The sequence below is a fragment of the Pantoea sp. BS_8 genome, from assembly GCF_041954965.1.
GTDB classification, from domain to species: Bacteria; Pseudomonadota; Gammaproteobacteria; order Enterobacterales; family Enterobacteriaceae; genus Pantoea; species Pantoea stewartii.
Window position 1 is genome coordinate 1 of record NZ_JAVAXU010000016.1, and the last position, 56,455, is coordinate 56,455.

Genomic DNA, 56,455 nt, shown 5'->3' on the forward strand with positions numbered 1-56,455 from the left:
TTGGCACAAAATATCGCTATGGTTGAATTTGTCATGCAATACATCAGAGCCAGTGAAAGCAATGAAAAATTAATGAGCATTCATAACCTCCCCACTAAGGAGTGTTCTTATTCATTCATCTATAACACTCATACAAATTTTTACGGCATATTAACTGAAAGTTATATGAGCAGAGTTGATTTAAAAGAATTCGACCAGCTTGAGACCGCACTGGCCTATCTTCAGAGCATATCGAATACGGATATTGTGAATGAGCCTGACGCGCTTCCACATCACGATTAATCCTGAAAAAGAAAATCAATACGAAGAGGCCCCTGATGGTCTTTATAAGAAAAAAAACACTCGTAAATAATGAAATAAAAGCTCTGCCCTCACCGGGTGTGAATGCTCATGAAATAATGTGCCGGCGAGCAGAACGATTTCTGCGCAGCAACGGATTCCCCGTTACGCTCGGCGACGGATTTCGTGCATGGAGTAATTCCGGGGAGTTACCCGACGCTATTGGATTTCGCAATGGTGCATCATGCCTGATCGAGTGTAAGTGCTCCAGAGCTGACTTTCTGGCTGACCGGAAAAAGCCGTTTCGCATCGCCCCCGAAACGGGTCTGGGCGACTGGCGTTTTTATCTGTCTGAACCCGGCATAATCACTGTTGCAGATTTGCCCCCGGGCTGGGGACTGCTTTATCTCCGTGGTCGTCAGGTCCTTAAAGTCCTCGGCTGGCCGGGTAATGCCCAGTGGCTTTCCGAAAAACCCTTTAAAGCCAATAAACAGGCTGAGTGCGACTTTTTGTACAGTGCATTAAGACGCAGCCTTGACCGGATTGAGCTCCCAGACACCATGCACCATGTGACGCCATAGGCTTAAACTAAACAGCGCACCTTTCCTGATATACTTCTGTCAGGGAGGACTTCATATGTCGCACAACATAGCAGCAAAAAGCAAAGAGGAACGTGATAAGGTCAACGTGGATCTGGCCGCATCAGGAGTTGCTTATAAAGAACGCATGAATCTGCCGGTGATTCCTTCGGAAGTCGAGAGACAGCAACCGGAAGAGCTACAGGAATACTTCAGACAAAGGCTTCAGCACTACCGAAACGAGGCCTTGAAGTTTCCGCGTGGTACGGACCCTGTCTATCAGAAAGAGGATGGAAAATAGTGTATAAACCAAAAACATGTCCCTTTTGCAATTTCTATGGCATCAGGAAAAATCCAAACGGAAAATGGTCCTGCGATAAATGCGGACTCGAATGGGCACCTGAACAGGATAAACGCGAAACCCCGTAGGTACGGGGTTATTATTTTTTGCCAGTTGCTAAATCAATCTCGTAAAAATTCACCTTCATGATAGTCAATATTAACTGTTATCGTAGAAATGACTGGGCCGGACCAAAAAGGTAGGTTGTTCCTATTGCAATAATCCATTCGTCTCATGTGGAAATAATATTGACGTTCAATCCACTCAAGAGTTTCAAAGTATTTATTTATAACCAAAAATTCGAATTCAAGTTGGTCCAAATACGTAAGCCATTGCTGATGATTTATCATCAAGCCAAGACTGTTGATGTAGTCAGGTGCATGTCCGGATGATGTATACACCCTTTTTTGATTCTTGTAGCCTTTCATTGTTACTCCATCGTAACTTGTCAGCAAATCATCAATCATCCTTGACCATGGGCAGCTCCTGTCTATAGCGCCATTTCGAATTTGAACATCCCTTCCCATCGTCCCATGTTTGAGCATTTCTTTGATGATTGCCTCTAGGTAATTTGTTGTTGTACCGAGACTTTTATTTGATGAGTCTACTGGCCAACCTATTACGTACGGATCAACATAGCCAGGCGTGTTATAGCTCCACGTTTCATATTTAGGCATCATCAGGTACTTAGCGCAATCAGCCAGTCCTGGCGCATTGCCCCCCAACGTGTAAGACCCTATATCCTTACCAGACGCTTTTGTACCAGGATATAATGTCAGTTTTTCATTCCGGTTAACTGATTCAAGTAGCTTCCTTTCTTTCTCTGTTGAAGGCCCATTGGGTAACAAATTATCTTTATCTGAGCACTTACCCTGTAACAAAACGGCGCGTACTCTTTTATAACTATTTTGGCTGTTGAATTCATTGAAAATAAACAAAAGGTCTGCCAGCTCACAATTCAGGACTTCATTTTTGTAAAATTTAAAGTTTGGCTGTGTAGCATTGCTGCTGATTGAGGATGAATTGTTATACACACGCTTGTAATGGCTTACTGTAAATTCTGCCTGAGGCGTCCCATCAATCCAAACTGAGTTTGCGCTGACTTTGACATGAGGGTTGTTATTTAAGTATGTTTTTTTAACTTCAGATACAATGTAATCAAGATTTTCCACAGAATGAAGATTTCGTAGCCCCCACCGTTCAAGTGAGGCTTTTTTATTTTTTTTCTTGTTTAAATAAACCTTGCTCCAGTTCTCCCAGCTCAAAGGATTGGTCATCATATTCATTCCATAGAAATTTTCGAATAATCATCATATACGGATTGTCTAAAGCCTGGCGACAGGAATATCACTCCAGCGTGTGGTATAGGCTGGTGAAAGCATCTCTCGCTTCATCTGCCATGCCGGCGCTATTCCTCGGCCGGCAAACCAGATATTCCCCATCCCGGTCTGATTAATATGATCTATCACCTGCATCAGAGGCTTACTGTTAGCTCTGGGTTGAACTTCGTCAAAGAGGTTGAGCTGGGCAACACCTGAGGGAGTGAAGTCGTTCAGCATAACGCCTGCTTTGGCATAGCGATGGCCGCTTATCCACACCCGATCAAGTGCTCTCATTGCAGCCTCTATAATGTCTCTGGAATCCTGACTGGGCGACATAAGCGTCTCTGAAGCCACGTTACCATAGTAAGTCTCCCCGGGCGAAAAAGGTGAGGTTTTGATGAATGCACAAACCTGTCTGCAGTATTGTTTTTCCCCTCTTAATTTAACGGCCGCGCGTTCGGCATGCTGACAGATTGCCTGCCTCATGTGTTCATACTCGGTGACCCTTTCGCCGAACGAACGGGAGCACACGATCTGCTGCTTAGCCGGCGGTGCCTCTTCCAGACTGATACAGCTCTCGCCGTTCAGCTCGCGCACCGTTCGCTCCAGTACCACGCTGAAGTGTTTACGGATCATTGCAGGATTGGCACGGGAGAGCTCCAGTGCGGTTGTAATTCCCATGCTGTTCAGTTTTTTGGCAATGCGTCTGCCGACCCCCCAGACCTCCTCAACGGGCTGGCGGGCCAGCATTTTCTCTGCACGGACGTGCGACGTGATGGCCAGCACACCACCAAACTGGGGCCACTCCTTGCTGCTCCACTGGGCTGATTTTGCAAGCGTTTTGGTTTTGCCTATACCGACTCCAACCGTAAGGCCGGTATGTTCACGCACACTGCGCCGGACTTCGCGGCCAAACGTCTCGAAGTCCGTGCAAAAATCGATTCCACGTACGTCCAGAAACATCTCATCAATCGAATACTGTTCCACGCGAGGTGACAGAGCCTCTAAAACGCTCATTACCCTGTTCGACATCGAGGCGTATAACGCATAGTTAGAGCTAAACGCATGAATTTTAACAGGTAAATTTTCGTTTTTAATCTTAAACCAGGGTTCACCCATTCGTACAAATTTTTTACTTTCAGCACTACGGGCGATGACGCAACCATCGTTGTTACTCAGGACGACGACAGCCTGGTTACGCAAATCAGGTCTGAAGACTTTTTCACAGCTCGCATAAAAGCTGTTGACGTCCACAATGGCGAACATTACTCACCCCGGGTTTTATGAATAAACGAGGTGACCACGCCGAAAATCTGTAGCGTTTCCGGATCGGGATATATGGGAGGAAAGGAAGGATTCATGGGTTGAAGCGTCAGCCTGGGGCGGAGCAGCAGGCGTTTAACGGTAAACTCACCCTCAATCTCAGCAATGACTATGTCGCCGTGCCGGGGAGATTCGGCCTTATCGACCACCATTAAATCACCGCTGTTGAGACCAATGTCTGTCATAGACTGTCCGGAGGCGCGGACAAAAAACGTGGCTGCAGGACGCATGACACAATATTCGTTGAGGTCTAACTCGCGCTCAACATAATCCTGAGCAGGGCTGGGAAAACCTGCCTGACAGGTTTCGAGGAAAAGTGGTGCAGCTATCGAGATCGGGGATAGCGGGTATTTGTATAAAGTGAGCATGTCATGGTACCTCCCTTTTTTACTGTTTATATATACAGTATTATCGAGTAACTGCTCGACAGTCAACGAAGCTCAGGTAGGATTTTTGTATGCCCCTGATATGCGAAAAAAAATAGCGAGACGGTGACAAAAGTGACAGAACAACTTTTAAACAGACAGGGAATGTTTGAAAAAACAGCGGTCGATCATTAATCGCAATATTTTCTCAGAATGGTTGACAGGACGTGCGGCCTTATAAGACGCGGCCTAGGAAAAGCCGCAGAAAATACAACCCCTGCAGACATCATTTTTTCCTGTTGCCCGCCGCCAGCAAAATACTAGAATAAGCCAATATGATGTGGTTACCTGCGATGAAGGTAACAACATGTAGGCTGAGGCTGAAAATGAGAGGATTCAAAATGGAAATAAAAAAGGCCAAAAGCACTGCAATGCCTTTAGCCTTTCGCACACCAGAAGGTGTTTTTTGTCAGAAGTGAATCCATGGCTGAACTGCACTACTGAATGTTGACGACGTCATTGTAGAGGCAGATTCGGCTCCATGTAAAGTGATCATATGGGAACAAAATAATGATCAAGAATCTGTTTTTTGACCGTAACGGGAATGCAAAACCGTTCGTTGTTCCATTGGTTTGGATCAGCAGAATTGCCTTAAGCTCGCTATTTAAGTGGCTTCTGGAGCGTTTTATTAAGTAGTAAAAAAGGGGGCAAATGCCCCCTTTTGTCTGTAAATTAAAGCTCTCATTTGATTATCAGACTGCCGCTTGTTTCCGTCATGCAGCCTCTTCACTCTGCTTGTCGGGCTTTTTGACATGCTTCTGCAGTCGTCCTGACCATCCCTCTAAGTAATGTACCGGCGTAAGCAGAACGCGTCGCCGTTCGTCACATAATGCGTTCCCTATAACAACCTCGCCGGGTATACCGCAAAGCGACAGCTGGATATAGGCCATGCCCGCCGCCAGCGGGTCGATGTCGGTTACCGACACCCACAGATACCGGTGAGGTGAATAACCTGCCTGCCGGAGCATGCTGGCAAATGCGAGCGTCATTGCACCTGCGCCGCAGGCCGGTTCAGCAAAAGTGATAAACGGCTTGTCTCTGAACACCTCTTCAGGCTTGCTGAGTTGCGCGCCGAACTGCAGCTGCGCCATCAACAGCGCCACGCTCCACGGAGTAAAATACTGCTCTTTGTCTTTGTCACCGAGCTCCAGCAGCATGTAAATGCGTCCGAGAAAGTCACAAATCTTTTCTTCCAGGCCGTTCACTACACAGGCCAGCAGTCTGGCCATCGATAAAACGTCCTCTTTTTTGTATCTGGCCACGATGGCCATGTATTTCTTTTCACGTTTATCACAGAACTGCAGTCCATTCTGAATCGCAATAACGCTGCAGCTGATGAAGTCGGTAAACACCTGAAGACGCCGGGTGCCCCGGGCGATGGAGTTGAACAGGGAGATGAACTCTTTCTCATGGTCGGTACGGATGCTCATGCGTGTTTCCTCATTAAAAAGGGGGAACACGCCCCGTAAGGGAAACGATGTTCCCCCTTCGGGTGAAAAAGCGGCCACAGCAGATGCTGTGGCCATTGTCTGACAGACCTGAGATACCGGTCTGTCGGTTGGTAACGTCATGCGCGAACGCCGGCGTAATGTGCAACGGCCGGAGTGGCAGGAGCACCTCCTTCAGCACTGAACTGATACAGACGGGCTCCTTCACTCACAGGATACTGCACCTCATCCTCCGGATAAGGGCCGCTGTCGACGTGGTCACCGCGGTCAAAACAGTTATAACCCGACGTGCCGGCATCCGGAGACAGCCAGTAGTGACGGATTTCACATTCAAACTTCTGCGACATCTGCCCCATGACTTCCGCCGACGGCGGATACCAGGGAGAAGAGAACGTCAGCTTCAGTGACCCGATATCGTCACGACTACACTCCAGCCGGTGCCCCGCCGGAAACTCCGTCCCGAAGAGCTGGGTATAGAGTTCTGATGTGGTGTTGAGGCCACTGAACAGACCGCTGTCCCCGTTGAGCTCGGTGGCCAGACGTGACGGCATCACCATCAGCATGTCACACGGACAGGTTGTGTCCGGTTTTATACTGAGCCACTCCCAGCGCTCCTGCGGGTCAAACTGACCGCCCGCAGAGGCGACGCCAAACCAGTCGGCGTAATGAACGGCCATAAGCCGGGAGATGGTCTGGCGGGCTGCATGAGGGATACTTTCCCACTTAATGTCGCCGATGCCGGACTGAACCCAGATTTTGTCCATTCGCGAGAGCGTTTTGCCGTCAAGCCAGGCATCCTTCTCAAGCAGTTCCAGGAAATGCTGAAACGCCTGGTTGGGTGATGTGCCGACGCCGGTGCCTGATGAAACCAGCTCCGGATAAGCACGATATTCCGTTGCCTTGACGGGTTTGAGCATACCGGCACAGCCGGCGAGAAACAGCTTTATGGCCTGCCGTATGGCGTGGCGGTAAAGCGGCGCTTCAGTGCCGTTAATCCACGACTGCATGACATCGATGCAGCCAGACTTACCGGTAATTTCCAGACGGTTTTTGCACCATGAAAACATCGTTGTACTCCTCTTCTACGTTTAAAAAAGAGGGCATCTCCCTGAGGAGAGTGCCCTCAGGGGGATGATGGCGACTGACGTCGCCGGGGTTAATTACGCTGCTTCGCTCCGGGTTTCACCCAGCGGCTTCAGCAGGTATTCCGATGCTTCCCGGGCAAACCGGCAGGCACGGAAAAACGCCTTTTTGTCATTACGTAAAACGCTGAGCCAGCCGTTCAGGTAGCTCTCGTGCTGTACCTCACCAAAAATGCCGAGATGTGCACAGAGAAATGCACTGCCGGTTTCCGCTATCAGCTCCTCAAAAGCGTAAACGGGGTCACCGAACTCTCTTGATGAGGAGGTTATCCCCTCACGATCGAGGCGGCTGCGATGGCCGGTCGCGTGCACCAGTTCGTGCAGCAGCGTGGACCAGTAGTCTTCAGGTGAACGAAACTGTGAAGTTGTAGGCAACACAATCCGATCTGCCCCCGGGCTGTAATACGCCCGGTTCTGCCGGTGAGAAGAGCACTTCACGCCGGTTGCGTTGAGTATCTCCAGAACCTGTTGCTGCTGTCCGGTTGAGAAACCCTCAGGGGGAGTATCCGGTTGCATCATCGTGGGGGCATACACCTTATCGGGTAGCCCTTCACACTGCGCAACGTTGAACAGCTGCAGGGGTTTCATCATGGCCAGCTTTTCCATCACCGGCACGCCGTCCCTGAACACCGGACTGTCATTGCCGTCGCGGAGCTGCTTTTCAAACGGTTTGAAGATGATGGCCATTGAGCTGCGCTCGCCTTTTCTGACCTGTCCGCCGGCAGCCTTTGCCTGCTGATACGTGAGCCAGCGATCGGCGCCGTAACCCGCTTCCTCTGCAGCCATCCACAGCAGTGGCACGTTGACGCCGCTGTAGTGTCTGCCCGTGACGGCGTTGACCGGCAGCCCGCTGCCGTAGACCTTCTGCGCAGAACGCCATGGCCGACGCCAGGGCGGCACGCCGTTTTCCAGCGCGATGATGATTTTGTCGGTGACCTGCTGATAAAGGTCAGTCTGTTGTTCCGTTGTGGCCTTACGGCCGGCAGTTTTTTTCTTCATGGGATGCGCCTCTAAAAAAACGGCGCATCTGTCCCGGTGGCGGACAGTGCGCCACCGGTGAGTGGGAAAAATGTTATGAGTAAAAACGTAACGATCCGTCTGATGAAATCTGGCTGATACGCTTGCGAACATCCTGCACAGCGCTGGCCAGCATCTGCCGGTCAGAGGGTTTAGCCCGCCTTGAATCGAGCCGGATAACCCTGTCGAGCACATTCAGCGCCTGTGAACGCCAGCTCAGGCGTTCCGCATTACCGACGCAGGAATGGAAGTGGCGTAAGGACTGGTCGTAAAGCCATGAGATCCTCTCACGGTAAATGCCGACAGGAAGATAAATCTTCTCAGGCTCACCTGTTTCGGCAAAGACCCTGACGGCACCCGGAGTCTGGCAAATGAAGGAGATAATCAGGTCCTGATGCTCATTCAAAACTGCGTCACAGGCGTTCTGACTCAGGTCAAACTGATGAGAAAAGGTTTCATCGGCTATCAGGCTCTCGGAAAGCTTACGCCATCCGTCATCTGACAAGGGATTACATCCTTCAGCCCAGGCCAGCGGGATGGTTACAAGCCTTCTGGAGTCAGGGCGGTGGAGACAGATACCGTTGTTTTTTTCGAGTATCACCGGGCCTCTTAAGCCCCGGTTGAGAGACAGAACTGGACGAAGCTGAGTGGAGGTGAAACGTATCATAGTGGCTCCTTAAAAAAGGAGGTGACCTCCCCGGGAGGGAAGGTCCCTCCGGGAAGTGTCATTCAGTTAACATCAGTCAAAGCGGTAGCGAAGTTCCGCCATCTGCTGCGCCATCAGCCGACCGGCCCTGAGGGCCTTACGGGCCGTTGCGTACGTACCGGCACCCGGTAACTGGTCAACACGCCAGTCACGCTGAGTGAAGCCGGTGCGACGGGAGATGACGGGCGTAAACCCGTTCTCTGTCGGCACGACGTCTGCCTTAAAGCTGCAGCGGCCGCTGCGGTTGGTAAACCACTCTGCCTGCTGTTGCTGCAGGTTGCCGGCAAGCCGGTTAAGTGCGCCTGAAAGGCGGGTGATAAGTGAAAGCATTATACTGCTCATGGTTTTCTCCTGATTAAGCGCGGAGAAAACCACCGCCGCTGTGGCGGGGAGGTTGTCCCCGCGCGGGTTAAAGCCTTTATCAGAAACTGACTCAGGCCGGTGGTTAACAGTTAACCGAAATGACGGTAATAGACGTTATCTGCATCGTCCGGATTAAAACCCCGGCTCGCAGCAACGGTTATATATGTGCGCCCGCAACGAGGGTGCGCACGATGTCTGAAATGGTGCTCAAAGCGTTTACCGGGCAACAGGCCTGACGTGGTTTCCCAGGTCGACATGTACTGCCAGATTTCGCCGTCATAATCAGCGACGGTAGGCTCTGAAAGTGAGCGGTTGAGCTTATGGCGCGCCAGTTTTTTCCACATGCGGTGCCATTCACTGCTGTCACGTTTAACGTATAAACAGTATTCAGATTCCAGTGTGTTCATCGAAAAATCCCCTTCAGATAAAAGGAGGATTTGTCTCCGCAGGGAGATAAATCCCCGCAAGGGTTAGTGAGTCATATCAGTCAGCTCTTTGATGTATTCAAGACTTCATCAGTTCGCTGATTTCTTTAACCTGATAAAGGTCATAAAAATCGCCATGCTTAATACCCAAAGAGCGGCACGCAGCGCGGACTTCGCTTTCTGTAACACGATCAGGGATGATGTCACATTCAACGCACCATTCAGCGATTAGACACAATTCAGTGTTGTTAAATAGTTCCATAATCAAGCACCTCAGCTGCAACCGTAGCGCTCTTGCTCACGTAAGTCATACATGAAGCCCTCTTCGTCTCTAACGGCGCTGTTGAAAAAAAACGTCCAGGCTGCTTCATCAATGTTTCTGGCCATGTGGCAGAGGATTTCAAAAAAAGACTGCCATGATGCCGGCACGAGTTCGCGTACAGACAGCTCGGCCAAGTCCCGGGCAACGTCAGCCATTTCCCAGACATAGTATGGAAAACCGTCTTCATCGGTACTGGTGTTAAGACCAAGGCGACGATGCGCTGCAATAATCAGCAGGTCACCTTCTGCTTTGGCCAGTGCAACTTTGTAAGCGTCACGTTCGGCGGCACTGATTTGAAAATCTTCGTTAAGAGTTAATGCGTTCATAAAGGATTCCTTAAATCATTGGGGAACCCTGCCCCTGACGGGGACAGAAGTCCCGTTAGGGTGAGAAACAGTTCGGTTAATAAGGCGGTCAGACGATGTCAGAAGCATCAGCGCTCTGATAAAACATTGCACGCAGTTGCTCTGTAGCGTTGTCCAGCTCTTTGTCCTCTCGGGACCGGGTAGCGCCCTCATAAAAAGCCGCATTCCAGTGAAGACTGTGAACACTTGTCCCCAAAAGAGTAAGCTCGTTCACTGCCTGTTCGGTAAAGGCATGTCTGATGTATCCATGCTCAGTCGCAAAACCAACTGCGAGCGCGACATGTCTCAGAAAAGTAAGGTAGTCCGGAAGGCCGTCAGCAGGAACCTGTGGATCTGCATCGACCACGAGTCTGTAATCCAGACGCACGTTAAGCTGAGTTTTTACGTAATCCACCAAGATTTTTGCTGAAGCTGGCGAGTCACAATTCAGTAACGTAAGAGGGTTGATCATTCTGGTGTAATGCATGGGTACGATTCCTTAATAAAAAGGGAACCGTCCCGGAGGGAAAGTATCCCTCAGGAGTGAGAATCAGGCACAGAATGCCAGATGAGTAAAACTGGTGTATGGGAGTGTGGTGCGAAGTAGAAAAGGACCTTAACCGCAGGGGTCTCTGTTTTCAAAGGTTAAACAGATTTGTTACCGCCCGAAAGCGCCATCTCTCAGGTAATGATGACATTGGCGTGTGATTACCCGAAGGCGTTCCTCTCAAATCACCGGAACATTGGCAGTTGTCGTGATGGCAACAGTTAGCACAAATATCGTACTGTAGGATTTATTCCTCCGCAAGCCTTGATAAGAATTATAGTCAGTAGCAGTTTGTACCAACTAATGAACCCATCGTAACAGCAATAAAATTTAGACCGGTATCAAGATATGAAGATACGATCCTGAAATGCACTAAAGAAGAAAATACATGCAAAACTGTTAAGAAAAACTGGATTTTCCTATAGGCAAAGGTTAGGATTAATCTCAACGAACTCTTCAGGGAAATTTATGTAATGAATGTAGCTGAAGTTGATCTTCGTGAAATAAAATAAAATTTTTCATTATCTTCAGAGACTTCTTTTGAACAGGGCATCACTGTTCTGAAAAAAACTCTTTAGAACTATCGGTTTAATTAAAAAATTATTTATAAAACCTCTAGGAAACATAAATGGCTTATGCAATCAGTTCTGCATTTAAGGACTTCATGAAAGATCAAGTCAATCTTGACTCTGAAGCAAGTAAAGATGGAAAAAGAAGTAGGAATTGGCTTGTAGATAATCAAATATTAAATTTCCCAGATAAGTACGATGATTTTCCAATCCTTCAACAAAGTCCGAAAATGTGGTTCGGCTCTTTTTCGAGGAAAACGAAAATTAGAGAACTTGATGACATTGATATGATGATTCTCATGCATGCGCAGGGTAGTAGCTATTCTGAGTATGGTGATACAATAATGCTCACGGCTGGGGCTGACTCTAAATTTAATAATTTTCTCGATGATACAAAACTTTGGATAAACTCTAGGCGAGTAGTAAACAGATTTGTATCGGCTTTGCAAAACGTACCTCAATATTCAAGCGCTGTAAGTAAACGTCAGGGCGAAGCAGCCACATTAAAATTGAGTTCATATACTTGGAATTTTGATATAGTACCAGCCTTTTCTACAGTGCCAGATGATCAAGGAAATAAATTTTTTCTCATCCCTGATGGTAATGGACACTGGAAAAAAACTGACCCACGTATAGATAAAGACAGAACGACGAGCATTAATCAAAAACATGGTGGTAAAGTATTAAACATTATTCGTTTAATTAAGTACTGGAAAAAGAAACGTGGCGTTCCCGCTATTGGTTCGTACCTTCTTGAGACTATAATGCTTAATCGTTATGACTCACTATTTGAAGATGGTATGAGCGAATATATTCCTCATGAATTTCCGCATGCACTTAGGTCACTCGCAGACGCAATATTGGGGCCAGTCTACGACCAGAAAAACTTTCAAGGCGATATTAATGGCCTGGAATGGGGTGACCAGTGGAAAATCAGGGAGTTGGCTTTAGAAGATGCAGTAAAAGCTGAACAGGCATCAAGTCAGGAATTCCTTGATCCAGAAAAAGCTGGCGAAATTTGGAAAGAAATTTTTGGTAAAAATTTTCCTGGAGCTGATGATTAATGAATAATTTCTTCGAAAAACAGAATGAACCATTGATGTTAAGATTACTTGCCGCACAACGATTCATATATTCAAAAGTAAAAATACTTCTTTGGTGGAGTTTTTGCTTAGGTGTGGTTGTACCATCATGCTTAACCTTTTTCTTCTTCATTCTAAGTTTCATACCTGGATTCACGTTTCCTTGGTTAAAAAGTTTTCTTACAGTTTATGGATTGGGATTCTTAATAATTAACAACTTCCTCCTGAACTATATAACAACGTGTAAAAAACAGGCTGCAAAGATTCAAGAAGAGTACGATACGCTGCTCTATGATATGCCCTGGAATGAAATTGTTGCCGAAAAAAAGGTAAGTGTATCTGATTCAGATAGCCCCGCACGATCATATCTGGAAAAAAATGGCGATTCATCACTTAAAAATTGGTATTTGAATTTCCCTATAAATGTAAACTCATTGATAATGAGGATGTTATGTCAAAGCAAAAATTTAGGATGGGACGCGAGACTAAAGAGAAAAACGTCATTTATTGTAACAATTATAATGGCTATTAATATCGCCCTTTTCAGTGTTTCAATGCTTTTCGCCAATCTGGAATTTCTTAAGTTTATAGCTTTTGTGGCTATAATTATGCCAATATATCAATTTTATCATCGTTTCGTTAATGAAAACAAAAAGGCTGCAGAGAAAGCTGATAGTTTGCGCGTAAAAGTTGAAAGCGCACTCCAAGAGCTCGTTGAGAAGAAAGTTATTGAAAATGAAAAGTTAGAAAAACTAACAAGGTCAATTCAAGATCAAATCTTCACTTACAGAGCTTCTGGTAACCCTGTGCCAGACTATATCCATAAATATTTTAGAGATTCAGATGAAGAAACCTATGATAGTATATTCAATACATACGCCTTAAAACTTCAGTAAATATATTCTCTATCAGCTCGTTCGCGTTTGTTAAATTAGCTCATAGAATATTTGAGTAGAGTAATCAGTGGATTGTCAGTGATTTAAAACGGACTTTTATCATTTTTTATTATAGATGCGAGCTACATAATGCCCCCGACCATCACCATGACCTAAATCCATTGAAGCCAGTGCTTCAGCCTCTTCAAGGCTGAAGCCATTTTCTTTATGTAACCTTATTACATCTTGAGTGTACGCATATCTTAGGCTGTGGGGAGCGAACTCTCCAAACAGACCGGCCTCTCTGACTACATTTCTGTATCGTTCAATCGCCAAGTGAATAGATGGTTTATCTATCAGTCTGTTATTGTTTTCTGAGGAGAACTTTATGGCTTTGTTTATAAAATCCAAGGTTTCCTGCCGATTTATAATAGTTGTTTCTCTGGGCCTTCCTCCCTTAGTGCCAAAAACGACACGGACTTTCTCTTCGCCATTTATTAATGCTTTCTTCCATGTCTGTAGTGATTTTACGGACTGAACAGTTTCCTCAGTTCTCAAACCTAAAAGGCGTGAAATTTTCATTGCACATGCTACGCCTTCATCCTTTTCACTGACAGATAAAAAAACTTTATTGAAATAATCATCCGTTATTGCTTTCTTTGTTCCATCACGACTTGTCCCAGAAATATTCAAAGCATCATTACTCAACTTCGGGTGATCTGGATCAGACATGAACGTTTTACCCGATACACGCAGTATTGCGCGTATCGCCGCCATTTCATTTTGGAGAGTACGTTTAGATATATTTTCCGCCAGACGGCTTCTAATATAAGTCTCTATGTGATTTGTCTTTATGTATTTAATGTCCCGAATTTGAATATTGAGACTGAACATTCTGTCTGCAAACCGGTCAGCAATTTTTGTACGGTCAGATACAGTTTTGAAACTTCCGCCCGCCTGGCGGGCAAGGGTTTTTAAATTTTTATTCAGCTTTGCCACAGACCACTCTCCATTCAATGAGGTGACAGAGCTTTTCCGTGCGTGTGAACGGAAAAGCTCTGTCACCGGCTGCACAACGATTACAGACGATAAAATTTCACCCCGACGGCACGGTTTATTTTGCGCTTCCTGCGTCTCGGCAGACATCTGTGCATCGGGGCGGCGAAATGTTGAGTTATTGCAAGGCTCCCCAGGTCTCTGACCTGTTCGCGGCTTTCGCCGGGCTGAAATGAATCAGTCTGCCTCCACACACCAGTTTTCTGGTGTCGCCATCGATATCGTGCCGATTTCTCCTTTTAAGTGGCGTTCATGTCTTTAGTAAGCGAATGAACGATAGGTTGAGAATCAATCAAAATTGAGATGAAAAACGTATTGAGGCCGTCAGAAAAACTTTAATACGTGTTGGTCAGTTGGTAGACCTTTCGTTGAAGGTACAGTGCGTAAGCGCTGTCCGTAATGCGCTGCGCGCGTCACTTGGTACTCGTTTCACTCGTACACAAGTGACGCCGCGCTCCTCTGCTTTCAATGCAAACGTGGAAGATGCCCAAATGTTCCAAATGGTCATACCCGCGTTGCAAAGTTCGCAGCAGCCCTTCAGCGTCAGTGCGTAAAGAAAAGTGAAAGCGATACGGCCGAAACCGTAATCAGAAAATGCCAGAAATGGCTTAGTAAAAGAAAGGACCTTTATCGCAACACGATCTTCGTTCTCAAAGGTTAAACGAAGTTACCGCCCGAAGGCTCCGTCTCTCAGGTCATGACGGTTTTGGCAGTGCAATCACCCGAAGGCGTCCCTCTCAGATTGCCGGGACATTGGCGTGTTGCAAAAGCAACGGTACAACGATCGGAATGTTAGATCGTTATGAGATCCATTTACAAGCTAAATGTCATAGATGAATGTGGGAAAAATACGGGAACAGCCCTGAAGGCAAACTGTTAAAAGACCCCTTACACTACTGACTTCACGTCTTTGGATTTTAAGATAGAAAGCGTGAGAGAAAATGTGGCACGTTCCCCCATGTTTTTGAGTAATCTAAATCGAATAATTGCTTTGCACATTCAGCACTTAGATGACTACAGGCATCTTCATAAAAGGATTCAACTGTTTTGTCATCAATGGTAATTTTTGAAACAGGAAATTCAATAATGCCAGTAGAAGAGCGATTAATTGCAACCCATTCCTCGCCTTCCATCTGATTGCCTGGGAGAGTGAGGTAAGAATACAATACATCTTCTATTGGTATATTGAAACTCAGAGAAATAGAGCCGTAACCGCCTTTCTTGTTAGTGTCGGTGAAAGAGTTTGCAACATCCATGTATAAAGGTATTGTTTCGCAACCAAGAATATTTGCTGATGCTTTGTAAAGCATCAATAAGCTATCATAGCTCATTCTGTCAATTCCGAATTGCGATATTCTGACTCTTTTACTTATACGGCGTGGTATTCCTTTGGGGGGGATCTCGCGCCTTAAATTAACATGAGTAACTCCTGCAGAGTTTAAAAGACTCTGTGTGTTTCCGTAAACTTCATTTAGCTCGGTAATGATTTCGCTTAATTGTGAATTACTGAGAGATTCTATCAAACCTTTAACATCGCTATCATTCCTATACCATGAATATATCCTGTCATTTTTAATGGGTAGTTTAGAATCTTTAAATAAAATTGAAATAAACTCAAGTAAAATTGCATATCCGTTTCTTTTTTGCTCACAAAAGCCTGTGATGAATTTATATTGCTGAACTTTACTCCCATAACCAATGCAAGCTGCAAGAATTTCGTTTTTTATGCGAATTTTTGAGTTAATCAGGTTTCTATCCAATTCAAAGGTTTTAAATGAGTTCATTTTCATTCCATTCTGGTTTATATAACGAGTCCGCTTATATATATCTTATTCATCTTACTTGCAGTGAGATAAATTTTGTAATCGATTGCGAAACTGTCCTGGCTCTGAGAAAGATGATTTTCACAGGCTCAGTTCTGAAAACCATAGCGCTGAGAGTTGTACAAAAACTTGCCAATCCAGCTGTCTTTAAAGTAATCTTGAAGCAGGGCAGTTCCCATAGTATCGGAGGCAAATTTCATGGCCAGCGACTGGAATGAAGAGCTTAATAAGTACGAGAATGGTCGCTCTGTTAGCGGAGACCTGAGCGATTCATTGAAGAGTGCGGCTAAAGTGCTTTCCTTTTTAGTTGCCAAGAAAAAGACATCATCTTTAGACCGTTTAAAACACGAGCAACAATTAAGAGATGAAAAGCTATTTGGTCGTGGTAAGCATGCCAATTGGTTTTCTGAAGACTAAAGCCGATACATCTGTATCGGCTTTGACTTTGATTTGGCCTAGATTTTAGAAATACCTTTAGAAACAACATCTTTCGCTATCGCGCCACCCTGTTCCCCTGCGTTTTGAGCACCTGACGATGCCTTTTCCATCATGCTACTCATCACACCTCCGAGATTTATTCCCACCCAGCTCATCATACCGACCCAAAAACTCGGAAATACCAAATACATCATCCCCAGAACCATGTTCATGATCCATCCGTCACGCGGTGAGCTGAGGAAGTCTGCAATAGGCTGCCCCGATGCCAGCCCGCCTGCGGCCAGGTTTGAGTAGAGGATGGTAATCAGTCTGTCATCCAGCCAACCCGCCAGTGCCCACCAGAACGTGATGAACTGCAGAGCAAACAGCGCAAACGAAATCGTCACAACCGTCTTTGGCTCATAGGCACTGAACATCATCAGCACAGGTATAACGATGATGATCATCATCTGAAGCAGCGCCTGAATCATCGGCAGTGCCTGCTTAAGGGCATCAAAACCCGGCAAGGCCTCAACCTGCTTCATGCCCAGCCCGACCGTGGACGCAAACCGAGACAGGCTCCCTCCGATACCGCTTGTTGTGTCCGCACTGCCGGACATGTAAGTGACACCGCTGCCTGAAATTTCTGCGTTGCTGGGGCTGACCAGCCAGCGTAGCGCCGGCTCTTCCCACTGAGTGCCCGGGAACTGGCGCTGAAGCTCTTTTCGGGTAGATTCGCTGAAGCTGGCCAGCACGCGTTTGCGCAGTCCGTTGCTGCCGTCTGACCACCACGTTTTGCACGTTGGATATCCCCCCTGGCCTGTATCTGGATAGCCACTGTCCCGGCTGCTGCTGTAGGGCCACTGGCTTCGTGGCGTCATGGCCGTGTAATAGTCATAATAACCTGCAGTGTTAAGGAAATAGTCACTACCAATCCAGCCGACCGAGTTGATGGTGGCGTCACTCAGCTGGCTATTGCTGTTCTTCAGCTTAAAATAGGCCCGGGAGTAGCACTGGTTTGCGAAGTCCTGGACCTCCTGCAGCACTACCGGGTCGCGCAGTTTAGTGTTCTGAACGTCAAAGCGCAGCTGCCGCAGCTGCGTGCCGCAGGGAATGGACGCAATCATCGCCTGTGTGGTGCCTTTCGACATCGCATGCAGCAGATACCACCACACCGGCACCTCAGCCGTACGGCCGTCGAAGTCGTTGACGAGCCCTTTATAGCCGGAGTTCTGCGGCGTCGGTACGCTGAAGCCACACTGTTTTGCCCGCGCGTCGTCAAACTTGATCGTGCTGATATCCACCGGCAGCAGCGGAATGCAGCAGACCAGCATGACCAGAAATGAGACATAGATGGCGTGCTCGATGCGCGGCAGCGCCAGAACGCCTTTGTTTCCCTCATCGGCACCTTCCTCCCGCACCTTCAGCCACACGCCAAGTACCTTAAAAACCAGCGGCAGCGCGAAGAGGCCGGTATTGCTGAGGATGCCCCACATTGAGTTATTGAGGACCCAGCCAAACAGGATGAGGAAGTATTCCAGGTAACTGTTTGCCGTCATCTCAGCCTCCCTGAACCGCATTTGACCAGGCCACGTACTCCGTGGCCAGAAGATAAATGATGGCAAGGCGCTCCAGGCGCGGCAGGCCTCCGGCAGCGTCCGGCCAGCGCTTAAGCAGGCGCGGCCGCAGCTTCATAATCCAGATGCACCCGATGAATACGTACATACACAGTCGCCAGGCAAACATGGCCCAGCGGCTGTCATAGAGCCACTTCTGAATAAGGTGACCATCCGGGTCGTACGCCATGAACACCGAAGCCAGGCCAAAAATCGCGGCCATGGCCACGACGGTGCTGAGGAATATCAGCAAAATGCGGCCGGTGAAGCCGCTCAGTAATCTGCGTTTCATGTCAGTTTCCTCCCGGCTGAGGCTGACTCATCTGACTGAAGCCCTGGTCCTGATTACCGGCTTTCTGCTGCAGCTGGTTATCCTGATTACGTTCGCCCTGACGCTCAAGCGTGGTCAGCAGGCTGTTACTGCTGATGGATTTGCGCAGCTCCATCTCGTTACGCAGCGCGTTCAGCTCGCGGTCGAGCGCATCCACTCGACGATCACCCTCGGCGATAGCCTCAGGCTGTTCGGCCGCATTCGGTTCAGACTCACCGGTCGTCAGCATGCGGCGCATGGTGAGTGCCGCCTCAACCGTGTCAGCCATGGCCAGCTCACCCGCCAGTCGCTGCACTAGTGCGGCCCTGTCCGGGTCATCGCGCAGCGCCTGAATCACGCCGCGCGTGACGACAAGGCTGCCAGTTTTGAGCGCGGCCAGATTATCGGCCGTGGGCTGCAGCTGACCGTTAACCAGTTTGCTGAGCTGCTCCAGGTTGGTTTTGGTGGCATCTTCCAGAACCGGCGAGAAGCCGGTGCCGGCAACGGTGCTGCCCGGCTGGTTATCCGCGCCGCCGCTGGTGCACTCGCTGGTTTCACGGCAGGTACGGATAGAGCGATCGCCAAGAACTTTAACAACGGCCGCTGCGGCTTCATCGGAGGATTTGTAGCGCTGGCAGGCCGTACCGTTACAGCTGGATGAGCCTACGCTGCTGTTGCTGGTCACCGGCAGGCTGTTCATCATGTTGTAGCCGGCTTTTGCCAGGTCGCGCGTGGGCTGAATCGCCGGCTGTCCCTTGCCGCCGCGTTTCTGGCCACCGACCCAGGTCACACCTTCTTCGCCGGTGGCCTTCTGCAGCTTCTGGTCGCTCGATACCGCATCACCGCCGCTCGATGCCACGATGTCTTTATACTCTTCAGACACCGCCGCCTGCTGCCACTTGCTGCCCAGGGTATAGTCGGCCAGCTTTTTCGACATGTTCTGGCAGTTGAGCTGGGCCTTGTCGAAGTTCAGGCCCGCCTGCAGCACGCCGTTGGTCAGCATTTCATACAGACCCGGATTGGCACGCTGAATGGCCATCGCCGGCATGCTCATCACCGCGCCGGTCGCCCCCTGAATGACGTTGCCCATGAGGTCCTTGAATCCGCTGGTGATGCCGTTCAGCTGGTTACCGACCGTGGTTTTCAGGTCGAAGTTGCCGCACATCAAATCACTGCTCCAGCCGCCGTCCAGACCGAGGCGCGACATGTTGCTGCGGGTTGAGGGCGGCGAAATGACCGAGCCGCCGCCGATGGAATAGAACAGCCCGTCGTTGATGGCACCGCTGACGCCGGCGCCCTGCGAGGAAAGCGTGGTGTCGATGGCCAGTGCCGGCATCGCCAGCGAAAGGATTAACGCGCCCGTGGCCACGCGCAGTTTTTTAACGCTGAAATTCTTCATGCTGTGTGTCCTTATTAAAAATCGGTGCTGTACAGGAAGGTCTGGCCACGTCGCTTACAGCAGCTGTATGGCTGCCAGAGTGCCCAGGCATAATCGCCGCTTTCCGCCGTCTGGCCACCCGTGTCCGGAAAGACCGCGCAGCTCTGCGACAGCTGCGGCGAAAGCCGCTGCCACTTGTGGTTTTTTGTGCCGGTGTTTTCGGTAACGGGGTCCGGTGGCCAGTAACCCGGAGACCGCTGGCCAACAAGTGGGTTATAGACGTGCAGCTGTCCCTCGCGGGTGATGATGTCGGCCACGCGCTGGACCGCAACGGCCGCCGATTTGTAGCTGTCGGTCTGCGTCACGAAGCCGCTGCGGGGATAAACGTTGCCCCACATCTCGCCGGCAAAGGTATTCCCGATATCACGTTTTCCGGGGATGAGCGCTTCCGGATAGAGCGACTCCGGCACGCCCGTTCGCCAGGCCAGCGCGTCCATGGCGCTCACAAAATACGGCACGAACGGCGTGGCGGCTGAGCGGCAGGAGTAGCCCGGCACCATGCCGCCGATAATCGACGTCGCCGGGTGGCCATATGCATCGCCGTAGTAGAAATGCAGGTTCTGCTTGCGCATGCCCGGAGCCTTCATCTCCTGACGGCCACCACCTGCAGGCACGCCGGCAAGACCGCCGGATACCAGGCTTTCAGCGCCGCCCGCCGTGGCGCTCACGGCAGACATTTCGGTCCACGGGTTGTCGCCCGGGTTAAGGTAGGCAGAGACCACGGCTTCCGGAATGTAGTGGGTGACTTTGACCGAGGTTTTCACCGTGCAGCCGAAAGGTGTGCAGAGCAGCCAGTAGCAGATGCCGCTGATGCGCCAGCTGATACAGTCCGGGCTCATGGCGCTGGAGACCAGGCTCGCGGTGTTCACGCTGGCAAGCGTGCCGGTGCAGGTAAACAGCGTGGCCAGCATCAGCCGGCGCGGACGGGACAGGTGCATGTTCACGGCTGTTTCTCCCGCCAGGCATTGAGTTTCGCCCGGGCTGCGGCGACATCGGTGGTGCCGTACACCACCCATTTATCGTCGAACACCACTGCCGGGTACTTTTCCAGCCCGAGTGACCAGGCGTGTGCGACGCCGGCATAGCTCGCCGCTAACGCCTGCTGATTCTGACGGAACGCCGGCGAGGTGATGACCGCCCGGGCCTGCTGCTCAGCCTGCGCGGGGGCAGCGGAGAGCGGGCCGAATTGCTGCGCCAATAGGCGGTCGGGCGCGTCCAGCTCTGTGACGGTGACGTCGGGACTCAGTTCGCCGTTAACGGGGTGCGCATGGTCGGTATAAATCACGGTGCCGGCGTGGGCACCTGCGGTCAGAAACAGGATGGTAAGGCTGCTGAGGGGGATTTTCATGAATAACACTCCCTGAATGGATAATGCAGTCAGGGTGCGTTGCTCGCGTGGCAGGGTCAGCCGTTAACTCTTAACTCAGAAATCATAATTCTTTGCCAACTCACCACACACGATAAACGTTGCCAGCCGCAAATGTCCGCTTTGTGCCATAAGAGGACACATCAATAGTGCTAGTTTTGAGGCTGATACCGTTTGTTTATATAGGAGTAAACAAGTGAAGATCGACTGGCACAGTTCTTCTTTAACCCGCACCACTGTCGTTGATAAAAATTACAAAAATACACAAAATGTTCGTCGTTTCATGATTGATGAATGTAGCCCGGATTTTCGATTTGATCGTGCGTTTATGGTCTGTATAAGAAATGATGCCCCAAAAAATTTAGGGGATGTGGTGGATGAGTGGAATCGCAGACATTCACTGTAAATTAACCTGCTGCTTGCCCACTGCTGGCATTGCCGAGCATACATGTCCGTTCCGTGCCGGAAGTCGAAGTATATCTCACTTGCTGAAAACTATATGAGTTATGCGTGGATACAACCACCTTACAGTTTATCGGAACATCAGCCTGAATTATCATTCACTGGCAATATTTTTTGTTAAGCTCATTAAATGACTTCATCTGCAAGTGATACTCATAAACTAAGGATTTATCATCAATCGTGTATGCAATCGGACGGCGTGAGTACTTAACGTCTAATATCAAGTGTTGTGGCTCTGCAGAGATAAACCGAGCACCTATTTTTTGATTGATTTTTGTTCGGCCAGAAATGATTCCGCACACATAATTCGCCCCCTCAAAGTGATGAGTGCTCATTTCGGAGAATGATATTGGCTTTGAAAAATCAATATCGCTATCGCAAAAACCCAACATCATTTTCTTATTACTTTCATTTGAAGGATCTTTTGCTAAAAAATCTTTGAATAAATCACAACTTGCCGATGAACTCGCTACTTTTTTAAGAAAATTAATCACATATGGTTTAATTTGTTTGTGCTGAATATTTTCTTGACCATACGAAGCTGGAACTATAGTTAATAGAAGCAACGCAGATAAAACCAAACTTCTCATGTGCCTTCCTCCGTGAATGGATGTCCATGTTACATCGGCAAAAAAATACCTAACTTTAATGACCTGTGATTTTCAACCACATTAGACGCTTAAATCACCTTGTGGTGCAATCAATAGCAATCCGTCCGTTCCTCGCTCAACGCGGACATCATTAACCTCGTTTAACTTCTCCTGTCATAAGGGGGAAAAGTCTTTACAAGATAATTTGAACGCTTGGTGATTTCCAAACAATACTTTCGGGTATAAACTCGGCGGATATGATTAGCTGAAAATGGAGTAATCGATGTTTACCCTTGGCGCACACCTTTCATCCAAACGTACCGGATATACTCATCATGGTATTTACATTGGGAGTGGTAAAGTTATCCACTATTCAGGTCTGGCAAGTGGGTTAAGCAAAGGTAAAATCTGTGAGACTTCGTTTGAAGACTTCAATCAGAACCAGAGCGAAGTTGCCATAATCGAACATCTGGATGCTAAATGTGTTTACTCCAATGTAGATATTGTGAAAAGGGCTAAATCCAGACTGGGTGAGGATGGATATAATTTATTCAACAACAACTGTGAGCATTTTGCGACATGGTGTGTGACTGGCGTTAGTGAAAGCGCTCAGGTCAAAACAGTGAAGACTATGGCAGTATCTGTAGGGCAGGCGGGGTTCAATGCTTACAGCTATTATAAAATAACTCAAACAGCCCCCACGGTATTAAGAACTGCGGCGTCCATCGCAAGCCGTCAAGTTGCTACGCGAGCTATAGCATCAGGGGCAATGACATCCGGTACTTCAGCATTGACCGGTATATCGTCTGTTGCTAGTGGTGCAGGGTTAACTACAGCAGCTTTCTCTGGTGGAGCGAGTACTATTGTTGGCTTAACTGGAGCTTCAGCAGCTACAGTAGCTGCGGCCCCCGTTGTGCTTGCCGCGGGAGGCGTAGCTTTAGTTGGGTATGGTGTATATAAAGTATGGTCATGGCTTAGCGACTAATTCTCAAATAAGCATTTAAACGCCGTGGTCGTAGTGTCGATTAGTTCTCCGAGGTGATCGGAATCGACGTTGCGGATGCAACGCTGGAGGGCTATGTAAAATACGGTGATCTGCTCCCTGTCGGTTAACACACGGGAAGGTGAGTAGAGCTTTATCAATGGCGATGATAGTTGTGAACGTCTGCTCCTCGCTCAAAGCGGTGACCTGCCCCCTGCAGATGAATACACGACCTAATCAGCAAACTCTTCTACTATCGGATAACTGCGAACGCCCGCTTCTCGCTCACAGCTGCCTAAGTTCTTTCCAGCATGCGACTTCGTGCCAGAAGCGGACATTGCTACCCTGGCGGTGTATTAATCGTAGGGGGCAGGTCAGTCATGTTGAATTTGACAGTCGCCGTCATATTGACGCCCACTTTTCGCTCATAGCGAGCGTTGTGGCGCAAAAGTCCACTATATGCCATAAGCCAACGTTGCTAACATCGGAATGTACTAACTACTACTGTTTTTAGGGAATATAGCGCATCGAGTGATAGGACCATTTTCATATCCCTGAATAGTGAAGTTCGGAAAATCAGTTACTGACACCATGCTATCAGATTGATAACTTTCAGAGGCATTGCGAAGCTGAGATTCATTTTTATGGGCCAACTCAACAGAGTATGGACTGGTTACGTTGACACTGTTCGGAACGATTTTATGTGTTTGGCCTGTTTCGTCTGTTGTAACGGTAAGATGATAGCGTTGTGTGATAACAGGTGTAGTTGTGCCATAGGGTACAAACGTTGCAATGACCTGATACGTTCTAATTTTTCCTTGGTTTGAAATCACGGTCATACTGTTTTTAAAATCCAGTGTGACGGGCTTCTGGTCCACAATAATATTCAGTGGGACATGACAAATAACCTCGGTACCGATTTTTTGTTCTGCATTTAAAAGCATTACCTGTTCATGTGAGGCCGCGAAGCAAATTGTTTGGGACAGCAGAAGTGGAGCTAAAGCGAGGGTTCTGAACATAGTCATATTTTCCATTTTTATCATGCCATTCCAATATACTTGCCTCGTTACATCTTTGAAAAGCCCCCCTATATTATCAGGGGATGCTTATTTACGATATACATCACGCTAGCTTTCATGCCCGCATGCATACCCTTTGAGGAAGGCTATGATTCGCAGCTTTTTAATGTCAATATCTCGCTCATAGCGAACTTTCAGTTCAGTCAGCAAGTCCGCTCTGTGCCAGGTGCGGACGTTGCTAACAATCGTCTGACTTGAACAATAGGAACCCGCTCTGGCTTAAACGGAAAGACGCATGGCCTGTGCAACTGGCTTGACAAATGCACCGGCAGGATTGTCATGATACCTGAGGTAATAGCTCTGACTGACAGCGATGTTTTTCTGAGCCAATATATGCAGCCAAAGTACGATCATATTACTGCCCATAGGAATGGGTATTTGTATTCATCCAACTTTTCTCCAGTATCAATATTGCCCTTTAAATGCTTACGAGGGGCTATGACTGAGTTCGGCTGAGGCTGCAGAAGCACCGATGAACAATAATCTTTTGGACGCCGGTAACCTGCCACTGATATTTTTATCATGACAAATGATTTTTGGTCAGTCATATGTCCTGTTCATCATCAATCGTGACCATACATTCATCAATGTCTGTAAGAGTCTTTTTTGACTTTCGAACGCTCCCAAAAGCCACCTTTTTAGTTATCTAATCGGGGATTTAGACCCAATGCTGATGGATATAATGTTTAAGAAAAATTAAAATCCGGATTTTGTAATGTTAAAAAGAAAAATTCATCTCCGGCTTCTTCTGACTTCGCTTACCGCAGGAGGGGTTATTATTACTTGCATGCTGATGATGGGGGCGCTCTTTCTTTTCCAGAAAAAAAACATCGAAGAAAGCTTACTAAGCGATAACATCGCTTACGCTCAAAAGCTCGCTGACACAATCGACCGCTACCTCAAAACTGCGCAGCAGGAACTGGCCTGGAGTGCGTCTCAGATAAATACGCTTGATGATGTTGTTCAACTGGCCAGTGAAAGCGAGCGGTTAAGGCTGCAGTCCGGCTTTTTCAATACAGTCGTCGTGGTAAACCGGAACGCGGTAGTTACTGCCACATCGCCTCAAAGCCTGAAACTTGTCGGTGTCAGACTTAAACCTGTTGTCAGCCTGCAGTCTGTTGATATGGAAAAACCATATATCTCTCCCCCTTTCACCGCAGAAACTGGTAATTACGTCATCTTTATCTCTCAGCCGCTTTTCACCTCTAAAGGTAATTATCTCGGCTATATCGGAGGAACAATTTATCTCAAAAAGCAGAGCATGCTTAGCGATATCCTTAGTCGGCATTTTTTTGGAAAGGACTCTGTTGTCAGTATTGTCAGCAATGAAGGGCTGATTATTTACAGTCAAGACCCAGGCAAGACCGGTACTAAGATGGTTCTTCCTGTCTCGATCCAGAAACGCCTGGCCGATACGCAAAGTGGACAGTTCAGCATTGAAAACAACGGACATAAATTACTGATCGGATATGCGAACCTTCGTTCCACCGGCTGGAATGTCTTTATGGCCGGTACGTCTGAAACGGTAAAAGCTATACTTTTGAACTCTGTGAGAAATACCTTCTGGTTCATTATCGGAATCCTGGCACTGACCTCAGGTGTCATGGTACTGCTTGCGGGACGCATTGCTTTACCACTCGAGAAGCTTGCAGCAATGGTACGAGAAGGAGGTAGTAATGCTACTGCGGAGTCGGTCATCGGTATACATGCATGGTATTATGAAGCTGAATGCCTGGCAGATGCCGTTCGTGATCACCGTAGGGCTGTATCAGGACATATGGCCGCTATCAGTGATGATGCAATGACAGATCCCCTTACGGGGCTTTATAACCGGCGCGGCTTTACCGTGACGGCTGAAGAAATGGTTGACAGTGCAGAACACTGCATCATCGCGATTGATATCGATCACTTTAAGTACATTAATGATAAATTTGGTCATGACGCGGGAGATTTTGCTTTGGTCGGCCTTGCGGAGTTACTCGAAAAGGCGAGTCGACCGACAGATCTGGTCAGTAGGTTTGGAGGAGAGGAGTTCATTATACTACTGCCAAATACGTCTATTCTGGACGGTGCCGCTACAGCAGAGCGCATTCGTCTGGAGGTAAGCAAAGCTAACTTTCCTGGCGTAGGCAGAATGGCCGTTTCAGCGGGTGTAGCCGTTTTTAGTGGTCAGGAAGTCGCGCGTGAAGAGGCTCTTCGCCATGCTGACGAAGCCCTGTACTTTGCCAAAAGGGCGGGGCGTAACCAGGTATCAGTGAGTATCTCAGGGAAGATTGTAGTTCCCTTCAGTAAAGTAGAATAGGTTTACATCTCATGCAGATGGTCACTTAGTTAGGCCGGATAAAGTTTAAGAAAATGTCATTTGAGACGGTGAGCCACAATCCGTATCCCGCTCTCAGCGGATCTTGTCCTTCGTACAGAGCCTGTCTGTGCAAGCAGTGGAAAGTAACTACTGGATAAATAATGGCCCGGCATGCCCAAATCTATGAATTAAGATGAAGATCTTTTTCTAACGCCCTTTAAGCCATTACCAACATCTACAGTAAAACTCGATTCCGCAAATACGGAATCATTTCCCTCACTTTCAGAGTGTATTACGTCGAATAACCCGGCTAATCAGCCCACAGCTATGTGGTGATGTTGCCTTTCCTCGTGTTTTTTACCGGGATACCTGCCTGTTTTACTTATAGCAATTTTTTTGCTGTTACTAAAGCCTCTTCTTTAGAAGCTGCCATCAATAAAGGATAGCCCCAAAATTTTTCATAAATAATGGCGAAAGGTTTGGCTGCAGCCCTTTTTACGCTGTTAGGCTCTATCAGTATTGAGGCCTTAACAAACGCTTTTAACTCATTTTTATGCGCTTTCATCCAGCGTGTTGTCATCTTCATCTCATCGGCGGAATGCTCATGTTTACTTTCAGTAAAACCTTCACCGCTGAGCAGTACGAAGGGGGTCTTGCGGTTCAGTAACGCCTCAAATTCACTAAACGCATGTGCTGCCGAGCCCTTTCCAGGAGCATTCATCTTTATCCATACAACGGGAAAATCAGCATCATCAATTTGCATAGCCATAATCCTGTGAATCATTTTATTAAGATTTTCAGCTCTCTTTTCCAGGGCCGAAAGATGGTTGCTTCAGAGGCATGACGCGCAGCAAGCAATGCAGTCTCCCCCGTTATGTGATGAACATATCTGAATCCCTCTTGGACTGCATTGCAAAATTTGGACATAATATTATTCAAAATTGCCAAATGCTGTTTTCACAAACTTAAGGCTGAATACATGTCCCGGCTACCTTCTCTGAATGCTGTGGCTTTACCCGATATTGACAGTGTCCCCCGTCCCGTCTTTGCACTCAGCGCATCTATGGTTTCAAGAGGCTGGGAACATGAAACACACCAACACCGTAAGTCCCAATTGATCTATTCTGTCCGTGGTGTACTCAATTGTGAGATCGACGAGGGGATGTGGATTGTCCCACCTCAGTGCGCAGTCTGGATACCGGGCAACATGCCACATTCTGCAAGGGGGGCTGGAAATACAGAATGCTACTGCCTCTTTGTTGAACCCGATGCGCTGCCATCGCTTCCTAAAACCTGCTGCACGCTCTCTGTAAACCCTCTCCTGCGTGAATTGTTGCTTAAAGTAGCGGGTTTACCGGGGCTTTATCCGACTGAGGGACCGGAAAGCCGCTTGATAGCAACTCTCCTTGATGAATTATCGATGGCGCCAGTTGAAGATCTGCATCTGCCAATGCCACGTGATCGAAGGCTGCGGAAGCTTGCTGAAAAGCTACTGGCCGATCCCGCGGATAAATCTTCTTTGCGAGAGTGGGCTCATCGTATAGGTATGAGTGAAAGAAGCATGAGCAGACTGATGCTGCAAGAAATCGGAATGAGTTTTGGTCATTGGCGTCGCCAATTGCATGTCATTCTTTCACTCCAGCGGCTTACCCGTGGAGAGAGTGTTCAGACGGTCGCGCTGGAACTTGGCTATGAGAACGCCAGCGGATTTATAACCATGTTTCGAAAAGCAGTAGGTAAGCCGCCAGCGCGCTACCTTACTGAAAAAACCGAGAACGCTACAGGCGGAGTTTCAGGCGTGATGACTGGCAAAATTTATCTGGATTGAACGCACTACCAGACCCTTTATTTACTGCCCGTTCTGTCTGCTGAGGGTTAAGCAGTCACGTCTCTTCATATACGCACAGCTCCGCCTTTTGTTAACCGCTCATTTCTCGCCCGGTGCTATCGGTAACAGGCCGATGCTGACGAAAGACTCCGGGCAATAACTATCCATGATGCTCATGAATATGCTGTTAGCATCTCTGGTTTCGTTTTGGTCACACCTCCCGTCGCGGTATTAGCGAATTTAGTACAAAGCTGGGGTTATTGAGGGAAACAATCTTGAATTGTTATCGCTTATCCCGCGTAACCGGGCGGCATGCCTGACGAAAATGTTAACATTTTCAACTCCGTTACCCTGCTACTACTGCGTTAGAAATCTGCCTGTCCTACAGCAAAGTCTACCTCCCTCCGCTTGATCTGCCTGTCTGGCAGGAACTCGCCCTTAGTCTGTCTGGAATGATTGTCAGAGTACTACGGTATTTGACGGCAAATCTGCTTTTTAACCTGCTTCAGAGAAAACAGGCAACTTTTGGCTGAAATGAAAAATTTAATGTCTGTGTTTCGCTATCGGTAAAATGATTTTCATTGTTAAATGAGAATGATTTTTATTTTTAATTGTAATATTTCTTTGTGACCCAGACTTTAAGAATCAGCGTTCTGCTGCAGTGAAAGCGCTGGATTCACCGCAGCGCAGGGTAAGTGGCATTACCTGATAACGAGGTCAGGGAAGACGTGAATGCAACCATTTGGGGGCAATTTAACGTCACGACAAGCTTGCTGATGTTTAAAAAACGTTTCGAGCGACACGACTCTTATTCTTTTCAGTGATATGAATTTTATCAAAACCATACGAGTGCATACAGACATGAAAGTTCGAAACGCTCTTATTCCACGCTCTTGTGCAGTAATGATTAGCGCATTAATAAGCTCACTGTCATTTCCGGCACTGTCAGCGGACAGTGCCGAGGCTTCCACTAAACAGAATACGATCACTGTAACGAACGATGGGGAGACTTACCCGGCAGAAAATGCCTGGGGACCAGTGGGCTCTGTCGTGGCAAAGCGAAGCGCGACAGCGACTAAAACTGACACGCCACTGCGTAAAACACCTCAGTCCATTACCGTTGTAACGCGTGAAGAGATGGATTTGCTGGACCCACCGACACTGAAAGATGCTTTTCGTTACGCGGCAGATGTGATGGTTGACGGCCGGGGATCGGTAAGCGGCTTTAATTCAGTCAACATTCGGGGTTTCAGCCAGATTTCGGATAATGTTTATCTGGACGGACTCAAACTTCAGGCCGACAGTTTTACTTCCTTCCAGGTCGATCCTTACATGCTGGAACGTGCTGAATTGCTGCGTGGCCCTGCTTCTGTCCTGTATGGACTGAGTGAGCCTGGCGGTGTTATTGCGCTGGTCAGTAAGCGTCCCACGGCGGAGAGCATTCACGAAGTGCAGTTTAAAGCAGGCAGCCATAATCTTTTCCAGACAGGTTTTGATTTTGGCGGCGCCGTTGATGATGACGCCAGATTAACTTACCGCCTGACGGGTGTTGCCAGCGATCAGGACCAGCAACAGACAGGTGAAAAAGCAAAGCGTTATTCATTAGCGCCATCATTCACATGGCGTCCTGATGACAAAACTCAGTTTACTTTATTAAGCAGTTTTCTCGATGAACCTAATATAGGCTGGTTTGGCTATCTGCCTAAAGAAGGAACGGTAACCAGCGGTGCGGGAGGAGAATTACCCACCAGTTTTAACGACGGGGAACCGGGTTATAACAAAATTTCCCGCAAACAGAAGTTAGTTGGTTATACCTTTGAACATCAAATCAATGACTACTGGACGGTGCGACAGAACCTGCGCTACGGAACGGTAGATATGGATTACCGGACCATTTATGGAAGCAGTATTTCTACGTTTAATCCTTCTTATTTAACCCGGGGTGCACTTGCTGCCAAAGAGCGTTTATCGACCTTCGCAGTAGATACGCAGGCGCAGAATAAATTTTCTACAGGTAACACAGATCACACCCTGCTTATGGGCGTGGATTACCGGCGCACGCGAAATGATGTCTGGCAGGCGCTTGGTCTGGCATCCAGTCTGAACCTGATTAATCCTGTGTATGGCAATACGGCTACACAATATTTCGGCTACAGGAGTCAGGTCGATCGTCTGGAACAGACTGGCCTCTATTTACAGGATCAGTCCGAATGGAATCACTGGGTATTGACACTTGGTGGCCGATATGACTGGTCTGAAGCAGACAGTGATAATCGCCTCAGTAACAATTCCACCTCCAGACAGGACGATAATGAATTTACATGGCGGGGAGGTCTGAACTACCTTTTTGATAACGGTATTTCTCCTTACATTAGCTACAGTGAATCTTTCCTGCCGACAGCAGGAGCGGATTATTCAGGTAAAATGTTTCGGGCATCTCGCGCCAAACAGTATGAAGCCGGAATCAAATATATACCTGACGGTAAATTGATTTCCGCAACCTTATCGCTGTTCCAGATAACAAAAGATAAAAATCTGACGTCAGATCCTGAGCATATTTTATATTCAGTGCAAAATGGCGAGTTACGCTCCAGAGGCATAGAGCTGGAGACGAAAGCAGCACTGACAGAAAATGTGGATATTATCGGCAGCTATTCCTACACGGATGCTGAATATACCAAAGACACCTCATATGAAGGTAATCGCCCAACTGAGATCCCTAAAAATATGGCGGCATTATGGGGAAACTACACTTTTCATGAAACGGCGTTAAGTGGATTGACGTTAGGGCTGGGAAGTCGCTATGTCGGGTCGACGGAAGGTGATAACGCTAACTCCTTTAAAGTGAAGCCCTACACGATCTGGAATGCCGTCATCCAGTACGATCTGAGCAGGTTCAATCTGCCGGGTTCATCAATTGGCTTAAATGTTAACAATCTTTTTGATAAGAACTACGTCGCAGGCTGTTACGCCACGACGGCGTGTTTTTACGGCGCGGAGCGACAAATCACAGCAACGGCTACGCTCAGGTTCTGATAACCCATTTTCTGGAATGAATATGTCCAGGAATCTGGCAGTCTCTAATCCAGACATAAAGAGGATGGGATGAATGTCTGTTATAAACGAACGAGGTCACAGCCCGGACCATATTTACGCTTACTGAATAAATGATAAAGCTTCAGATGTTCAAAACTCCGAGGCGCGGCAAAAAAACATTCCTGAATCATGGTGACCGTTCGTTAATTCAGGTGAGACGCCTAAATTGATTGAAAGTAATGAGTGACCTGCTTCCCGTTGATCAACACGCCGCAATATTAGTAACGTGAAAGTTTGGCTACGAGATCAACTGCGAACTTCCGCTTTTCGCTCATAACGGACTGATACTCGTGTCAGTCCGCTTTATTCAACTCCATGCATTAATCATTCGATAGATGATTTATAGTCATGAATATCATGAACGTTTATCAGTGAATGGGTTACCTTCCATTTTAAGGTATTCCTCTCCGAAAATGTGTGCCGCGTAATCATTCAAGTGCCCGACATCACGGTAAATGGGTGAGCCTTTAACTTCGGTCACGCATAAATTGTGTGCGCACTGTGCATCCTTGATATCGATAATGATCAATGAGGGGTAATCCTTTTTCAGCGCTGTAAACTCCCCGTCGAACCATGAGCGCGGCGGACTGGTGACTTTGGGAATGTTACAGGAACCATCCAGTATGCTTTCCCTCCGTATCAGATGGTCTTTAATGCAGCCTTCATAACCCTCAGGTCTCGTGTAAATTTCCTTCATAATAACGGGCCGTGCGCCGGATTTAACGATAATGTCAAAGGCCTCTCTCAGTGCTTTATCCAGTCTCGCTTTTGAAAGTTCAAGACTTCGGGGATCGCCCGGATGGTTAAGGATTTTATCGCTGACGTACATTAGCCATAACTCACCAATGATGACGTATTTGTATTTTCCTGACTCAATATCCTGGTAATACTTTTGCGTATTGATGTGACACTGATCGTAAATCGTATTGCGGCTTTTAAACCACCAGTCGTACTGGTACAGGCCGGGTAATGTCAGACAGGTGGCCGTGCTGCGAGCGGTTATCCTGAGTCCGGCATTCTTAGCCAGAACATCGAGGAACATCCAGTAGTGGTTTGCATTGGAGTCACCGATAAAGAATGCTCTGCTTTTTGCGTCAGCCGGTCCGAATGTACAGTAGTCATCCGGATATTTCCCTTCAACATCATCAGTAAGGCAGTCAGAACGGTGGCCGGAAAGTTTTTTGTATTCCAGCTGAAGCGCCGTTGCATGCGCATACGCACTGCCAAACCGCCAGGGGAAAAACTCATCTTTTCTGGCAGCAGCATAGAGACCCAGACTTATCAGGAGGGGGAAAATCATCAGCCAGCCAAACGTTGCCCGCAGCGGTTTCTGATTACGTCTGAACGGCATTTCAATGAAACGATATGAAAGGCAGGCGAGCAAAAGTGACGTACCCAGCACGCCGGTAACCAGCATTTTATTACCGAAGAGCTTCATATAATGCAGAACGGCAAGGCCGGGCCAGTGCCACAGATAAAACGAATACGAACGTTTACCCGCCCACACCATAACCCGCGACGAAAGTAATCGTGAAGCTGCCGTCAACGTGGTTTCTCCGGACAGGATAACTGCGCCCGTGGCCAGAACAACAACTACAGTGAAGACATTAGGGTAAGCAGGAAGCACGTTACCTTTTAAGGCGATCGCTATTAATACAGCCAGAGACCCGATACCGGTTACTCCTGCCACTTTCCCCCAGAGCTTTAGCCTGCCAAATGCCAGGCAGCTGCCCGCCTGCAGCTCAAAACACCGTGACAGCAAATCATAGTAGTGGTCGGTATGTGAGGTCGCAGAAACATTAAGCGTGTATGACGTCAGAAACAGGGTTGCCGCACAGTTAATGTAAAAGGCACCAGAATTGCCGGCATACTTCAGCGCTATCAGCAAGAGAACTGGGAAGCAGAGATACCACTGCCATTCGACGGACAGCGACCACGTATGAAGAAGAATAAGGTAGTTTGCGTCTTCGGATGCATAGGTCGTGGTGACATCTGAGAAGTAACGGTTTGACGAAAAATACAGCAGGTTTTTAATGCTGTGTAAAAACGTATTGTAGTCATCGGGCAGGTAGAAAACACTGCCGAGTATCGCTGCAAAAAATACCACTACCAGCAGGGAGGGCTGTAGCCTCCATATCCGTCGGTTATAAAACGCACTTAAGCTAAATTTACCTTCTGAATAACTGTCGAGTATTATTTTGGTTATTAAAAATCCAGAAATAACGAAAAAGATATCTACACCGATAAAACCTGAAGCTATTACACTGAGCCCTGCATGGAAAAGTATAACAAGAGTGACGGCCACAGCACGCAGGCCGTCAATGTCGCTACGGTACTTCATTTTTACCTCGGAAATCGAAGAAGGCATTTTGGTAATCTTTTGATTATACAGCGTTGCTTAAGCTGGAAGTTAAACAGAACATTAACATAACATTCCCGTGTTAATGTTTTTATACAAAGTTGTAATTGTTCGGAAATACGAAAGTAAATATCAATTTTCATTCATATCATCAACGTAAACAGCTAAAGATAACGCTGGCAGTGTCGATAACAGAGTGGCAAGTTGGTATAACTCATTAATTAAAAAAATCGATGACTGAGACATACGCGTTCAGGGGCCTTACTGGCCCCTTTTTTTATTTATTAATTCAGTCTGTCAGTCTCATTTGAATGCCGCCATTCAAGATAATCAAGTTCCCAGTAAAATCCTGCAGCGGCCGCATTGCGCTCAATCGTTTCGCGTGTCTCACCCTCATTAACGTACGGTAGCCATGATTCCGGGAGGCTGCCTTTTGGTCGGGTCTCGGACTTTTGAACAGCTGAATCGGCGTCGTCTGCAATGGGCAGAGGTCGGTATCCGCCGGGCTGTTCCCATGTTTTTCGCTGCCAGGCATCCAGCTCCTCTTCATATGTATTTGTGATGTAGACAAGATATTCTAAAATTTCCTGCGTGAGGTTTTCAGGGGTTGCACCGGGAAGGGACTCAAGTAAACGAAGACGACTGGACTCCAGGTGCTCACGCTCTTCCTGCTCAGAGGCAGCAAAATACTCGGTCTGGTCTTTTATAAGCTGCAGGTATTCAGGCGATGCTTTGTAAGCTTCCCACTCTTCCTCCTGAATTCTTCTCTCCTCAGCCCTGCGCTCGCGGGCGACTGTGGCCTCCTCGATCCCCTCAGCCACAACGTCAGCCCAGTTGACGGATTCGGGTTTAAGTGTGCCGGCTACCCCGAGCTGCTGATTAAGGAATGCCAGACGGTCCCCGTCCTCCGGTTCGACTGCTGCACCAACGTCATCAGCCAGGCTGTCAGCACTGATAATCCCGGGCAGGCCGTTCCTTTCACGACCAGTACTGGCACGCTCAGCCAGGTAACGCTCACTCCACGCCTGGCCTTTAGCGCGTTTACCGGCCCCTTCAAGGCTGGTTGTGTATTTCATCAGCCAGACGTGCATAAAATGCTGACGTTCAGCCGCACACTCTGTGCTGATATCGTGAAACCGCTGATAAAAACCCTCATCGTGGCCGCAGTCCATGCTGTCACCTTCATGTGCCACCTCGTGCTCCGTCAGGCTGAAGAGGCGACTGGCCGTTCTGAGCGCGTCGGTTTTAAGCTGGCGCACTATGTCGATGTTGTAGGCGATATACGTTTCACCATCCGTCCAGGCTTCGGCCGACGTCGACTCGCCCAGCAGTATCTGGAATCGCACGCCGCCGTGGGCCCGTGAGGTGCTATGGCGTTCGCCGCCCGAGCACACCCGTGCATACTGGGCCAGGCAGTAGCGCAGAGCGGTCCAGGCCCTGCGGGTTTCCTTATCCAGCGTCTTTTCACTCACCATCTGCGTGCGGTCGACAAAGTTCGCGCTGAGCGTGCCAAAATCGATGAGCTGCAGCTCTGAGCTGAACGGCATTCCCCAGCGGCCGGAAGACGGCAGCTGTGCGCGGTACGCGGTGAGGTTGTCGCGCACGCGACGCATGCAGTCCATAAAATCATCCGTGCCGTCGCAGTTAAAGCGAGTCAGCGTAACCGGGTGAATGACCGGCGCGATGCCGGCACGCGCAATGAGCTCCCCGCGCGGGACGTCCCGTGCATACTCAGCCACAGTAAAACAGTTTTTATCGACGGCGGACGGATAGTAGCGGCATTTACGCAGGAAGTGCTCCAGGGTAACGTGCTGTTTGCCCGGGAGCAGCGTAATGACCTCTTCGCCGTTAACCAGCGTCTGCAGGTCTCCCTCACCGGCAAGCAGCGCCCGGGCGGTTTTCTCACGGCGTGACTCGGTTTTGCGGTGGCTGCCGGTGTTGTCAGAAAAGGCCTGAGCCAGCCCGCTGAATTTTGCTGCTATCTGCTTCCAGACCATGCAGGTCTTACGCAGAATCTCAGTTCGTGAAACGTTGAGCGCAATGGCTTTTTTACTCACGATAAGGCCACCCACGCCCCAGTTATGCCCCGGGTCATGCCGCACAAGCACGCCCTGGTTATAAATGGAGACGGCGCCGTCTTCACGCAGCCGATACCAGGCTGCGTCATCCTCAGCATCCCATTTTTCCAGCTCCGGTTTGCGCGTAATCACGTTGCCGTTGAGGCTGACCGAGACGGGCGTGTAACGCACCAGGTCACGAATTTCCTGCATGCATGACATACGCTCCTGAGTGGACATCGGCTCATACCAGTCACCACTGATGGCACACCCCTCCTGAATCTCTCCGGGCTCTGTCAGTTCATATTCATAACCCATTACCCGCGTGTCGACCTCCATCTGCCAGCGCTGCGAGCGCCAGACGGTCCGGGCATGCGCCATAATCTGGCCACGGCCGAGGCGAAAACGACCGTAGGTGGAATCGCCTTCACGGTGTGGCGTACCGAACCGGCCAAAATAGCGTTTCACATCGTCATGTGAAGCAAAACCATGACCGTCGTCACGGCAGGTGAAGCCCTCCGGGGTAATCTCCAGAATGACCGCACCCGCGCCGGCATCGACGCTGTTCATGATGAGTTCGATAAGGGCTTTGGCCACTGATCCGGCCTGGCTGTAAATGATGTGGTGAATGATTTCGGGGTCGAGCTCGAAGGGATGTCGCATCAGAATGCTCCTGCAGTGGTTTCAAGCCATTTTCCTGATGCAAATTAAGGGTTGAATGAAGAATTCATAATGGGCGCCTGAAAGAATAGCGGGGACGAACTGGTAGGATATGATGAGCTAAAGGCACAATGAAAATGGAAGGCAGCTTTGCTGAATCAGTTGAACAACGAGGCCTCTGACATCGTGTCACCCGACGCTGGATGACAGTAGTGGATTGTTATTACATTTGGACAAGATATAAATCAACCAATTATATTTAAATTACAAATAAAAAAACCACTACCTGTCTGCTCTGCAGGTAGTGAATAAAATAAAAAGACTAATTAACTTATTGCCTAAGGTATTTTTGAAAGTTCCACTTCAAAAGTTGAGGTGTTAATTCTAAGAATATGATCAATACCTCCATATAGTTTGCGCAATTCTTTTACGGCATTCGCATCAACGGCCGAAAAAGAGCTAGGGCGGATAAGGTTCTTAAATATTTCCTGAGCGTAAAATGATTTTTTATTTTGATCAAGCGCTCTCATTCTTTTAACGATGATTTCCAAAAGATATTCTTTTTGATTTTCAAACAATTTATCAGAAGTGAGGATCATATACATCATCCCCCCCAGTGTTGTTGCCGCAATATACTCTGGAGAGAGCATGACATCATCCATTGAAATGCCATCATAGCTTAAGTATTGAGCTGCACCTACCCATGCATCACAATTAGCGATTAATTCAAAAATCAGATAATCAAATCGCACAGGGAACTCTCTATATAGATCAACGTCCTCGGTGATTACACGACTACTAAGGATTTCTTCTAAAAAATAACGATAATACATAAGCCACATATGGTTTTTCGCACGTTTAAATATGGCTGTAGATACCATGACGTCGAAAAAAAACAATCCAACGAAGATAGGGCATTCCCAGCGTTCATCACTGCTTGAAAAATTATTGTCCGGTTGATTGTAAAAGCCCGAACTTCCGCTCTGTTTTTTTATATAGCTAATTAAATAGTCACCCAAAGGTTTCCATATTGCAACATTTATCGCAGTGCTAATATCATTCAAAAAGAAATTTAGAAGGGGGTTAGTTTCGTCTATTGCATACTCACCAGTGTAAGAGCGATTTTGATTATCACGCAACTCCCTATAAAACATGCTATTTTGATTGGATATTAAATACGTGAAAAAAATTGTGATATATTCATCATTATCTCTAAATCGCAGGCAGGTAGCTTTCATGGCTACGTGGGGATGTGCATCAATCAAATGATGGGCGAATGATTTAGATTTAAGAATTTTAGATATATTTAACTGAATAGATTCTTTACTTCTATCTTTATAAGGGAAAAGCTTCGACAAACGTACTTTTAATCTTTTAAATCGTATTCTTTCTGTCCCTGCCTTCAGTATTAATCCGGGGCTTAAGTAGCTATGCGTACGAACATACCATTTATCGCTATTAATAATACCAAATAGCTGCTCATGATATTTTTCAAAAAGATACCCCAACTGCTCGATTTTCTTTGCACGTAAGTACCTTTCTGAAATAATTATCCATTTTTTAAGGTTTGCTTTTGGTATTTTTTTTCCTAAAATCTTAAATCCAAACAAAATAACTATGATGCAGAGGCAAGTAAAAGCCAAGGTGTCTTCGTTAAAACCAAAATACCATGGGATAGGCTTTACAGGAATAATGCTTAACAAAACTTTGGAATAAATAATCACCAAAATTACCGCAACAATAAAACCGACGACTAAAATATATATTTTAGATATTCGCAATTTAAAATCAACCCGTCTCTCATCTGTCAAAAGAGTATACCAAGCAAGAAGTATGGCAAAGACTGCTAGTGAACCATTGGCACCCATTTTTACCTCATAGTTAATTCACAGTTGAAATTTCACTTTCCTTTAAACAGGAAACCTATGATAACAAAACCTTGTCTTTTACATTGGAATTATTAGTAATAATCTACTATCCTATTGTCTGTGGATCTATTTGTATCTGTAACATCTGTTTATGGCAAGGAATATTGATCGCTTATGACAATTTTGGTCCAAAAGTTGTGAGGCAATCTGCGAATTTGTCTTTCAAGTTACAGAACCAAGCTATCAATGAGCGAAAGATAGATAGATAGGTTTGGTGGCGAAACTGTACAATTATGACCTTTAGTGCATTACGCCTCGCCATCTTTGTAAATAGATTTAAATTGAACGAATTTTGTAAGGTCAGTATAGATTTAAATAGATAGGTGGTATTTGTGACTGTTATTATTTCTTAAAAGGCTAAAGAAAATTAAAATTCATTTGCCTTTATGTTGGATTAATAACTATTGTTAAAGTTTTTTTGGAATGGAGTTGCATAATGGTTGCAAGATTCAAAAAGAGCTTCAAACAATTAACAACGATGCTTCACATTATTAGGAGTTACGATGATTTACCAACAGGAGCAATCGTAGACTTTCAATTACTGATTTTAAAGAAAGTTAAAAGAGCTGAAAAATCCATTATTAACTTAAAGGAAAAGGTTAAGGAATTACGTTTTGAAAAAGCAAACGACAGACCAAGCAAAGAGCGGTCAAACGAAATAACGGTTCTCATCGAGAGGCTTCATAGAAAAATAGAGGGTTATAGATATGTTATCTATATTTGGAAGATGTATGTAGATAGCATTGCATTCCATTATTGTGACAAGTACGCAATAAAACAATTCCTTTACGATGAAAAATACAATGTTAAGGAAACTTCCGGATTTATTAGTGGAAAGAAAGGCCTAAAAAATGAAGTTAAACTTTTAAATGCAGCAGCTAGAAATAATTTACCTGCAGTGTTGTGCGACCTTACAAATACCCTAAGATATGGCGACGTATGTCTTTTGGGACAGAATGACCCCTATCCTATTGAAGTAAAGACTTCAAGTAGAATTAACAAAAGAGGAGAAAAGCAGCTTAGAAAAATAGATGATCTTAATAATTTCCTTGTAAGCGATAAGGCAGAGAATTTCAGAGGTAATGGCCCTGTGATAAGGCTCGAGCATACAGGAAAGGAAAAATATCACTTGCGAGCTATAAATGATTGTATATGTCAGTGTTATAAAGAAGGCACTAGCCATGTCTCACCAGAGAAAGGGATTCACTATATAGCTATAACAAAATTCAGAAAAGAGGTTTTTGAAAAGGTATCTGCCAAGTACGTTCATATGCTTAATTTGAACGACTTCAAGAAAGAATTGAGTTGGCACCCCTATACACCCTTCCTTCTAACTCTAAACCCTGAGCATATATATAATTTTATTAACGGTAGTTTGACTATAGTTGTTCTACTTGACCTGCAAGCCATTAAGAGAAGATTTAAGAGGAACGGTCTACATATCATTTTCTTACGGGATGAGCATTGGTATGCGCAAATTTCAGCCACAGGAAATATTTTAGATGGCGGATTTAGAGTATCAACACAATCGTTTTTAAGAATTGCATTTGAGTTTCAGAGCTTGACGTGGGCAATAAAACAGCACAAAAGACACTTGAATACTTTTCTGGATGGCTCAGTTGATTTAGGCAAAGAGATGGAAATCCCGCCAGACTGGATTTCAGCTTCAGACATTATTCCAATGTAAAAAAACAATTAATTCTTTTGCCTGCTCTATTACTTTTGACGATCGCATCTAGCAGAAAAACTGCAACTCAATGTGAGCTTATTGAAGCCTAATAGTATTGGGTGGAATCGTAATACACGCGGGCTCTATGCCGCCCGCACCCGCAGCCTCCGTTCCCCCCCGACACCACACACCGGTGCCGGGCGACAACGGAGGGGCTGTTTAATGACACATATCAGCTTCAGTCGCGCGGTCTATCTCCTTTAGTACCCAGAGCATATCTGTCGCATCCGGCACGCAAATATTCCAGCGGATGCCGGTCCTGTAATCCCCCTCGGTTGGCCATAGCGTATTGCCCGTGACGGTAATGAGAATATCCAGCGCCCTGTTATTGGCACCGGAGAGATGCACGGCCGTGCAGCTGCGGCGCCCGACGCGATGCGGATAGACAGATACCAGCAAGGGATGCTCAAGGCGCTGACCTATCTCCTCACGGAGCTGCACGATGGCACGGTTATCCGTCTCACCGACCGATGCCTGCCCCTGCGGCGGGACGGTAAAAATGACAGTGGCGATTAAAGCCTTGTCCTGGACAACCTGTGGCGGCGCCATGGTCAGTTTTTTCATACAATCCCCTGTCAGTGAATAAGACCACGGCTCTCGTCAAGGCGACGTGCAACATGGTAAACGGCCTCAAGTTCAGTACATTTAAATTCATTCATGATGGCCCGGCGTTCTGCTTTCTCTTCTTTTTCCGTCATGCCCAGCGCCAGGTAGAGACTCGGCGGTACGGCCCGAAACAAGGCCTGCGTGTTAACGGAAAGAATGACGCCCTCGGTATACTTCTGGGGAAGTTTTTTGGCCGAAAGCAGCATGGACTTTTGCTCATCTTTAAGCGTCTTGAAGCGTGCAATCTGCTCAACCTCTGCCGGGGGCATGACCAGACAAATCCACCACTCTGCCATGTTGAGCATTTTTTTTGCCGTGTCCGGAAAGTCCTCAAGGTTCTGGGTAAAAATCCACAACCAGGCACCTAACTTACGCCACATTTTGGCGATTTTCGTGGCATAGGGTCCGAGCAGTGGGTTGGTAGTGACGATGTGCCCCTCATCAATGGCCACGATAATCTGCCTTTCCAGATACTGATCGCGCTCGGCGATGTTATTAATGGTGTTCAGCAGGGAAATCACCGCTACGGCTCTCTGGGCCTCATAGCCCTCCCGGGCAAGCGTGGCAAGGTCAACGATGGTGACATCGGCCTCAGGCCAGGGTGTGCCTGGCTTGTTGAACAGGTCACCCTCAAAGCCTTCCGTGAACATACGCAGCGCCTCTGACATCTCCTCGGCGCGTGCGCGTCGGGCCGGCGTGCGTTTCTCCCGGCCGTCAGCGCCCTGGCTGACATCATGAGCGATGTCCTGCAGCGCAAACATCAGGTCCTCGGGCAGCATCTGACGGGACTCGGCGTAAACCTTACGGGCTGCATTCATGATAGCTTCGCGGATCATCCCCCGGTCGGCACGCGACAGTCTGGATTCTTCTGCGGCTTCTCCACCGGTAATCATCAGGCGGGCGGCAATTTCCATTTCTCCCAGAACATCACGTTTACCTTCTTCATCATCCTCATCCACAACGTCAGCGTCTATTTCCGGTAAATCCTCCTCGTGGATGAGCAGCTTTTCGGGCTCCACTTCCAGCAACAGGTGTGAGTCAGCAAAGGGTGCCAGCGATACGGCTTTACCGGGCTTAATGCTGACACGGTGAACGCTGAGGCCCAGCGACGCACAGTAGTCACCGAAAAGGCCGAAACTGTTGCCTGCTTCGACCAGGACAATGCGAGGCCGGTAGATGGCCGCCATTTGCGTCATCTTGTCCACCACAGTGGCAGACTTGCCGGCACCGGTCGGACCAAACAATATAAGATGCGCGTTCTGGGTGCGGTCCGCTTTATTGAGCGGATCAACAGACAGAGGACCGCCGCCCCGGTTAAAAAAGGACAGGCCGTGATGGCCTGTGCCGGTATCGCGCCCGTAAACCGGCACCATACAGGCGAAGTGCTGAACAAACATCAGGCGCGTGTACCAGTTCTGGCGGTCGTGCTGCGGGTTAAAGCACATCGGCAGCGCCCGCATGTAGGTACTGAGGGGACTGATATCGTGCTCCGGATTGACCGGCTCCAGTCCGCAGTTCAGCAGCTCACTGCTGAGGTCACGGTAGCGTTCGCTGAGGGCGTCCTCGTCCTGACCTTTTATGAGCAGGGTAATGGCCGCCCGGTACATCTTGTGTTTGTTACCCAGATACGTGCGGGCCGTGGCGGCATCCTCGCGGGCCCGCATGGAATCGACGTTTTCTCCCATTGAGCTCTTACTGAGACGGGAAAAATCCTTCTCAAGCCTGTCCTGGGGTTGTACGACGAGCGTCATGGCCAGCACGGTGCCTTCCGGCAGAAGGTCCATAATGGCGTTAATCTTTTCGCCGCGTTTAACTTCACCCGTGAGGTGTCCGGTCTGAGGACTTTTACGGAGCCGGGCTACCGGCACCGCTTTGTGGGCGACGTTATCAAACCACCAGATGCCCTTGTCCGCATCGCTGCGGGGGCGGGTAAACCACAGGCTTTCACTGAAGTCATTGAGCAGCGGCAGGTCACCGGGCGCATCATCGCGGTAGCGGGCGCAGCGGTACAGCGTAGCTTTGTCCGTCCACTGCGGGGCCGGGTTGAGCCAGCGCAGCAGCCAACTGTGTATCTGCTCGCCGTTCTGACGCACGGAAAGGATGCCGGCACCTTTTAATGCAGAGGTCAGACGGTCACAGACCTGATTCAGTAGAACCTCCGGCGCCATGGGGTCGCGGTAAGGCTTTTCCACCCAGCGGTATACCACCATGCGCGTACGGCGTATCTGTCCGCGCCAAGGCGCACCGGTCACGGTTTCATCAACGAAGAGACCTTTTTCAGTGGCCACGTTTTTGAGATGCCTCTCCTGCTCGTTCAGCCAGGCCTCGGTAAACGCCGTCCCCTGTGCGCGGGGTCTGACGTAGCCCCGGATGGAATCCATGTAAGCCGACAGATCGGTGTCGTCCTGACAGAAGCACTGCACCACCCACTGATGTGAGTCCAGCTCGGGAATACTGTCCTGCAGGGCGTTTTCAACCACGTTGCGGATTTCCTCCAGACGCCATTCGGGACGACCTTCGGTGCCGACGGGATTGATCTCATAGACGGCACCCACAGAAACGCCGTCGTCGAGAAGGATGCACTGGTGTTCCGGCAGGTATTCTCCCCAGGGAACGTGGTCAATAATGGAGGGACCAGTGGCATAAAGACCCGATTCATCGGCATGCGTCAGGCGGCCGTCGCGGGTAATAGGCTCATGGCCCTCAATGGAAAACGGCCCGTTACCGTACTGATGTTCAGTCTGCGCTTCACGCCTGCGGCGAAAAAGACTAAAGGCCATTTACAGCGCCTCCGTGCGTTCGCCGGGCAGCGCATACTGCACCTGGCTGTAAAACGGGAACACGGTACTGTAGCCCGGCACCGGCGTATTGCCGTCGGCCAGATGCGGAAACACATACATCACCATGTCCGGATTGGGCAGGCGCGGAAACGTCTGCTGAATTTCATTTTCCTGGGTGCGGCTGTAGCTGTCCCGGGTCTGTTGTCCGATCGTGCGTTCGCTGTCGGAGACCGGCCGGCGCAGCGTGGTGCGGCTTTCAGCGGTGGCGTGCGTGGTGGATGCGCCGTTGTTCCAGAGCTCCAGCATGGTGCTGTCACCGGGGGGCAGCATTTCATCTTTGGAGGTGCTGCAGCCGCTGAGCATCAGCGCGGTCAAACCAGCCAGTGCCAGCGCCGCCAGAGGTTTACACTGATGCATCAGGCACCTCCGGGGCTGGGTGTTCATTATAAAGGGAGGCGAGACGCCGGAATTTACCGTCTGCAGTTCGCACGACTGTTTCACACTCAAGCCCCATCAGCCTTTGCATCACCGCCGCCGGATTGCCCGCGGGACCAGCACTTTCAGCCAGATGCCCGGCCTCACAGGCCCGCACATAATCATTTAAATTACTGGTTGTTAGTTCATTTTTCATCAGTCCATCCCCGTGCCTGAGCCTGCAAGGCTGAAGTCATACTTCACCCTGCGGCCTTTTTCTTCATAGTCGATCGCCAGCTGGCGGGTAATGTGCAGCGCCACGGTCTGACCCGGCGGCACGTATATCGCGTCAAACGTCTGCCCATAACGCTGTTTTACCCAGTCCACCGTTTCTTTCATGCTCCCGGACAGCGATTTACCCAGCACGGCCTGTCCCGCATCACCGGTCAGGGTCTGCGTCACGCCGCCCATGGCGTTGGTCTGGCCCGTCATCTGGTTCTGTGAAAGGGCATCGCCGGCAGCGGCAGCGCCGGCCAGCAGGCTGATAGTCGGCAGATAGGTAGAGGCGTTGCTTTTACGGGTGCCGGAGATGCAGGGAATGCCGTTGTCATCTGAAATCCAGCCAATGCTGCTGTTGCCGTTTCCGCTGCTGTTCTGTGAATTCTGGCTATTACTGCCGCCGTTCTGGCTGTCCGGGGCGGGGAGCGTGCGCACCGTGCCGTCCGCGAACACAAACGTGATGCTGGTAATGGACCCGCGCACGCAGGACAGCGTCCAGTCACCGGTCGCCGTACCGGACACGATGGCACCCTGAACGTCCGGCAGCTCGATCCCGTTGGCCGTCAGGTTGTCTTTGCCTAACATAACCTTGAACGGGTACGGATCAGTGACTTTGCCGTCAATGGGAACGCGGCCAAGCAGTGCCGTCATGGCGCGACTGCCGACCAGCGTGGAGTTTTCCGGCAGCGTAAACACCGGATCGACGGGTTTGACCGCATCCGGCACAGCCTGACTGACAGCTGTGGAAACCGCTGCGCCGGCCTGCTTACCGGCGTCACCCGCTTCACCGAATGACGAGGCAAACGAGAAGCCGGTCGCGCTGTTTTTATTGCTGTCATTCACGGGTTTGCCGCTGGCATCCACCGGGAGTCCGTCTTTAGGTTCGACCCACTGCAGGCCATCTGAGGCAGGGGCTGACATCGCGACGCTGCCACTGGTGCCGTTGTCATAGCCCAGACCAATCGGAATGTCGCTGCCGGGTGCGCTGCTTTTGTCAGGCGTTGCGGCATTTTTGTTTTTCAGTTGCTCAAGCATCTGTCCAACCTGCGAACTGAGGTCGGAAACCTGTGCGCTGAGTTTGGCCCGCTTCTGGGCCTCGTCAGCCCGGGCGTTTGTCACCGCTTCGTTGATTTGTGCATCCACGTTACTGTTGGTCTTTTTCAGATCCGCGTTTTCCTCGTTAAGTTTTTTGTTGTCGTCGGCGAGCGTATCCAGCCGGTCCTGAACGCGGCGAAAGTTGCCCACTATCGTGCGCAGGGTATCCTGAGGCGTGTCGCCTTCAACGCCCAGCGCCTTGAGCTCATCAGGCGTCAGGTCTTTCAGCGCTGCATTGGTGGTTTTTTGCGTCGACGTCGTTTTGTCCTTTGAATCCGAGCAGGATTTGACGCCCACGACGAGGGCGACGGTCAGCACCACCGGCACCGCAATTTTCACTATCAGGTTTGTGCCGGGCTGGCTCATTTCTTCGCCCTCCGTGCCGTTTTGGGCATGACTGATACAGGTTCAGCGATAAACGCACCTTCAGGGCGTCCCTGAATGACCAGGTACACGACCGTTGTGTCTTCCGGCGTGCCGGCACGGCCCAGCCAGCGGTGCTGAAAGGTGGCCGTCTCGAACTGGCCCTGCAGCTCACGCGGGTCGAGGACCACCTTATCGGCCGAGTTGTTACGCACCTGCAACGCCACCACGCTGTCGCCCATCAGGCTCCAGGCCGCCATCGGCGTGACCGACACGGGCTCGCCGGGCATCAGCGTTGTAATGGACGATGGCAGCTTCAGCGACACGGGGCTGATGCCCGGCACCGGCTCCACCGTGCGGACCGGCCCGTAGAGGCTCTGTGCCGCATAGCGGGTCAGCACCACTGGCAGCGGGGCGCTGAGTTTTGGCGGCTTGCGTGCCGGCGCTGATTCAGCCTGGGCATCAGGAGCTGTGCTCTTACTGCTGCTGCCAGCATCGCCGCTCACCGACTGTCTGTCACTGGCCGTTGCCGTGGCCACTTCACCGTCATACACCAGTTTTACCGGTTCGCGGGTCACCTTGCCCGGCACGGCGCTGACATCGAGGAGGATGATTTCACCGTTTTCCTTGTTCTGCAGCTCAATGCGCGTCACCGGAAAGGCCTCTCTGGCATCAAAGTAAACAGCGCCGCCGGTGCTCTGAATACGCACTTTGCCGTTAAGAGACGGCGGGAAACCCACGCGCACGTTTTTATTCACAAACACGATGCGCTCCTGGCCGACGGTGAGCGGTATCTGCAGCGGAATACGCTCCCACTTCATGAGCTCAACCGCCTGCGTCAGGCCAGAGACCAGCAGCAGGCACAGAAGTATCAGAGGACGTTTCATCACTGGAAGACTCCTGATTTTTTCTCTGGCTCCACCTGCGGCATGGCTTCGAGCTGCTGCGGCGTGGAGGCATAGCAGTCAAGCGCCATGCCAAACGGGTTGCGCGCCGGATCACCTTCCCAGCGCACGACTTTGAGGGGATAACGAACAAGCGCCCGCTTGACCTTCTCGGCGTGGTAATACTCGTCAGCTATCAGGTCGAGCCGGACCACCCAGCGATCGTCACTCAGGATGTCGACGCTGCTGTCGCTGTAGCCGCGACGGGGAATTTCATACACCACGCGCACGCGGTCCTTGAGCTCGCCGCTGTTTTTACGAAACTCATAGTCCCTGTTCAGAAAATCCTGGCAGGACGGCGTCAGGTAAGGGCTGAGCTGGGCAATCTTCGCCGAATAGTCCACCTCACCGTTGGTCGGCCAGGCGTTGAGCTGCTGGAAGATGTAGAACGCAAAGGCGTACACCGTGTAGGGCGGAATAACCCACCATTTCTGTGTGCTGCCGGAGCGCAGGTCGGGGGGAATGTGGATGGTCATGTCCGAGGGCGCACGCATCCAGCCGACTGAGGTGACCAGCATGCCGGCGAACAGCAGCACGCAGGCAATCCGCAGGGAAAAGATATGATTATCACGCGCCGTGATACCGTTACGAAACCGGCTCATAAACTCCTCCTCATTGCCCGTACAGACGTGCGCTGCAGCTCCCAGGCGCGGCTGGCCAGAATCATCGAACGCGACAGGCCCAGGCGGCAGCGTATTTGCTCCAGTCTTTGCCAGATGTAGTTCTCAGGCTTGCCGCGCTTGTAGGCAGCAATCCAGTTCCCGCCGAAAAACACAGTAAGAATCGGCATCAGCAGCATGCAGGTCGGAAATGCCAGCCAGCCTACGTGCGGCACCAGACAAAGCGGTACGGCCATCGGAATGCCCACAATACTGCCCGTGCCTGCCGCCAGCAGAAACTCGCCGGCGGTAAATCCCCGGTATACCACGGGCGGGTAATTGAGCCGGTCTGGGAGAAAGTCGATAACGGCCATGGTTGCTCCTCAGAGAATGTCAGCAGCCTGGGTCACGAGGTAAATCACCACCAGGATGAGAATGATGCCGACTACGCTGAAAAGAATGAGTTCGGTCCAGGTGTTTTTGCCATTCTTAATTTGATGAAACGAGGTAATGACGGCGTGCGCAACGGCGAGGAATGCTGCGACAGTGACAAAAAGACCAAAACCTAAACCGGCCATTTTTGCGTAGCCCATCCAGGTGTTCCATATCCCGCCCCCTCCGCCCGTTGTTGGTAGCTGAACAGGAGGAAGGCCTGCCCGGGCCTGGCCAGCAGCCAGTGCCAGAGGCAGTATCAGCAGCGTGGCGCGGAGTCGTGCGGCATGGCACAGCCTGACAAAACAGGATTTCATAATGGTGTCCTTTCAGTTAAAGAAGAAAAACAGGGTCAGCAGCCACAGGAGCGCCAGACGGATAAACGTCTCGGTAAACTGCCGAAACGTCACCGTTTTAGACGCGAGGCCCCGGTACGCCTGGACCAGTGCCCAGGCAGAGAACAGCAGGATGACGATGGCGAGCGCGCTCAGGATCAGAATGTTCAACTGGGAAGGGGTAAGGCTGCCGCCGCTGCCTGCCGCCCAGCCGGAGGTCTGAGCGCCGTTCATCGCCACGCCGGCTCCTGTGCCCGGTACTGTCCGGTCACCGAGGCTGAACCGGTGTTAGGCTGAGCCCGGGACGGCTCCAGATAGCTGGAAATGCCCCGTTTCATAGTGGCGATGTCGCGGGTTGCCTGCTGATAGTCGAAGTAAAAGCGGGCATCCTGATTCTGGTTCGCCACCACACGGGCGCGGTCCAGGCCCGCCTGAACCTGATCCAGTTGGCGCATTACCAGCGCGAGCTCATCCTTTTCGGACGCATGGCACGTCATGACAGGCATGACGCAGGCAAGGAGTGCAATGAAAGGGGATAAACGGCGCATGTATGGCTCTCCCGGGTAACAGATGACGGTGAGAGTGACGCAACCGCGCCCGCCTGACAGCAGTAAAATCTTTATGGATTTCTGAAAATAAAAGCAGATTGTTTCTGGCGAAAACCGCACCGGCTGGGCGATGATTAATTAAACAATGCATTCATATCCGGAGCTGAAGGCATATGGACACGACCGAAGAGCTTAATGGCACGTATTTCTATGGCGGATACAGTAACGTTACCCACGTCCAGTTGTTCTGGCTTGTGGGCGTTCAGGTGGTGAGTGAGCATCTCGGACTCGCGGCGACCGACGCGGCACTGGTTCTGGCGGGACAACCTCTTATTCCCACCCGCGCAAAACCCGGTAGCGCCACAAAGGGCACCTCAGTCGCCTCTCTGGCTTCCCGATACCTGCTGAATTACCGTTTTCCAAAAGGCATGTTACTGCCGACACTCAACGGCAAAACCATCAGTCAGTTGCACGTTAGCTGGACCAATCATCTGGGGGCGTTCGTAGGCCGCAATGTCCCGTGGCTGGGCTGGATAATGACGTTTACCACGGTCTACAACATCTTTAACGATATCCGTAGCACCTACAACCGTGTTGCCCGGCCGGAACACCGCATCCAATGGACCTATTTTTAATGGACACCCTGACCGAAGAAATCATTACCTTTGTGAGAGATAACTATGCCCGCCGTCGCTTTATCTTCTGGGGTGAACGCCTGCCAGTTACGGCAGACACCCGCATTCGGGATGACCTGAAGCTGACTATAGAGACGGCCGAAGCGATGATGAAGGAGTATTTTGAGCGCTGGAGTGTTCACAGTCAGGGCTTCAACATCAGAAATTATTTCCACCCCGAATTGCCAGGAACGAGAGACGTACCTGACCCTCATAAGCCACTGACCGTCAGCATGCTGATTGAGTCGGCCCGGGCTGGCCACTGGCTTTTCCAGTAAGGCGAAACAGTCACCCTTTGTCAGGAATAAATGAATGACTTTAATTCTGCGCGAAGCAAGGCAGTGTGATGTTTCGCTCCTGAGTGAGCTGGGTGTCAGTACATACACCCACCATTTTAAGCAGTACTGGACCCACAGCGAGGAACTGGACGAGTTCCTTAATCAGGAGTATTCGCCACAGGTCATCGAAAGCAGCCTTGCTGACCCTTCCGCAGGCTGGTATGTAGTCGAGACGTCGGCTCCGATCGGTTTTGTTAAAGTCATATGGCGATGCAATATTCCGGGAACGTCGTTAAATGGCACTCTTCTGAAAAAACTCTACCTTTCAGAAGGCTCAACCGGGAAAAACTACGGTCAACTCATATTTAATGAAGTTGCTGAGATGGCCAAAGAAAGAGGTAGTGACTTTCTGTGGCTTGAGGTCCTTAAAGAAAATACCCGTGCACGCAGATTTTATGAAAGACAGGGTATGACGTTTATCAAAGATAATTTTTATAACACTGCTACCCAAGATGTTACGGTGCACGTTCTGGGCATGAACCTCTGAATCCTCTTTTTAGCCATAAAAAAGGCCTGCAGCAGCGCAGGCCCTCCGGGCACATCCCCCGCAAGCACACACATCACAGATACTTTTTAAATGACGCGGTCACAACAGCCAGTACGCCACCAACCAGCAGCGCAGAGGGCAGCAAAAACAGATTTGGCCAGACTGCGGTCGGCCATGCCAGATACAGCATGCAGGGCCCGTAAAGCGCAGGCTTAACGAAGCGTTTAGCGTGGTGATAGACAAAACTTGATTCGTAGCCTGCCCCGTAGCGACGCAGGTCACGCCTGACCAGTCCCTCAACGATACCGGTGATGATGACCAGCCCGAACAGCGGAATGCTGAGAAACAGGATCATCACGCGGATAAAGAAAATCAGCGTCACCCAGAGCGTGGCCTGCAGGTATTCTCCCAGCCTGCTGATGAGGGATGCGCCGAAGCCGTTCAGGGACGGAATGAGGCCGCTCCCTTTCCCGCTTGTTTCCCTGAAAGAGGCCAGCCAGTGACTGAATCCACTGTCCACAAACAGCCAGTGCCAGGCGGCCTGAACCCAGCGGGTGATGGTTTCCACCGGCGTGGCCATCAGCAGGCTTCGGGTATACCCCGAAGACAGCCAGTGGCTTTCGGCCAGCATCACCTGATAGCTGTGCGTGGCACCCTCGTCCGGCCAGAGGAACGTCATGCATGCATATTCAACACCCAGGCTGACGAACAGTGAACCAATCAGGATGCCGATGATGCTTAGTGGCATGTCCCACAGCAGCAGCGTAAAAGGGCCCGGGTGTCTGTGTTTCGCGGGAGCACTCTGCCGTGTGTTCCCGCCATCATTCTGGGACATGAAGGCCTCCCGGAATACCGGCATCGCCACCCGTCCACCAGGATTCGCCGCTGTGGTAGTTTTTCTCCATCGTGTCAGCCAGCTGTTTCAGACTCGCCGGCATAAAGCGGTCACTGTCGTCGCTGACCGGCAGCGGCATACGGATTTTCCAGAGCCTTCCGCCTTCCAGCAGGGCAAAGGCCTGACCTTTCGGCAGATTGATGATGTCAGAGGGGCTTATCATCGGCACCTTAACCAGCGTCACCTGATCGTTAACGTTGCTGTTGAAATCCGTGCCTTCACCCGGGCGGGAGACATCGGTTACCCCAGACGTCAGGGTTTTCTGGTAGACCCCCACTTCAGGTAACTGGTCGGTCATCAGCATGGCCGTGTTTTTTTCGCGAACCCGGAGCATGACCAGTGAGTTAAAGTTACCGATGACCTGACTGGCTTTGGCCGCATTCCCAATCCTGGCTTCAATGTCGGACAGCGTCTGCGTGTAGGCCGTAACCTGAAAGCCGGCACCGCCCCCCTTGTTTATGAGCGGGATAAACTCATCGCCCATCAACTCGTTAAACTCGTCGCAGTGCAGGTTGATGACGGTCTTACCGGCTTTTTTGTCACCCTCATCGCCCAGACCAAACTTATAGATATGGCCACCTTCAGAGACCAGGTCGGCAAACATGCTGTTTCCCACGGCGGCAGCCACAACCGGGTCAGACAGCGCATCGAGACCAACATAGACCACGCCGCGAGACTTGATGATGTTGTGCCAGTCGAGGATCGGACGTGGGTCGCTGAGATCGGTGTAATCAGGTGCCAGAAGCGCGGCCGTCTTGCCTGTGGTGAGTTTCTCCAGCAGCGGCAGCAGCGACGCCACGATTTTGTCGAAGTACGTCCGGTCATACTGCACTGCACTGCGCAGGCCATCGAGGACCGGGTCCCAGAGCTTTTTACCCTCAGGACTGCCGAGCACCTGCTCAGACGCCCAGATTTTCTTGCCGTTATCCCGCCCCTGGAGGTGTCGTGGCAGATCTCTGTCTGCTAACGGGAGCGCCATCTTAGCCTGCATCGCAGCGACCAGCTCTGGAGCCTTTTCGCTAAGCAGATTATCGACATAGGTCTCATACAACTCGCCGATGTTAGTGACGTAACGCAGGATCAGGCTGTAATCCGGACGCTGGCCAAGGGCGACCAGCGCACGGGTGATAATGTTAACGAACCGCCATGCAAACTCACGGAAGGCGGCAGAGTTACCCTCGCCGGAAAGCTGACCCGCGACGCGCGACGCCACCTCGGAGATACGGCTGAAACGACCGACTGCGTTATAGCGGGCGCTGATGTCCGGCCACCCCAGATGAAATACCCAGAAGTTATCCTGACGCCCGGCGCGGTGCGATTCGGCATACATACGCCGGAGCAGGTCTGCATCGCCTTTTGGGTCAAAAACAATAACCACCTCAAATTCGCCGGCGGCGTTCCGTCTGCGGATATCCTGGGTGATCAGCAGTTCTGCCAGACGGGTTTTACCGACGCGGGTGGTGCCCATAACCAGCATATGGCCCACGCGCTCGCCAAGGTCAGACATGACGTTGACCTCATCAGGCTCAACTCCGTGATAAACGGAACTGCCGCCGACCGGGGGCAGCGGCCGGAACGGGTTTAAGGCAGAGTCTGCCGACGTCAGCCGGCACAGCCATGGCAGGCTGTACTCCATCTTTTTTTCCAGCTCCCGGGCCATGCGGTACATGACCGAAGGCTGAACGTAGATTTCGCATTCAGGACGGCGGGCCTCCATCAACCGCTGCGTGTGCCGGGGGGACCACTGAAAACCTTTGCCGAGGAACAGATGCCGGCGACTGACCGGTATCTGGTCACTGGTCAGCGCATAGCGGGAAAGGCGGCGGATATTGCGGCGGTAGCGCAGTATTTTTAACCCCTGAGAAGTGCGCTTCAGCGCCAGCACGCCAAAGCCGGCGGCGGTTACCCAGCTGACCGAGGGCGCCAGTGCAACGGACCAGGGGGCCGTCAGACAGATGAATGTGGCGCTGCCGGCAACGGTTGCCGAGTACATCTCGACTGCAGGACGGAGCAGCGACTCCATGACATAGCGATCGCTCAAAAATCTCTCCTGCCAGACAGCCAGCTGAAAACACCATTACGCTTAGCCATGCGTCGTTCACGCCAGAGCCTGAGCGCAACCAGCAGCTCAATGCCCTCAGCAGGAGCAGTAATTTCACGGGCTTCGCTGACAGCTTTGACAGCCGGATTTTGCTCATAACGCCGGCTCCACGAGCCGGTGCTGAAATAAAGAGAGGTGGAATAAATGTCTGTTTTCCAGCCAGGATTACTCTCTCTGCAGCGGTGAACGCGATTAACGCTCAGGTCCATGAAAAAACCCTGCGCCGTGTGCAAACTCAGCTCTTCCCTGAGGGCGAGGAATACGTCAAGAAGCGGCACATTGAACTCATAATGATTCAGTTGCACACCGTGCAGATAAGACTTTCCCAGATATTGAAACAGAAATCGTGCCAGGGCGGCACGGTGATTACCGTCTGCGCCAACATACCAGTCAATGCCGTTGTAGCTGTTAAAACACATTGCGGGCTGTTTTGCTGCTATCTCAGAATAGTAAGACGTGTAGCACTCATAGTAAGCCTGATTGCTCTCAATGAGGGCAAGATTACTGGCCATATGTTTGCCCTGGTGCAGAAACTCAAACCAGCTGAGGCCCTGATAATCCGGATGTGATGTGCCCTTGATGCAGAAAACGTTGATCGTGCCGGATTCCGTCCAGTGATGTCGTTTGAGAAAACCGGCGTGCTGAAAAAGCAGTGTGTCATCCCAGGTTTCGATAATCTCGCCTGCCCAGTGCGGCGGATTTGCGTCAATTTTCGACAGAAATTCGCTCATGGCTCAGCCTCTTTGCTTGTCTGTCACATCACCACCGCGACCCGACCCGGCATAAACAATTTCCTGTCTTAATACACGGTCGCGCATTCTCATAAATTCGCGGTTATATTCGCGACGCAAAAACAGCAGTATGTCTATCTGGAGACTCAGCAGGATTAACACCGGCCACATCTCAGGAAACTGATGGATTATCTTTAACAGCCCGCTGCAGGCGCTACCCAGGGTGAACACCGGACTGGCAAACAAAAGAACAGGAACCGCCATCATGAGGAGGGTCAGGACTGCGGGGAGGAACATCAATGGCCAGAGGAACACGGGCTTCAGCAGGTACATAAACAGCAGGAAAATATAATTCAGCAGGCTAAGTAAAAGGAGGAACAGGGATTTGAATGCATGGCCTGCGTTCAGTGACTGCAGCACGTTAATGGCAGCGACCGGGACGGTTCTGAAGAAAATACGCATAAAAGACTACCTCAATGGCGGGATGAAGGGGCGCTGAAACCGGACTGCAGCTTCAGGTGATGAAAGTTGTCGGGGAAATCCAGCCAGCGCCGGTCGCCGGCAAGAAGCTGAAGCAGACGATTGCCGCTGATGAGCGTGACATTTGGCCAGCATCTGAAGGCTTCACGACTGACTTCACCCGTGCGCCCGGTATGGATGAAGAGCCCACTGCACGCTTCCTTACGGGCCAGCTCTCCGAATGCAACAACGTGTTGTGCGTTGATAGTGGCACCGTAGCGCTTCGCCTGAATCAGCCAGCGCTGGCCGGCTATCCAGACCTGGCCGTCCATGCCGCCATCTCCGCTGTAGCTGGCGTTGCGTTTGATACGAAATCCCTGGCGGGATAGTGCCGTCAGCAGCATCTCCTCAAACACATAGGGATTCATTTTGCGCAGCCACACCATCCTGGCAGCGTCATCACGCAGCTGCGGCAGGCGGGAGAGTGCTGATGCGGCGCGTTTCTGATAAAGGCGATGGCGCCTCGCACTGGCGCTCCTGAGACAGAAAGGAGAAAGCAGGCACACCAGAACAAGGGCCAGCGCCACAGCAACCGCTACCTTTAACGGATGTCCCCTTACCAGCTCCGCAATAACAGACACCGGTATCACTGGGACAGCCCCTTTTCGGTAATCAGCACGGGGTAATGGACCAGGTGCAGGCGGCGGGCAAGATCACCGCCGCTGACCGGCACCATCTCTGTGGACGGCACCAGCGCACGAAGCGCGCTCAGAGCAGCCGCGTCTTTCACGCTCACGACCATACCCGTGGCATGCATCTGACTGAGCGCTGCCGCATGCTGTGAAAGCCACTGTTTTGAAAGGCTGTCGTCACCCACCACAAACACCGGCGGCATGCCTGAAAGCTCAAGCGGCTGAGGAGTGACCGGGCCCGGGCTCATTTCCGGCGTGCTGACGGGCAGCATGTCGGATATGGACAGCGATTCAGGCGGTGCTGCAGGCACGGAGGGTGAACCGGCAACAGCATCTTTGTCAGCGTTAATGGCATCAAAGTACGGCGCTGTGGGCTCACCACCCAGGTCTCCGACCACAACCAGCGCCGCGCTGGCCCCCGTGACGACGGAGAGCAGACACGCGCTGAACAGAGCGTTACGGATAAAGCAGTTGCGTTTCATCATTTCGGTTCGATCCAGGTAAGGGAGTTACTGGCGAGCTCGACCGGCATGACAGACTGTGCACCGGATGACACCGGGGCAATCTGGCCAAGCTTGCGGCGAACGATGGCGATGTAGGTCTGCGCCTCTTTACCGCCGGCCGGATGGTGATAACAGCCAGCCGCGTTTAACCAGCTGCCGGGGCGTGCTTCGTAACAGGCGCGAAGTATGCGGGCGGCGGCACGGAGGTTGAGATACGGGTCAAAGGCGTCGCGGTAGGTCGGAAAAAAATGCCCGTTCCAGCCCAGGTTGACCTGAGCCACGCCGACATCGATGTTCTTCAGTGGCCAGCGCTGCATGAACCCCAGCAGGGCGGCGAAGGCCGCTTCACGCGTTTCATAGTGATAACCCCGGCCGGCTACGTTGATGGTCCACGGCCAGGGTTTTGCACCCCATGCGGTTTTGCGGGTGCTCTCTGCCATGGCCAGTGAATAAAGCGACTCCGCCGGCACCCGCTCTGCTGCCGCTATCTGCCGGTAGGCATCCGGAATGACCTGGCGGCTGTCAGTCGCACTGCAGGCGCAGCTGACAAGGCAGACCACTAAGGCCGCCTTTTTCAGTACGCCGCGACCTGCCATCCGGTCTCCCCCTGCTGCAGAATGACCGGCATCTGCCCCATGCCGTACCTGAACCACAGGCCATTGTCGTGATTAAGGGTTATCTGCCGGCTGCGGACTTTTTCCACAGGAATGTTGTGCTTAACGGCCCAGGCACGCAGACCGTCATCGCTGTCGATGCCGACCAGATACAGGTCGACAGGACGGTTATCAGCCAGCACGGCGGCAAGACGCGCATCACAGCGTGAGCAGTTCTCCTTCAGGAACAGCGCCAGGCGCCCCTGCGTGTCGTGCGCAATGCCGGCCGCGTTGGCGCCCATGTTTACCGCCAGCGTTTCCGGATAGAGGCGAAGCCAGGCGGCGTTGACTTCCCGCTGGAAAGCCAGCTCCTTCTCGGTTC

Annotated in this window: 58 protein-coding genes and 1 pseudogene (1 of these 59 cut by a window edge); 15 read left to right on the forward strand and 44 right to left on the reverse strand. The window is 50.1% G+C overall.

The window, feature by feature from the left end:
- The 3 genes and pseudogenes from RAC65_RS20550 to RAC65_RS20560 all read left to right on the forward strand — a co-directional run.
- Positions 1–282: pseudogene (locus tag RAC65_RS20550) on the forward strand (hypothetical protein); the annotation flags it as partial.
- Positions 283–398: 116 nt separating this feature from the next.
- Positions 399–860, forward strand: a complete 462-nt coding sequence (locus tag RAC65_RS20555) for a hypothetical protein (protein WP_375097165.1) — start codon at positions 399–401, stop codon at positions 858–860.
- 55 nt (positions 861–915) lie between these two features.
- Complete coding sequence (locus RAC65_RS20560) at positions 916–1,158, forward strand: DNA polymerase III subunit theta (RefSeq protein ID WP_022622234.1); 243 nt, start codon at positions 916–918, stop codon at positions 1,156–1,158.
- Positions 1,159–1,319: 161 nt separating this feature from the next.
- On the opposite strand, the gene RAC65_RS20565 is transcribed toward RAC65_RS20560, so the two are convergent.
- The 12 genes from RAC65_RS20565 to RAC65_RS20620 all read right to left on the reverse strand — a co-directional run bounded on the left by RAC65_RS20565 (position 1,320) and on the right by RAC65_RS20620 (position 10,521).
- Positions 1,320–2,477: a lysogenic conversion protein gene (locus tag RAC65_RS20565; RefSeq protein WP_375097166.1), complete on the reverse strand. Its 1,158-nt coding sequence runs from the start codon at positions 2,475–2,477 to the stop codon at positions 1,320–1,322.
- Between the two features lie 45 nt (positions 2,478–2,522).
- Positions 2,523–3,785, reverse strand: a complete 1,263-nt coding sequence (gene umuC / locus RAC65_RS20570) for a translesion error-prone DNA polymerase V subunit UmuC (RefSeq protein ID WP_375097167.1) — start codon at positions 3,783–3,785, stop codon at positions 2,523–2,525.
- Positions 3,785–4,210, reverse strand: coding sequence for a translesion error-prone DNA polymerase V autoproteolytic subunit (umuD, locus tag RAC65_RS20575; protein WP_022622231.1), 426 nt, complete (start codon positions 4,208–4,210; stop codon positions 3,785–3,787). The genes umuC and umuD overlap by 1 nt, the downstream gene beginning before the upstream one ends.
- 770 nt (positions 4,211–4,980) lie before the next feature.
- The gene (locus RAC65_RS20580; protein WP_375097168.1) at positions 4,981–5,697 is read right to left on the reverse strand and encodes an SAM-dependent DNA methyltransferase; all 717 of its coding nucleotides are present in this window, start codon (positions 5,695–5,697) and stop codon (positions 4,981–4,983) included.
- Positions 5,698–5,834: 137 nt separating this feature from the next.
- On the reverse strand, positions 5,835–6,782 hold the full coding sequence (locus RAC65_RS20585; protein WP_375097169.1) for a DUF1281 domain-containing protein: 948 nt from the start codon (positions 6,780–6,782) through the stop codon (positions 5,835–5,837).
- A gap of 93 nt (positions 6,783–6,875) precedes the next feature.
- Positions 6,876–7,856, reverse strand: a complete 981-nt coding sequence (locus RAC65_RS20590; protein ID WP_259019241.1) for an ArdC family protein — start codon at positions 7,854–7,856, stop codon at positions 6,876–6,878.
- 73 nt (positions 7,857–7,929) lie between these two features.
- Positions 7,930–8,541 (reverse strand): hypothetical protein, encoded by a 612-nt coding sequence (locus RAC65_RS20595; protein ID WP_375097170.1) that lies wholly within the window; start codon positions 8,539–8,541, stop codon positions 7,930–7,932.
- Between the two features lie 72 nt (positions 8,542–8,613).
- The gene (locus tag RAC65_RS20600) at positions 8,614–8,922 is read right to left on the reverse strand and encodes a hypothetical protein (RefSeq protein ID WP_028724191.1); all 309 of its coding nucleotides are present in this window, start codon (positions 8,920–8,922) and stop codon (positions 8,614–8,616) included.
- Positions 8,923–9,032: 110 nt separating this feature from the next.
- Entirely contained in the window at positions 9,033–9,350 is a 318-nt protein-coding gene (locus RAC65_RS20605; RefSeq protein ID WP_375097171.1) for a hypothetical protein, read from the reverse strand.
- A gap of 97 nt (positions 9,351–9,447) precedes the next feature.
- Complete coding sequence (locus RAC65_RS20610; protein ID WP_375097172.1) at positions 9,448–9,630, reverse strand: hypothetical protein; 183 nt, start codon at positions 9,628–9,630, stop codon at positions 9,448–9,450.
- An 11-nt stretch (positions 9,631–9,641) separates the two neighbouring features.
- Positions 9,642–10,016 (reverse strand): hypothetical protein, encoded by a 375-nt coding sequence (locus RAC65_RS20615; RefSeq protein WP_375097173.1) that lies wholly within the window; start codon positions 10,014–10,016, stop codon positions 9,642–9,644.
- A gap of 88 nt (positions 10,017–10,104) precedes the next feature.
- Entirely contained in the window at positions 10,105–10,521 is a 417-nt protein-coding gene (locus RAC65_RS20620; RefSeq protein WP_375097174.1) for a hypothetical protein, read from the reverse strand.
- A gap of 688 nt (positions 10,522–11,209) precedes the next feature.
- Here RAC65_RS20620 and RAC65_RS20625 point away from each other — a divergent pair.
- Together RAC65_RS20625 and RAC65_RS20630 are read left to right on the forward strand one after the other, a co-directional pair.
- Entirely contained in the window at positions 11,210–12,214 is a 1,005-nt protein-coding gene (locus RAC65_RS20625) for a nucleotidyltransferase (RefSeq protein WP_375097175.1), read from the forward strand.
- Positions 12,214–13,128: an S-4TM family putative pore-forming effector gene (locus RAC65_RS20630; RefSeq protein WP_375097176.1), complete on the forward strand. Its 915-nt coding sequence runs from the start codon at positions 12,214–12,216 to the stop codon at positions 13,126–13,128. The genes RAC65_RS20625 and RAC65_RS20630 overlap by 1 nt, the downstream gene beginning before the upstream one ends.
- Positions 13,129–13,227: 99 nt before the next feature.
- Here the strand turns inward: RAC65_RS20630 and RAC65_RS20635 are convergent, their stop codons facing one another.
- A complete protein-coding gene (locus tag RAC65_RS20635) occupies positions 13,228–14,106 on the reverse strand; it encodes an integrase domain-containing protein (RefSeq protein ID WP_375097177.1) in 879 nt (292 codons plus the stop codon).
- Positions 14,107–15,080: 974 nt separating this feature from the next.
- Positions 15,081–15,947 carry a hypothetical protein gene (locus RAC65_RS20640; RefSeq protein WP_375097178.1) on the reverse strand — a complete coding sequence of 289 codons (867 nt, stop codon included), beginning with the start codon at positions 15,945–15,947 and terminating at the stop codon, positions 15,081–15,083.
- Positions 15,948–16,184: 237 nt separating this feature from the next.
- On the opposite strand from RAC65_RS20640, the gene RAC65_RS20645 reads away from it, so the two are divergent.
- Positions 16,185–16,403, forward strand: coding sequence for a hypothetical protein (locus RAC65_RS20645; protein ID WP_375097179.1), 219 nt, complete (start codon positions 16,185–16,187; stop codon positions 16,401–16,403).
- A gap of 38 nt (positions 16,404–16,441) precedes the next feature.
- Here the strand turns inward: RAC65_RS20645 and RAC65_RS20650 are convergent, their stop codons facing one another.
- The 5 genes from RAC65_RS20650 to RAC65_RS20670 all read right to left on the reverse strand — a co-directional run bounded on the left by RAC65_RS20650 (position 16,442) and on the right by RAC65_RS20670 (position 21,115).
- Entirely contained in the window at positions 16,442–17,962 is a 1,521-nt protein-coding gene (locus RAC65_RS20650; RefSeq protein WP_375097180.1) for a conjugal transfer protein TraG N-terminal domain-containing protein, read from the reverse strand.
- Position 17,963: 1 nt separating this feature from the next.
- Positions 17,964–18,311 (reverse strand): hypothetical protein, encoded by a 348-nt coding sequence (locus RAC65_RS20655; RefSeq protein WP_176018327.1) that lies wholly within the window; start codon positions 18,309–18,311, stop codon positions 17,964–17,966.
- Position 18,312: 1 nt separating this feature from the next.
- Positions 18,313–19,665, reverse strand: coding sequence for an integrating conjugative element protein (locus RAC65_RS20660; RefSeq protein ID WP_375097211.1), 1,353 nt, complete (start codon positions 19,663–19,665; stop codon positions 18,313–18,315).
- Between the two features lie 77 nt (positions 19,666–19,742).
- A complete protein-coding gene (locus tag RAC65_RS20665) occupies positions 19,743–20,705 on the reverse strand; it encodes a TIGR03756 family integrating conjugative element protein (protein WP_375097212.1) in 963 nt (320 codons plus the stop codon).
- A gap of 2 nt (positions 20,706–20,707) precedes the next feature.
- Positions 20,708–21,115, reverse strand: a complete 408-nt coding sequence (locus RAC65_RS20670; RefSeq protein ID WP_128391852.1) for a TIGR03757 family integrating conjugative element protein — start codon at positions 21,113–21,115, stop codon at positions 20,708–20,710.
- Positions 21,116–21,329: 214 nt separating this feature from the next.
- Between RAC65_RS20670 and RAC65_RS20675 the strand changes: the two genes are divergently transcribed.
- Entirely contained in the window at positions 21,330–21,539 is a 210-nt protein-coding gene (locus tag RAC65_RS20675) for a DUF6434 domain-containing protein (RefSeq protein WP_072006680.1), read from the forward strand.
- A gap of 154 nt (positions 21,540–21,693) precedes the next feature.
- Here RAC65_RS20675 and RAC65_RS20680 read toward each other — a convergent pair whose 3' ends face one another.
- Positions 21,694–22,185, reverse strand: coding sequence for a hypothetical protein (locus RAC65_RS20680; protein ID WP_324030702.1), 492 nt, complete (start codon positions 22,183–22,185; stop codon positions 21,694–21,696).
- 283 nt (positions 22,186–22,468) lie between these two features.
- Here RAC65_RS20680 and RAC65_RS20685 point away from each other — a divergent pair, with 283 nt between their 5' ends.
- Positions 22,469–23,170 (forward strand): lecithin retinol acyltransferase family protein, encoded by a 702-nt coding sequence (locus RAC65_RS20685; protein WP_324030703.1) that lies wholly within the window; start codon positions 22,469–22,471, stop codon positions 23,168–23,170.
- A gap of 491 nt (positions 23,171–23,661) precedes the next feature.
- Here RAC65_RS20685 and RAC65_RS20690 read toward each other — a convergent pair whose 3' ends face one another.
- Positions 23,662–24,201: a hypothetical protein gene (locus tag RAC65_RS20690; RefSeq protein ID WP_375097181.1), complete on the reverse strand. Its 540-nt coding sequence runs from the start codon at positions 24,199–24,201 to the stop codon at positions 23,662–23,664.
- 760 nt (positions 24,202–24,961) lie between these two features.
- On the opposite strand from RAC65_RS20690, the gene RAC65_RS20695 reads away from it, so the two are divergent.
- Positions 24,962–26,548, forward strand: coding sequence for a sensor domain-containing diguanylate cyclase (locus RAC65_RS20695; RefSeq protein WP_375097182.1), 1,587 nt, complete (start codon positions 24,962–24,964; stop codon positions 26,546–26,548).
- 382 nt (positions 26,549–26,930) lie between these two features.
- On the opposite strand, the gene RAC65_RS20700 is transcribed toward RAC65_RS20695, so the two are convergent.
- Entirely contained in the window at positions 26,931–27,311 is a 381-nt protein-coding gene (locus RAC65_RS20700) for a hypothetical protein (protein ID WP_375097183.1), read from the reverse strand.
- Positions 27,312–27,527: 216 nt separating this feature from the next.
- Here RAC65_RS20700 and RAC65_RS20705 point away from each other — a divergent pair, with 216 nt between their 5' ends.
- Both RAC65_RS20705 and fhuA read left to right on the forward strand, forming a co-directional pair.
- Positions 27,528–28,376 carry a helix-turn-helix domain-containing protein gene (locus RAC65_RS20705; RefSeq protein ID WP_375097184.1) on the forward strand — a complete coding sequence of 283 codons (849 nt, stop codon included), beginning with the start codon at positions 27,528–27,530 and terminating at the stop codon, positions 28,374–28,376.
- 861 nt (positions 28,377–29,237) lie between these two features.
- Entirely contained in the window at positions 29,238–31,412 is a 2,175-nt protein-coding gene (gene fhuA, locus RAC65_RS20710; protein ID WP_375097185.1) for a ferrichrome porin FhuA, read from the forward strand.
- Positions 31,413–31,827: 415 nt separating this feature from the next.
- On the opposite strand, the gene RAC65_RS20715 is transcribed toward fhuA, so the two are convergent.
- The 3 genes from RAC65_RS20715 to RAC65_RS20725 all read right to left on the reverse strand — a co-directional run bounded on the left by RAC65_RS20715 (position 31,828) and on the right by RAC65_RS20725 (position 38,416).
- Positions 31,828–33,840 (reverse strand): acyltransferase family protein, encoded by a 2,013-nt coding sequence (locus tag RAC65_RS20715; RefSeq protein WP_375097186.1) that lies wholly within the window; start codon positions 33,838–33,840, stop codon positions 31,828–31,830.
- 275 nt (positions 33,841–34,115) lie between these two features.
- Entirely contained in the window at positions 34,116–36,551 is a 2,436-nt protein-coding gene (locus RAC65_RS20720) for an ATP-binding protein (protein WP_375097187.1), read from the reverse strand.
- A 335-nt stretch (positions 36,552–36,886) separates the two neighbouring features.
- Positions 36,887–38,416 (reverse strand): hypothetical protein, encoded by a 1,530-nt coding sequence (locus tag RAC65_RS20725; RefSeq protein ID WP_375097188.1) that lies wholly within the window; start codon positions 38,414–38,416, stop codon positions 36,887–36,889.
- Positions 38,417–38,912: 496 nt separating this feature from the next.
- Here RAC65_RS20725 and RAC65_RS20730 point away from each other — a divergent pair, with 496 nt between their 5' ends.
- A complete protein-coding gene (locus RAC65_RS20730) occupies positions 38,913–40,163 on the forward strand; it encodes a hypothetical protein (RefSeq protein WP_375097189.1) in 1,251 nt (416 codons plus the stop codon).
- A gap of 201 nt (positions 40,164–40,364) precedes the next feature.
- Here RAC65_RS20730 and RAC65_RS20735 read toward each other — a convergent pair whose 3' ends face one another.
- The 11 genes from RAC65_RS20735 to RAC65_RS20785 are packed head-to-tail and all read right to left on the reverse strand — an operon-like array spanning position 40,365 to position 48,600.
- On the reverse strand, positions 40,365–40,769 hold the full coding sequence (locus RAC65_RS20735; protein ID WP_210451313.1) for a hypothetical protein: 405 nt from the start codon (positions 40,767–40,769) through the stop codon (positions 40,365–40,367).
- 11 nt (positions 40,770–40,780) lie between these two features.
- Positions 40,781–43,591: a conjugative transfer ATPase gene (locus RAC65_RS20740; protein ID WP_375097190.1), complete on the reverse strand. Its 2,811-nt coding sequence runs from the start codon at positions 43,589–43,591 to the stop codon at positions 40,781–40,783.
- On the reverse strand, positions 43,592–44,008 hold the full coding sequence (locus RAC65_RS20745) for a TIGR03751 family conjugal transfer lipoprotein (RefSeq protein ID WP_014606826.1): 417 nt from the start codon (positions 44,006–44,008) through the stop codon (positions 43,592–43,594).
- A complete protein-coding gene (locus RAC65_RS20750) occupies positions 43,995–44,222 on the reverse strand; it encodes a hypothetical protein (protein WP_104933060.1) in 228 nt (75 codons plus the stop codon). Before RAC65_RS20750 ends, RAC65_RS20745 begins: the two co-directional genes overlap by 14 nt.
- The gene (locus RAC65_RS20755) at positions 44,222–45,745 is read right to left on the reverse strand and encodes a TIGR03752 family integrating conjugative element protein (protein WP_375097191.1); all 1,524 of its coding nucleotides are present in this window, start codon (positions 45,743–45,745) and stop codon (positions 44,222–44,224) included. The genes RAC65_RS20750 and RAC65_RS20755 overlap by 1 nt, the downstream gene beginning before the upstream one ends.
- Positions 45,742–46,629: a TIGR03749 family integrating conjugative element protein gene (locus RAC65_RS20760; RefSeq protein WP_263759169.1), complete on the reverse strand. Its 888-nt coding sequence runs from the start codon at positions 46,627–46,629 to the stop codon at positions 45,742–45,744. Before RAC65_RS20760 ends, RAC65_RS20755 begins: the two co-directional genes overlap by 4 nt.
- Positions 46,629–47,288, reverse strand: a complete 660-nt coding sequence (locus tag RAC65_RS20765; RefSeq protein ID WP_174261268.1) for a PFL_4703 family integrating conjugative element protein — start codon at positions 47,286–47,288, stop codon at positions 46,629–46,631. Before RAC65_RS20765 ends, RAC65_RS20760 begins: the two co-directional genes overlap by 1 nt.
- Positions 47,285–47,659: a TIGR03750 family conjugal transfer protein gene (locus RAC65_RS20770; protein ID WP_263757088.1), complete on the reverse strand. Its 375-nt coding sequence runs from the start codon at positions 47,657–47,659 to the stop codon at positions 47,285–47,287. The genes RAC65_RS20765 and RAC65_RS20770 overlap by 4 nt, the downstream gene beginning before the upstream one ends.
- Before the next feature lie 9 nt (positions 47,660–47,668).
- Complete coding sequence (locus RAC65_RS20775) at positions 47,669–48,034, reverse strand: TIGR03745 family integrating conjugative element membrane protein (RefSeq protein ID WP_263757089.1); 366 nt, start codon at positions 48,032–48,034, stop codon at positions 47,669–47,671.
- A 12-nt stretch (positions 48,035–48,046) separates the two neighbouring features.
- Positions 48,047–48,286 carry a TIGR03758 family integrating conjugative element protein gene (locus tag RAC65_RS20780; protein ID WP_172913444.1) on the reverse strand — a complete coding sequence of 80 codons (240 nt, stop codon included), beginning with the start codon at positions 48,284–48,286 and terminating at the stop codon, positions 48,047–48,049.
- On the reverse strand, positions 48,283–48,600 hold the full coding sequence (locus RAC65_RS20785; RefSeq protein WP_375097192.1) for an RAQPRD family integrative conjugative element protein: 318 nt from the start codon (positions 48,598–48,600) through the stop codon (positions 48,283–48,285). The genes RAC65_RS20780 and RAC65_RS20785 overlap by 4 nt, the downstream gene beginning before the upstream one ends.
- 173 nt (positions 48,601–48,773) lie before the next feature.
- On the opposite strand from RAC65_RS20785, the gene RAC65_RS20790 reads away from it, so the two are divergent.
- From RAC65_RS20790 to RAC65_RS20800, 3 genes are read left to right on the forward strand one after another with little or no spacing between them, the layout of a single operon-like run.
- Entirely contained in the window at positions 48,774–49,235 is a 462-nt protein-coding gene (locus RAC65_RS20790) for an STM2901 family protein (RefSeq protein ID WP_019105577.1), read from the forward strand.
- A complete protein-coding gene (locus tag RAC65_RS20795; RefSeq protein WP_375097193.1) occupies positions 49,235–49,552 on the forward strand; it encodes a DUF1493 family protein in 318 nt (105 codons plus the stop codon). Before RAC65_RS20790 ends, RAC65_RS20795 begins: the two co-directional genes overlap by 1 nt.
- Positions 49,553–49,586: 34 nt before the next feature.
- Positions 49,587–50,099 (forward strand): GNAT family N-acetyltransferase, encoded by a 513-nt coding sequence (locus RAC65_RS20800; protein ID WP_375097194.1) that lies wholly within the window; start codon positions 49,587–49,589, stop codon positions 50,097–50,099.
- A gap of 73 nt (positions 50,100–50,172) precedes the next feature.
- Here RAC65_RS20800 and RAC65_RS20805 read toward each other — a convergent pair whose 3' ends face one another.
- The 8 genes in view from RAC65_RS20805 to RAC65_RS20840 are tightly spaced (at most 53 nt apart) and all read right to left on the reverse strand, a layout consistent with a single transcriptional unit that may run on beyond the window.
- Entirely contained in the window at positions 50,173–50,934 is a 762-nt protein-coding gene (locus tag RAC65_RS20805; protein WP_375097195.1) for a TIGR03747 family integrating conjugative element membrane protein, read from the reverse strand.
- Positions 50,921–53,035, reverse strand: a complete 2,115-nt coding sequence (gene traD / locus RAC65_RS20810; protein ID WP_375097196.1) for a type IV conjugative transfer system coupling protein TraD — start codon at positions 53,033–53,035, stop codon at positions 50,921–50,923. Before traD ends, RAC65_RS20805 begins: the two co-directional genes overlap by 14 nt.
- Positions 53,032–53,826 carry a hypothetical protein gene (locus RAC65_RS20815; protein ID WP_375097197.1) on the reverse strand — a complete coding sequence of 265 codons (795 nt, stop codon included), beginning with the start codon at positions 53,824–53,826 and terminating at the stop codon, positions 53,032–53,034. Before RAC65_RS20815 ends, traD begins: the two co-directional genes overlap by 4 nt.
- 3 nt (positions 53,827–53,829) lie before the next feature.
- On the reverse strand, positions 53,830–54,246 hold the full coding sequence (locus tag RAC65_RS20820; protein ID WP_375097198.1) for a hypothetical protein: 417 nt from the start codon (positions 54,244–54,246) through the stop codon (positions 53,830–53,832).
- A gap of 53 nt (positions 54,247–54,299) precedes the next feature.
- Complete coding sequence (locus tag RAC65_RS20825; RefSeq protein WP_375097213.1) at positions 54,300–54,932, reverse strand: restriction endonuclease; 633 nt, start codon at positions 54,930–54,932, stop codon at positions 54,300–54,302.
- Entirely contained in the window at positions 54,932–55,462 is a 531-nt protein-coding gene (locus tag RAC65_RS20830; RefSeq protein ID WP_194761752.1) for an integrating conjugative element protein, read from the reverse strand. Before RAC65_RS20830 ends, RAC65_RS20825 begins: the two co-directional genes overlap by 1 nt.
- Positions 55,459–56,076 (reverse strand): lytic transglycosylase domain-containing protein, encoded by a 618-nt coding sequence (locus tag RAC65_RS20835; RefSeq protein WP_375097199.1) that lies wholly within the window; start codon positions 56,074–56,076, stop codon positions 55,459–55,461. The genes RAC65_RS20830 and RAC65_RS20835 overlap by 4 nt, the downstream gene beginning before the upstream one ends.
- A protein-coding gene (locus tag RAC65_RS20840; RefSeq protein WP_375097200.1) for a TIGR03759 family integrating conjugative element protein crosses the window boundary here: on the reverse strand, positions 56,055–56,455 show its 3' portion. 313 nt of this gene lie beyond the right edge of the window; the window shows 401 of its 714 coding nt (coding positions 314–714); its start codon lies off the right edge, out of view; the stop codon is at positions 56,055–56,057. Before RAC65_RS20840 ends, RAC65_RS20835 begins: the two co-directional genes overlap by 22 nt.

Bases quoted from the DNA above. Each gene is read 5' to 3' on its own strand.
- RAC65_RS20555 (WP_375097165.1), top strand. From the start codon at position 399: ATGTGCCGGCGAGCAGAACGATTTCTGCGCAGCAACGGATTCCCCGTT.
- RAC65_RS20560 (WP_022622234.1), top strand. From the start codon at position 916: ATGTCGCACAACATAGCAGCAAAAAGCAAAGAGGAACGTGATAAGGTC.
- RAC65_RS20565 (WP_375097166.1), bottom strand. From the start codon at position 2,477: ATGATGACCAATCCTTTGAGCTGGGAGAACTGGAGCAAGGTTTATTTA.
- umuC (WP_375097167.1), bottom strand. From the start codon at position 3,785: ATGTTCGCCATTGTGGACGTCAACAGCTTTTATGCGAGCTGTGAAAAA.
- umuD (WP_022622231.1), bottom strand. From the start codon at position 4,210: ATGCTCACTTTATACAAATACCCGCTATCCCCGATCTCGATAGCTGCA.
- RAC65_RS20580 (WP_375097168.1), bottom strand. From the start codon at position 5,697: ATGAGCATCCGTACCGACCATGAGAAAGAGTTCATCTCCCTGTTCAAC.
- RAC65_RS20585 (WP_375097169.1), bottom strand. From the start codon at position 6,782: ATGTTTTCATGGTGCAAAAACCGTCTGGAAATTACCGGTAAGTCTGGC.
- RAC65_RS20590 (WP_259019241.1), bottom strand. From the start codon at position 7,856: ATGAAGAAAAAAACTGCCGGCCGTAAGGCCACAACGGAACAACAGACT.
- RAC65_RS20595 (WP_375097170.1), bottom strand. From the start codon at position 8,541: ATGATACGTTTCACCTCCACTCAGCTTCGTCCAGTTCTGTCTCTCAAC.
- RAC65_RS20600 (WP_028724191.1), bottom strand. From the start codon at position 8,922: ATGAGCAGTATAATGCTTTCACTTATCACCCGCCTTTCAGGCGCACTT.
- RAC65_RS20605 (WP_375097171.1), bottom strand. From the start codon at position 9,350: ATGAACACACTGGAATCTGAATACTGTTTATACGTTAAACGTGACAGC.
- RAC65_RS20610 (WP_375097172.1), bottom strand. From the start codon at position 9,630: ATGGAACTATTTAACAACACTGAATTGTGTCTAATCGCTGAATGGTGC.
- RAC65_RS20615 (WP_375097173.1), bottom strand. From the start codon at position 10,016: ATGAACGCATTAACTCTTAACGAAGATTTTCAAATCAGTGCCGCCGAA.
- RAC65_RS20620 (WP_375097174.1), bottom strand. From the start codon at position 10,521: ATGCATTACACCAGAATGATCAACCCTCTTACGTTACTGAATTGTGAC.
- RAC65_RS20625 (WP_375097175.1), top strand. From the start codon at position 11,210: ATGGCTTATGCAATCAGTTCTGCATTTAAGGACTTCATGAAAGATCAA.
- RAC65_RS20630 (WP_375097176.1), top strand. From the start codon at position 12,214: ATGAATAATTTCTTCGAAAAACAGAATGAACCATTGATGTTAAGATTA.
- RAC65_RS20640 (WP_375097178.1), bottom strand. From the start codon at position 15,947: ATGAACTCATTTAAAACCTTTGAATTGGATAGAAACCTGATTAACTCA.
- RAC65_RS20645 (WP_375097179.1), top strand. From the start codon at position 16,185: ATGGCCAGCGACTGGAATGAAGAGCTTAATAAGTACGAGAATGGTCGC.
- RAC65_RS20650 (WP_375097180.1), bottom strand. From the start codon at position 17,962: ATGACGGCAAACAGTTACCTGGAATACTTCCTCATCCTGTTTGGCTGG.
- RAC65_RS20655 (WP_176018327.1), bottom strand. From the start codon at position 18,311: ATGAAACGCAGATTACTGAGCGGCTTCACCGGCCGCATTTTGCTGATA.
- RAC65_RS20660 (WP_375097211.1), bottom strand. From the start codon at position 19,665: ATGCCGGCACTGGCCATCGACACCACGCTTTCCTCGCAGGGCGCCGGC.
- RAC65_RS20665 (WP_375097212.1), bottom strand. From the start codon at position 20,705: ATGCACCTGTCCCGTCCGCGCCGGCTGATGCTGGCCACGCTGTTTACC.
- RAC65_RS20670 (WP_128391852.1), bottom strand. From the start codon at position 21,115: ATGAAAATCCCCCTCAGCAGCCTTACCATCCTGTTTCTGACCGCAGGT.
- RAC65_RS20680 (WP_324030702.1), bottom strand. From the start codon at position 22,185: ATGAGAAGTTTGGTTTTATCTGCGTTGCTTCTATTAACTATAGTTCCA.
- RAC65_RS20685 (WP_324030703.1), top strand. From the start codon at position 22,469: ATGTTTACCCTTGGCGCACACCTTTCATCCAAACGTACCGGATATACT.
- RAC65_RS20690 (WP_375097181.1), bottom strand. From the start codon at position 24,201: ATGGAAAATATGACTATGTTCAGAACCCTCGCTTTAGCTCCACTTCTG.
- RAC65_RS20695 (WP_375097182.1), top strand. From the start codon at position 24,962: ATGTTAAAAAGAAAAATTCATCTCCGGCTTCTTCTGACTTCGCTTACC.
- RAC65_RS20700 (WP_375097183.1), bottom strand. From the start codon at position 27,311: ATGCAAATTGATGATGCTGATTTTCCCGTTGTATGGATAAAGATGAAT.
- RAC65_RS20705 (WP_375097184.1), top strand. From the start codon at position 27,528: ATGTCCCGGCTACCTTCTCTGAATGCTGTGGCTTTACCCGATATTGAC.
- fhuA (WP_375097185.1), top strand. From the start codon at position 29,238: ATGAAAGTTCGAAACGCTCTTATTCCACGCTCTTGTGCAGTAATGATT.
- RAC65_RS20715 (WP_375097186.1), bottom strand. From the start codon at position 33,840: ATGCCTTCTTCGATTTCCGAGGTAAAAATGAAGTACCGTAGCGACATT.
- RAC65_RS20720 (WP_375097187.1), bottom strand. From the start codon at position 36,551: ATGCGACATCCCTTCGAGCTCGACCCCGAAATCATTCACCACATCATT.
- RAC65_RS20725 (WP_375097188.1), bottom strand. From the start codon at position 38,416: ATGGGTGCCAATGGTTCACTAGCAGTCTTTGCCATACTTCTTGCTTGG.
- RAC65_RS20730 (WP_375097189.1), top strand. From the start codon at position 38,913: ATGGTTGCAAGATTCAAAAAGAGCTTCAAACAATTAACAACGATGCTT.
- RAC65_RS20735 (WP_210451313.1), bottom strand. From the start codon at position 40,769: ATGAAAAAACTGACCATGGCGCCGCCACAGGTTGTCCAGGACAAGGCT.
- RAC65_RS20740 (WP_375097190.1), bottom strand. From the start codon at position 43,591: ATGGCCTTTAGTCTTTTTCGCCGCAGGCGTGAAGCGCAGACTGAACAT.
- RAC65_RS20745 (WP_014606826.1), bottom strand. From the start codon at position 44,008: ATGCATCAGTGTAAACCTCTGGCGGCGCTGGCACTGGCTGGTTTGACC.
- RAC65_RS20750 (WP_104933060.1), bottom strand. From the start codon at position 44,222: ATGAAAAATGAACTAACAACCAGTAATTTAAATGATTATGTGCGGGCC.
- RAC65_RS20755 (WP_375097191.1), bottom strand. From the start codon at position 45,745: ATGAGCCAGCCCGGCACAAACCTGATAGTGAAAATTGCGGTGCCGGTG.
- RAC65_RS20760 (WP_263759169.1), bottom strand. From the start codon at position 46,629: ATGAAACGTCCTCTGATACTTCTGTGCCTGCTGCTGGTCTCTGGCCTG.
- RAC65_RS20765 (WP_174261268.1), bottom strand. From the start codon at position 47,288: ATGAGCCGGTTTCGTAACGGTATCACGGCGCGTGATAATCATATCTTT.
- RAC65_RS20770 (WP_263757088.1), bottom strand. From the start codon at position 47,659: ATGGCCGTTATCGACTTTCTCCCAGACCGGCTCAATTACCCGCCCGTG.
- RAC65_RS20775 (WP_263757089.1), bottom strand. From the start codon at position 48,034: ATGAAATCCTGTTTTGTCAGGCTGTGCCATGCCGCACGACTCCGCGCC.
- RAC65_RS20780 (WP_172913444.1), bottom strand. From the start codon at position 48,286: ATGAACGGCGCTCAGACCTCCGGCTGGGCGGCAGGCAGCGGCGGCAGC.
- RAC65_RS20785 (WP_375097192.1), bottom strand. From the start codon at position 48,600: ATGCGCCGTTTATCCCCTTTCATTGCACTCCTTGCCTGCGTCATGCCT.
- RAC65_RS20790 (WP_019105577.1), top strand. From the start codon at position 48,774: ATGGACACGACCGAAGAGCTTAATGGCACGTATTTCTATGGCGGATAC.
- RAC65_RS20795 (WP_375097193.1), top strand. From the start codon at position 49,235: ATGGACACCCTGACCGAAGAAATCATTACCTTTGTGAGAGATAACTAT.
- RAC65_RS20800 (WP_375097194.1), top strand. From the start codon at position 49,587: ATGACTTTAATTCTGCGCGAAGCAAGGCAGTGTGATGTTTCGCTCCTG.
- RAC65_RS20805 (WP_375097195.1), bottom strand. From the start codon at position 50,934: ATGTCCCAGAATGATGGCGGGAACACACGGCAGAGTGCTCCCGCGAAA.
- RAC65_RS20815 (WP_375097197.1), bottom strand. From the start codon at position 53,826: ATGAGCGAATTTCTGTCGAAAATTGACGCAAATCCGCCGCACTGGGCA.
- RAC65_RS20830 (WP_194761752.1), bottom strand. From the start codon at position 55,462: ATGATGAAACGCAACTGCTTTATCCGTAACGCTCTGTTCAGCGCGTGT.
- RAC65_RS20835 (WP_375097199.1), bottom strand. From the start codon at position 56,076: ATGGCAGGTCGCGGCGTACTGAAAAAGGCGGCCTTAGTGGTCTGCCTT.